Origin of the sequence: Oceanobacillus caeni (assembly GCF_042678465.1) — a bacterium.
Taxonomy (GTDB): domain Bacteria; phylum Bacillota; class Bacilli; order Bacillales; family Amphibacillaceae; genus Oceanobacillus; species Oceanobacillus caeni.
Window position 1 is genome coordinate 4,771 of record NZ_JBHTKV010000014.1, and the last position, 57,671, is coordinate 62,441.

Consider the following 57,671-nt stretch of genomic DNA (forward strand, 5'->3'; position numbering starts at 1 on the left):
CAGATATCAGTACTACTTCTCAGATATCAGTACTACTTCTCAGATATCAGTACTACTTCTCAGATATCAGTACTACTTCTCAGATATCAGTACTACTTTTCAGATATCAGTACTACTTCTCAGATATCAGATATCTGCAGGTCGTACACCTTTAGTCATACAAGGAGCAACCTCTCTATTTCCCCTTAATTTTTCGAAACATATCCTCCGTCGTTTTTTCTAGGTCAAATTTTGGTTGGAATCCCCATTCCCTTTTTGCTGCAGTACAGTCTAATTGATTTGGCCAGCTATCAGCTATTTTTTGCCGGATTGGGTCTATTTTATAATCAAGTTGAAAATGGGGAATATGTTTACGGATTGCTTGTGCAAAATCCTTTGGTGCTGCGGCAAATGAGGAGATATTGTAGGCATTTCGATTCTTTAGTTTATTAGAGTCCGTTTCCATTAGTTGTATAATGGCATCTAATGCATCTGGTATATACATCATGTCTAGCGTCGTATCCTTTTTAAGATAAGATGTATATGCACCTCTTTCTAATGCAGCATGATATATTTCTACTGCATAGTCTGTTGTCCCTCCCCCTGGTTCATTATGTGAAATGATCCCTGGGAAGCGAATTCCTCTTGTATCCATCCCATACTTTTTAAAATAATAATCACATAGTAATTCCCCTGCTGTTTTATTAATACCATACATGGTTATCGGCCGTTGAATGGTAAGTTGAGGTGTGTTTTCTTTTGGAGTGGAGTGGCCAAATGCCGCAATAGAGCTTGGAGTAAAAAATTGAAGATCCATTTCTCGAGCTATTTCTAATCCATTGAGCAAACCTGTCATATTGGTTCTCCATGCTTCTAATGGTATGAATTCTGCCTTTGCTGATAGTATAGAAGCTAAATGGATGATTGTATCCACGTTATGCCTTTTCGCTATAGCCGAAAACTCCTTACCTTCCGTTACATCCATTTTTTCAAATGGTCCTTCCTCTTGCGCCATCAAAGAATTTCGAATATCGGCTGCAATGACACTAGAAATACCATAAATCGTTCGTAGTTGTTCTACAAGTAAGGAGCCGATTTGACCGAGTGCACCAGTAACTAAGATACGCTTCATATTGGAACCTCCTTCTTTACAAGCTTTTTTAAATCAACCCCATTTCCCTTCCGACCTTTTCATATGCTGCTAGGGTTCGATCAAGCATTTCCTTCGTATGTGCGGCAGTTGGCATGTTCCGGATTCGCCCTGTTCCCTTTGGTACGGTAGGGAAGACGATTGATTTAGCATAAACACCTTCATCATACAGTCGGTTACTAAATAGTTGTGTCACCTTTTCATCACCGATTATACAAGGTGTAATCGGCGTTTCACTTTTGCCTATGTTAAAACCTAACTTTACGAGCCCATGTTTTAAATAATTACCATTTTCCCAAAGCGCTTGATTCAATTCCTTAGAGTCCATTAATAATTCAATCGCCTTTATGCTAGCCGCTATATCTGCTGGGGATAAAGCTGTTGAAAACAGAAACGGTCGGGAGCGTGCTTTCAACCAATCAATTAAGACCTTTTTTCCAGCAACGTATCCACCTACTACCCCAATCGCCTTTGATAGTGTTCCAATTTGAAAGTCTATCTTTTCCTCTAATCCAAATTGCTTCACTGTTCCATAGCCGTTGCCTGTAACACCAGACCCATGTGCATCATCTACATAGGTAATTAAATTTAATTCTTCGGCAATATCCACAATATCAGGAAGTTTCGCTATATCTCCATCCATAGAAAAGACACCATCTGTAATAATCATCATTTTCTCGTATTTTCCTAAAGAAATTGCTTGTTTCGCCTTTTTCCTTAAGTCATCCATGTCCGAATGCTCATACCGGATAATCGTTGCCTTTGATAGTCGGCATCCGTCAATGATTGATGCATGATTTAAAGCATCAGAAAAAATAACATCACGCTTATCCATTACAGCGGAAATGGCCGCCATATTACAATTAAATCCCGATTGATAAGCAATTGCCGCTTCTGTCCCTTTAAATTCAGCTAATTTATTTTCTAATTTATCATGAAGATCCAGTGTCCCATTGATTGTACGTACAGCTCCAGATCCAACCCCGTGGGAACCTATAGCTTCCTGAGCAACCTTTTTTAATCTTGGATCCGTTGCAAGCCCTAAATAATTATTAGATGATAGGTTAATGAAACTTTTATTGCCAATGGTTATCATTGGGCCGTTCGCTCCATAAACCGTATCGATTTCATTATAGAGTCCATTTTTCTTCAGATTCGCCAAATTACTTTCTAAAAATAACCTTAATAAATGATTTGCCATTGTATTGCCCCCTTATTAACATCATATTCATGACACTGCTTACGTTTTCGTCATTGGAAGAAATTTATTAGAAATCTAGGATAAAGAAGACTTCCATAAGTGGGGGGTTCCTTCATCCCTTACTGATGGTTAGGATCTTTACAGGCAGTTGATCACTCACCTACCTTCTTTATTTCCCCAGAAGCTTGAGGTGGGTCTTACTACCCGTTTAGGTGGGGTAAAAGTAGAAACTATGAGATTACTTGTTTATATTTTAGAATATGAAAGATTTCCCTGTGGTTAATTCCCTTCATTTCTATTATAATACATGTAGTACATTTGATGGAGGGCAACTAGAATGCGTAAGGTTTTATTCGGACTGTTTGTATTAGTTATATTGTCAGTCGGAACGTTTGGGGTTATGAAGTCAACAGACGAACCAACAGAGATCATCGAGGATAACGGGGTGTCTACGGAAGTTCACTTTTAATAGAAATCTATTTTAATCACAAACCCCGTGGAAAATTTAAAGAAGGAATACCACTATCCTGCCAGGTATTCCTTCTTTTTATCATCTTATAAAATTGTTATGTCAAGAGTACGTGTTCCCCACTCTTTGGCTTTATCTACATTTGGAATAAATACATCAATTCGATTACCTTTAATGGCACTTCCAATATCAGCTGCTACTGCTTCTCCATAACCCTCTACATAAACTTTTGATCCTAATGGGATAACATCTGGGTCTACGGCAATTACTTTTGCATCTGGATTGCTATTCAAATCCATACCAGTATATGTAACACCTGAACAACCTTCACAATCAGCAGTATATGCAGTTGCTTTTACCGTTATTGTTTTTCCTTCTGGCTTATCATCAGAAACATCAGCTTGTACTGGTTTTTCTTCTTGTTTTACTTCGTTATCTGCTTTTTGTTCTTCGTTTTCTTCTTTTTGTACTTCATTATCTGCTTTTACTTCTTCTTTTTGAACTTTATTCGGCTCTTCTTTTGCGATATTTTTATTAGATAATTCTTTAATATGAAGTTCTTGACCTTCAATAATAGTATCAGACTTTAGATTATTCCAATCTTTTAAATCGTCTACCGTTACACCATATTGATTGGCAATACTAGTTAAAGAATCTCCGCTTTCTACTACATATGTTTCATTTAATAATAGAATTTGTTTCGGATGAATAACTGTTGTTTTTAAATCATTTAAATCTATTAAATCATCAACTGATGTATTATTTTCATTTGCTATTTCCCAGAGACTATCCCCTGTTTGAACTTCGTATTCCTCCGCTGATACGGTTGTTACAGTTGCTGTTAACATCATAAATCCAGCAAAAAATCCTGCTACTAACTTTCTCATTTGGATTCCTCCTTTTAAGTCTAGATTAATCCTATCATAGCTTCATAGAGAAAACAGTAACAGTACAATTAAGAGTTTATGACAAACATTACGAGTGTCTTGTATTTTGTATCATTTGTAATATTTTTGATACATTTGCACTAGTTTTGTCTATTAATATTACAAATAATAAATAGTAATGTTGCTTTGAAAATTAAGGGAATTTTCATTTAATTGCACCAGCCACCCGTACATAACCTATGTTTCCATCGTATAGTTAATAAGTAAACATTTAAATATAAAAAGGAAGCACAGCTATAAAAACTGTACTTCCTTTTATTACCTGGGAAATATTTGTCGAACTTTGTTCCACAAGTTATAAACTTGCTTTAAAGATTTCAATGGAATCTTGCTTCGTTAACTTTTTAAAGTTACCAAATTGAGGACGGGAAACTACCGTTTTTTCCGCCATTAGCTCAATAGAAGTTTCGTCGATATCATAATCCGCTAGTCTAGATGGTGCACCGATACTCTTCCAAAATTCGCTTAGTCTATCAATTCCTTCTAATGCCACTTGTTTATCCGTTTTGTTTGATGGGTCAACATGAAATACATTTTCAGCCAATTGTTTAAAGCGATGTACATTTTCATCATCTAAAACATGTCTCATCCAGTGAGGGAAAAGAATGGCTAGTCCTCCGCCATGAGGTATATCGTGCACAGCTGATACGGCATGCTCTAGGTTATGTGTTGCCCAATCACCTGCATACCCCATATTTAACATATTGTTTAATGCTAATGTACCAGCTAAAAGAATCGTTTCTCGATGTTCATAACTATCTAGATTCTCTAAGAGCTTTGGCGCCGTTTCTATAACTGTTGTAAGGATACCTTCACAAAATCGATCTTGTATTGGTGTATTTGGCGTTTGATGGAAATAATGCTCTAGTACATGTGACATCATATCTACTATTCCATAGATTGTTTGGTCACGGGGAACCGACATCGTATGTTCTGGGTCCAAAATAGAAAACTTCGGAAACGTGTATGGAATGGCATTCCATCCATGTTTTTCATTTGTCTCCCAATTCGTAATGACGGAACCAGCATTCATCTCAGAACCTGTTGCAGCTATTGTTAAAATGGTACCAAAAGGTAATGCATCCTTAGCACGGGCCTTTTTCGTTACAATATCCCACATATCTACATCGGTTTTCGCACCTACTGCAATAGCTTTCGTGCAATCAATTGTACTACCTCCACCAACCGCTAAAATAAACTCAATTCCTTCATTTTTACAGATTTCTACACCTTTTCGAACGGTAGTGATTCGTGGATTTGGCTCTACTCCTGAGAGTTCAAATACTTCTGCATTGATTTCTGATAATTTCTCTAAAACATTATCGTAAATACCATTACGTTTAATGCTTCCTCCACCATAAACTAACAAAACCTTCTTCCCATATCTCTCCACTTCTTTTGGTAAAGTATCTAGTTGTCCTTTTCCGAAAATTAATTTTGTTGGATTATAGTACTTGAAATTATCCATGCTTCAAATCCCCTCTATAAGTTATTTAGTGTAGGCTATGACATCCATTTCTACCAAAACATCTTTAGGTAAACGACTGACCTCAACTGTTGCTCGTGCTGGATATGGCTTTTCTAAAAAACTGCCATAAATTTCATTCACTTTCGCAAAGTGATCCATATTTGCTACAAAAATGGTGAATTTCACTACTTGTGAAAAACCTACCCCAGCTTCTTCTAGAATAGCTTTTAAATTTTTTAATACTTGTTCTGTTTGTTTTTCAATTCCTTCCACTACTTCACCAGTTTCAGGATTTATAGGAATCTGTCCAGACACATAAACAAAATCCCCTGCTTGAATCGCTTGTGAATATGGCCCAATTGCTGCTGGTGCATTTTCTGTATGTATTTCTTTTACCATTTTTTCATCCTCCTTTTAGTAATAGCTATATATATTTATACTACCAGTTTCTCATTCCTTATTCCAAATCTAGCCCTTCCTTATATTCCATAACAGATTGAACATAATAAATATCCCCATAACAAGCATTGTATTGCTTTGCTTCTTCCCTCAAACATGAATAAATAGATTTATCAGAAGCATTTTCGTACATTTTTTGAGAAAAATCAATGGCTATCTCTTCTGAGTAACTTCCCGTTTCTTCTAAGACATAATTTATAAAACCTCTGCCAAAATTATAGGACTGAACAGCTAATTCTAGATCCCCTTTAGCATCGTCTAATACTTCGGAAAAGTAATAGACTCCTTGTTTAATAGATTGTTCAGGGTCCTTTATGCAACCTACCTTTCCGCAGTAGCTTTCAGAAGATTGCATAGGATCATTACCCCTTCCGCCAGATTCTTGCATCATGATGGCTAGTAAAACATCTATATACGGGGTTACACCATACTCTTTTGCATACTTTTCCACAAGTGGACGATAGTCTTGAACTTCTTTTGTTATTTGTGGATAACTTTCCTGTGGATTAGTAAAGTTAGCCACATCATTCTTCGATAGAATAGAAACAAAGCTCATGACGCCAAATAACACAACGCAGATGAAAAATACTTTACCGATTGATTGCTTCGTCTTTTTATTACGTTTCATACTTTCACATTTCCTTCTTCTTTTCTACTAAAACACTATTTATCCACAGCTATACTTACTTATGCACAATAATTGATAAGTTATCAACAATTTGTGTACAGGTGTGTGATTATTTACTCGTTTCAAACAATTCCTTTTTCCGCCATTTTCCGTAACGGAAGTACATAAAAGCAAATACACTACTTATTAGAAAACTCGATCCCATACCAAGCGCAATACCTATTTCTCCAAACAGTTTAGATAAAAAGGCTGTTAAGGGGAACCGCAAAATCCAAAAGGAAATTATATTTAATACTAACACTTGATACATCGCACCAGCAGCACGTACAATTCCATTTAAAACGAAATTAATTCCCAAGAACGGATAACATAATGCAATAATCTGTAAGTACATTTCCCCAAATTGTACTGCCGTATCATCACGTATAAATAATTTCATCCCAAATTCCGCAAAAAATAAAACAAGAACTCCAACAAATAACATAATGGCAAAGTTATACAAAACACTATATTTAGCTATTTTACTTACCCTATCCCAATTCTTCATTCCAATATTTTGTCCAGCCATACTCGTTACCGCTGCACTTAATGCGTGAGCCGGAAGTAACAGTAAACTATCAAGTCTTTGTGCGGCACTAAATCCAGCAACTACACCGGAACCAAATGTTGTTACGACACTCATAATAGCAGCAGACCCGGCGGATATGACGGCCATTTGTAATCCAGATGGAATACCTAAATGGAAGATCAACCGTGCCTCTTTCCAGGAAGGTAATTTTGGTAAGGTAAATGGCGCGAGCTTTCTTTTTAAGACATAAACAAGCCCAATAAGAAAGGCAAATCCTTGAGATGTGATAGTTGCAATCGCTGCACCATCCACACCCCAATTAAAAACAGAGATGAACAATGGGTCCAATACGACATTCAGTAACACCGCAATCGTCACAAAGTACATTGGGGTTTTACTATCCCCTATAGCACGAAGTACCGTGCTAATGAAGTTGTATCCAAACAGAAATAAAATTCCTAGAAAATTTATACGTAAATAACGATTAGCCTCTTCCATCATTACTTCAGGCGTACCTAATAGAGACAATAGCCCATCCGTAAAAATAAAACCCAATATACCTAATACTAACGCCATGGCAGTTATAATGACTACAAATGCATTTAAATAACTTACCAATCCTTCTTCATTATCACGACCTTTTTGCTGAGAAAGAATCGTTAATGCTGCATTGTTTAATCCAATAATAAAAGAAAGAACTGTAAATATAATCGTACCGGAAACCGCTACAGCACCTAAAGCATTAGCTCCAAGTAAATTCCCAACCCACAGACTATCAACAAATTGGTAGGACGTTTGCAATAAGTTGGCAATTAGAATGGGACCAGAGAAACCAATGAGTTGCTTTAAAATATTTCCTTGTGTAAAATCATACTGCTTTTTCATTCTAAAAGCCTCTTTCTTTTATATATAGGACACTACGAATCTATTTGTTATTACTAATATATCAAAAATACGTAATAGTCTCTCGCCAAAAAGAGAAAAACTCGGCATTTTAAAATCAATGCCGAGTTTTCTAATGCATATTAAGCACTTACCATTTTTTCCTTATCGTTATCCTTATTTTTTGTCATAAATTGAATTGCCACTAAGACAACAAATATTCCAAAGCCTATAAAATCTGAATACCCTTCTGGATAGATTAACATCAATCCTGCAATAACCGCAATGATTCTCTCAACCCAGTGTAGTTTACGGTACCAGTACCCAATTAACCCGGCACCAATTGCAATCATACCGATGATTGCGGTGATTAATGATATGATTACGGCCCAAGCGGTTGCATCAATCATCAATAGTACCGGATTTAATACGAACATAAATGGAATAATATATGCTGCAATCGCAAGTTTCGAAGCATTTAACGCCGTTCGTATTGGCTCACCACCGGAAATTCCCGTCGCTGCAAATGCAGCTAAAGCAACAGGAGGTGTTATATCTGCTACAATACCGAAAAAGAACACAAACATATGCGCAGCCAAAATAGGAATCATTACAGGTAGTTGGTCGTTTAACGCAATAATGGCCGGTAATGCAATGGTTGAAGTAATGATATAGTTAGCAGTTGTAGGTGAACCCATTCCTAAAATTATGGATGTTATCATAGTGAATACTAATGTTAACATTAATTGGATCTCAACTGAATTTGCAAGTGTACCCGCAAGATCTACTAAACCATTACCAAGTTTTAAACCTAATCCAGTTTTAGTTACTACACCAACAATAATACCTGCACAAGCTGTTGCAGCTGCAACACCTAGAGCTGTACGTGCCCCATCCGTGAGTGCAGTAATAATCTTACTAAAAGTGAATTTACCTTCATGTAAGAACATATTCGTATCTTTACTAAACATACTTACAGCAATGGTAAATAGGATCCCATAAATTGCTGTTCTTTCAATACTAAAGCCAGCAAATAAGAAATATACAATAGCGAAGATTGGTACTAATAAATAAACCTTCTTCCATACTTCTTTTCTGTCCGGCATTTCCTCTTTGGAAAGTCCCGTTAAGCCCAATCTCTTTGCTTCAAAGTGGGTCATAATCCATATTCCTGCAAAGTAAAGGATGGCGGGAATCGCTGCTGCCTTTGCAATATCCCAATAAGGAACACCAGCAAATTCAATCATTAAAAATGCAGCTGCCCCCATAATTGGCGGCATAATTTGCCCACCAGTAGAGGCTGCGGCTTCTACTGCACCAGCAAAGTTTGGTTTATATCCTAAACGTTTCATCATCGGAATCGTATAGGATCCAGTTGTTACCGTATTTGCAACGGAACTTCCAGAAATCGTTCCATTTAATGCACTTGAGAAAATAGCTACCTTTGCAGGACCACCAACACGACGCCCAGCTATTGCAATAGCTAAATCATTAAAATATAATCCTACACCACTTTGGACAAGGAATGCACCAAATAGCAAGAATAAAAAGATGTAGGTGGAAGATACTTGTAACGGTGTACCTAAGATACCCTCTGTTGTAAAGAACATCGTATTAATTAATTGACCTAGATCAAGTCCTCTATGCGCTAGCATTCCTGGCATATACGGTCCAAAATAAGCATAAAGGAGAAATATAATTGCAATAATCGTTATCGGAAGACCTACTGCACGTCTTGTAGCTTCAAGAACGAGTAATATAGCTATACCACCGATAATCATTTCGGCATTATCAATACCACCTACTTGTTGTACTAGCTTGTCGTAAAAGACAGGCCAATAACCTGTAACAATGATAGATAAAACAATTAAAATCCAATCATACCAAATAACTCTATCTTTTTTCATTCCACGCTTAGCCGGGAATAGAAAATAGATAAGTGATAAAGCAAAACCTAAGTGAATCGTTCGTTGAATATAAGCTGTGAATACTCCAAATGCACCAGTATAGAGTTGGAATAGTGAAAATGCAATTAATCCGATGAATACGATCCAACCCGCAGCTCCAGTCAGTTTCCTTGTGTTTGATTCCACATCATACTTTTCGAGCAATTTCTGTTGTTCTTCCTCTGTTAATTGCTGATTTTCCTTTTGTTCACTCATGAATCTCCACTCCCCCCATCATTTCCCATAGTGAAATACTTTTTACTTTAATCGTAAACCAAGCCCCAGGCTCAAAGTAATCATTGAACCAAACCATATGTTGGTCTTCATTATCTTTCGTACCCCAAACAAGGCGGTTTTCGGATACAGTTTTTCCATTACGTACTTTTATTTCCGGGAATACATTATCCATATTCTTTATATGATACTTTCCATCTTCGTATACAAAGGTCTCCCCTTCTTCAGCATTAGATGGCATCCCGATTCCAAATTCTTCATACACAAACTCATACTGTTTTATTTCTAAGTCTTTAGTTACTTTATATTTTTCAACGACATCTGTTAAGTGAATAGAATGTTTAAAGATTATTTGGAAAGTATCTCCTTTTTTAATAGGCAAAAAGGCTTCGATATTAGGTGTGTTTTCTTTATAAAACACTAATGCCGTTCGAAAGGGAATAAACAAAGCAATGATTAAAATTAATAGCATTACGAAGGAAAGAAGTAATCTTTTATATTTCATTAGACTGTCCACCTATTCGATTCCTGAATATGTATAGAGGAACGAAACGGATTATAGTAAAATAATGCCGGCAGCAAACACCTATATCAATAATAGGATTGACAGCCGGCCATTTAACTAATTTATATTACTCAAGTAATCCCGCTTCTTTAAAGTACTTCTCAGCACCTGGATGTAAGTCAACATCAATACCATCTAAAGCGGATTCTTTCTTAATAAACTCACCTTTAGAGTGAGAAATTTGATCTACATTCTCATAAAGAGCTTTTGTAATGTCATACACTACATCCTCAGAAAGAGAATCGGTAACCGCTAGCATAGCAAGTACAGCTACTGTATTTACATCCTCTTCAAGTCCATATGTTCCTTCAGTAATTGTATCTGCTGCATAATATGGGTATTTTTCCACCAATTCATCTATTTTTTCTTGTGCAATAGGAACGATACTAACGTCTGTAGTAGCCCCTAAACCTTCTACAGCACCAGTAGGAGTTCCAGCTGTAATAAATGCCGCATCAATATTTCCATCTTGAATTCCACCAGTAGACTCACCGAAGTCTAAGTTTTGAGCTTTAATATCATCCATTGTTAATCCATGAATTTCTAAGATTTGTTCTGCATTAATATAAGTTCCGGATCCCGGCGCACCAACAGAAACAGTTTTACCTTTTAAATCTTCTACTGATTCTATACCTGAGTTAGCATTCGTAACAATTTGAATAGTTTCCGGATACAATGATCCTAATGCTAGTACATTATCAACTGGTTTCCCATCAAATGCGTTTATCCCCTCAACCGCATTTGCAATAACGTCAGTTTGTACAAATGCAAGTTCTGCTTCCCCTTCTTGTAGAGAAATCACATTATCTGCAGAAGCATTTGAAGATACAGCGTCTGTTTGAATTCCTGTTTCATCTGTAATGATTTTCGCCATTTCTCCACCTAGTGGATAATATGTACCACTAGTACCACCAGTAAGCATACTTAAGAATTTTGGCTTTTCTGCCGCTTCATCATTTCCTGAATCAGATCCCGCGTCAGTTGTTGAAGCGCTATCATTACTGCCACCACCACATGCAGCTAAAAATAATGCCAGTACTAAAAGCATGGCAACTGACAAGAGTGTTTTCTTTTTCATAAAAACAATCCCCCTTTTATTTTTATAAAACTTACCAACCTTATTCTATTATACTCCAATTATAATTGTCAAATAATTCCCCATTTATGTACTGTTTGGAATTTACAATTTCCAAATCATTTATAGTTTATATGAAGGTACCTTCTTGACAATATTATGAAGATTCAATATGATAATAACAATGGATTATTAGTTCATTATCTGTGATAGTACCTATCACTTTTACAAGATGTTAAATAATAATTTTAATAGCTATTCTACAACTTACGAATTCTTCCATCATAGTATATCTATTATATAGTTAGAAAAGGAGTAATAAATGCTATGAACGTAAAAGCTGCTGTATTTGGAAGAGAAGAATCCATTGTAAAATTAAGCGAGATTGCCAATAGAGAGAATACAATTGAACTTGTCCCATTTACATATAGGAACGAAAGTGAAACAGCCGAATTAATTGAAAGGGCTTTCATGTGTGATGTTTACATTTTTACCGAAGCTCTCTCCTCTTTATATGTAAAAGACAGAATTAAAAGAAAGCGGTTACCTACTGTTTTTGTACAACATGATGAGCATATGACTCTTATAAATCTATTCTTGCAAAGGAATTCTGGATATTCTCTAAATCGTTTCTCCATTGATATCGATAACGAAAATGTAGTGAAAGAAGTTCTTCGCGATTTAAAGATTAACAATAATGAAATCTATATCTATGATTACGGGCTAAAAACAGATCCTTCCGTTGATTCCATCGTTGACTATCATTCCAAGCTTTGGTCGGAAGGAAAGATTGATTATGTTATTACTTCGGTTAAAAGTGTTGTCGACAAATTAAGAATAATGAATATACCAGTTCACTCCATGGTAACTCCGGAAGCTAACTTAAAAAAGGTGTTAGAACAAGCAAAATCTATCATTCGATTCGATTCAAACATCGGTGCACAAGTTGTAAGTGGGCATATTCAAATTAAAGATCCAAATACGATTTCTAAACAGAAATTAAAAGAAGTAATGGAAAAATTATCAGTGATTCTTGAGAAGTTTAGTAAAAAAACCGATGTATCCTTCTATCAGGTCAATGATCATGAAATTATTCTTTTCGGTACAAAAGCACTAATACACCATTTAACCAATCATTATCGTGATTTTCCTTTACTTAGAGAAATTAAAAACGATCTTAAAGTACCTATGAATATTGGGTATGGACTAGGGCTAACTGCCAAGCAATCTAGTATCAATGCGAAGATTGCTCTTGAAACATGCAATGGAGCAGATGACAGCAAATGCTATATCGTAAATGAAAGGCAAGAAGTGATTGGGCCGATTGGGGTTAAAAAGGAATTCGATGCATCCAAACTATATCACGCGCTTATTCATAAAGCTCGATTAAATAACGAACTATCCTATAATTTTATTGACTTTATCCGTACGCGAAATAATGAACCATTCTCCTCCAATGATATTGCTAATTATTATAAAGTGACAAAAAGGAGCGCAGAAAGAACAGTTAATAAACTATTAAGTGGTGACGTTATCCGCGTGTCAGGAGAAGAACGCCCATACCAAAAAGGAAGACCGAGAAAACTATTTACCTTAAATCAATAAGCTAAAGGCCAGATTCCTAAAGAATCTGGCCTTTGAAATTTAACTGTAGCGAGACTGTTTCCATTTCCGTTCGTCGCTACGAAGCATAGGAGGTGCGAGTACAGGACATCGTGTTCTTAGACTGTAAGGGGCTTACGCTTTTCTTATATGCTTAACAATTCCCGAACGTCATCTTCGCTTAGACTGGATAACATCGTCTCACCTGGTTGAATGACTTGGTCGATTAATTCACGTTTCTTCTGTTGTAATTCATAAATCTTTTCCTCAATCGTACCTTCCGTAACAAGCCTTATTACCTGCACGACATTTTTTTGTCCAAATCGATGAGCTCGACCAGTCGCTTGATCTTCTACAGCAGGATTCCACCACAAATCATATAGAATAACCGTATCCGCTCCCGTAAGATTTAATCCCGTACCACCAGCTTTTAAGGAGATTAGGAAAATACTCTTTTCTCCGTTATTAAAACGTTCACTCATTTCTACTCTGTCTTTCGCATGGGTTTGGCCACTTAAATAGAAATAATCAATATCTTCTTGATCCAATCTTTCCATAATGATTTCATGCATACTCGTGAATTGCGAAAAGATTAACATTCTACTCCCATTCGAAATAGTTGTTTTTACCGTCTCCATCAGTTGTTCTAATTTCCCCGATTGTCCTTCATAGTTTTCAATAAACATGGATGGATGACAACAGATTTGTCTTAACCTTGTCAGTCCCGCCAATATCTTCATGCGGTTCTGATTAAAACCACTTTTTTTTATTGTTTGAGCAGCTTCTTGCTGAACTTGCCTTAAATAACCAACATATAATTCTTTCTGATCTTTGGTTAACTCGGAGACATGAACCGATTCAATCTTATCAGGTAATTCCTTTAATACATCTTTCTTCAAGCGACGAAGAATGAACGGTCTTGTAATCATAGCGATCTTTTCATTGGATAATTGCTTAAAATTCCGTTGATTAGGCATTAATCCCGGTAGAATAACCTGAAAGATAGCCCATAATTCGTCAATTGAGTTTTCAATCGGGGTTCCACTTAGAGCAAATTTTCTAGTTGCCCGAACCTCACGTATTGCTTTTGATGTTTTCGTTGCGTAATTTTTAATATATTGCGCTTCGTCCAAAATCAGTGTTTGAAACGTCATTTCACGATAAAGTTCAATATCTTGTCTTATCGTAGCATAGGAAGTAATCCAAACATCCATTCCCTTTAACTCTTTAATCTTTTCCTTCCGCTCCCCGGGTGTCCCCGTCATAATAGCAACATTCAAATCTGGGACAAATTTTTCAAACTCATTTTTCCAATTATAGACTACGGAAGACGGGGCAACAATTAGGTGTGGACCTTCAACCACTGGTTCAGAAGCTATATAAGCAATACTTTGTAAGGTCTTTCCTAGTCCCATATCATCAGCAAGAATACCTCCAAGGTGATAATGACTTAATGATTTAAACCATTGAAACCCAGTTAGTTGATATTCCCTTAATGTAGCATGGAGGTTTTCTGGTAAGTCATAAACCTGTTCTTCAGGAGATTTTAGATGATGTAATAATTTACGATAAGAAGAATCGTATCTCTTATCGGTTTGGATTAATTCATCTAATTGCATTCCCCGATAAACAGGTACTTGGATATTCCCGTTATGGATATCTTGTTTCCCAATATCCATATCCTCTAAAAGTTGCTTAATAGAAGTAAACTTGTCACCTTCTAGAGAAAGTAGCGCTCCATCAGGTAATTTATAATAGCGTTTCTTTTCAATCACAGCGTCTAAAATCTTATTAATCTCTGAATTGTCCACTCCACCGATGTCAAAACCAATTTCTAATAAATTCGAGGATGACTCTAACCTGACATTTGTACTAGGGATTGGGTCTGTCTCCATTAGCATGTCGCGAATAGACGATGTTAAGAACAATTCCACATTTTGGTCTAAAAGTGGCATCACATAATAAAGGAAATCATACATATCCTCTTCATCCGCCGTATGGATATATAGTTCCTTCCCATTATAATGAAAATTAGCATGCTCAATAAGTTGCATAATATCTTGTTCTTTTTCCACATCACGAATGATGATAACATCGCCTTGTTTTCGTCCATTAAACGGATCAATCATGTGCTCACCATAATGATATTCCAATTTACCCGTGATCACATCGTCATTCATCTCTAAATACATTTTTGCTTTTAAAGGATATTGAATAATTTCAGAACGGACTTTTTCTGATGTTTCTACCTTTCCAACCTTTTTTAGGGATGGTAATACTTCCGATACAAATGTATCTGCTTGTTCCTTCGTAATCGGTAGTTTTAAATCTTCCATTCCAAATCCAATCATTTCTTGTACAATCGGTATTTGTTCCTTTTTAGGAAAGTAAAATGTCCCTTGAGCAAATAACACTTCATAAGAGCGGAAGTAAATTGCACCTTTCACATCTTCCATTGTTAACATTAAATCGTCATGAGTATTTTTTGTTAAGGAAAATTCAAAAGGTAATGCCTCTTCTTCAATACTTATATTCGTATATACTTCATTTCCAGATTCTACTTTAAAGTCTCGTTGATATAATTTCTCCAGAAGGGTCTTAAATAGAAATGGTGGAATGACGATATTTCGTAAATCATTCATATTTCCTTGATAATGATAGAACCGGAATCCTTCATAGATTTCCTCGTTCTTACGAATGGATTGTAGCATTTCAAAAATTTCTAGATCTTGGTCATGAAAATAATGTGTATCCGAACTATATGTGAATTTCTTCGTGAAAAAGTGCTCTCGATTCTCTAAAGCATCGGAGATAAATTCGTATGCATCCTTCACCACATAACGATGATTAATACCCGCCTTTAATTCAATTAAAATTTGATTATCATAGGACCATTTACAAATGTATTCTACATGCATTGGTATTTTTCCGGTTACTATTTCTGAATATGCATTAGAATGGGTAACCGAAGTAATTCTCTCCATAAACCGTCCAGTTAATTGATAATCATAATTTTTTGTAGGATTCGAATTACCTTTTTCTTTATTAGCAATCGTTAATAAAGTTGCAACAATATGTTTACACGATCCAAATGTATCGAATGCTGGACAATCACAATACGTATGAACGAAGCCTTTGTCCATTTCTTTCATATCTATTTCAACAAAGTAATCCTCAGACCCATGAACAACTGCCGTCCAAACTTGATAATTAATATCATATAAGAGGTCACTTACTTTATTCTCTTTATAATATTGTAGCCCCCGCCTGTAAATGACAGATGGAAATAACTTTTGGAGATTAATATCACTAAGTCTTTTCAAAACATTAGTAACCTACCTTCTAAACTGACATCATTACCTTTATTTTATACGAGTCCAATGTTTTTTGAAACTTTTCCAACCTAAAATCCTATTATTACCAGGATTGGGGAATCTAGTTAGGATTATACCTGTTAGCTAGTATAGACGAGTACGCTATCAACTTTTCAATATTTTTTTATCCAACCTAAACGTGCAGTAAGATTCCCACCTCAAGCTTACTGGGAAAAAGGAGGTAGGTGGGGGATGAAGGAACCCCCACTGATGGAAGCCTTCTTTATACTTTTTTTCTTGCCTTTCTATAAAGATAAACATATAAAACCATAGATAAAATGACAGAAAAAGCAGATGTTATATAGATCACTTCGTAACCAAATATTGCAATTACACCGAAAATAATAGCACCACAGCCAACCCCTAAATCAAAGAAGGAGAAAAATGTAGCGTTCGCCATCCCCCTCCTCCTCGCATTGGCCTTTTCAACCGCCCATGCTTGAAGGGCCGGTTGAACGCCACCAAACCCTAAGCCATATAGGGAAGCGGCAATTAAAAGTACCATGGTGTTTGGAAGCCATGCTAATAAAAGCATTGCTAAAAAAATAAGGAATGTTCCTGGTAGAAACACATAAAAATGACCTTTTTTGTCATAGAGTTTCCCAGCAAACGTCCGCGAGATCATTAGAAAAATAGCAAAGAAGAGAAAATAAAGTTCAATTCCCTTTACCCCATTTTCAAAGGAATGTAAAGGTAAAAATGTAGTAATACCACCGAATGAAAAGGTGATGAAAAACAGGAGAATAGAAGGTTGGATTGCTGTTTTCTCAAAAATATCAAATTTTATCGTAGTCGTTTTATGTTCGGATACTTCAACTTTTTTATAATGAATTTTAGATGCTAATAATAATGCAACCAACCCGAATGCTCCACATAATAAAAATAACTGTGTAAAGGATATTACTCCGACAAGGGTTAAGCCTAAGGATGGCCCAAAGGCTAAAGCAATATTTCCAGACAATCCAAAATAGCCTAGACCCTCCCCGCGCCGATTAGGAGGAATAAGGTCTGTCGCAACTGTACCACCTGCAGTTGTAGAAAACCCCCAACCAACACCTTGGATAATGCGAAGAATAATTAACACGAGCATGCTAAGAGCAAAAGCAAATCCGCCAACAGAGAAAACAAAGATAATTAACCCTAGTAAATATACAAAACCTCTACCTTTTGATTCCAGAATATGACCAGCATACGGACGGATTAATAAAGCAGAAAATGTGAAGATCCCAACAATTATTCCTACTAACTGGTCTCCCCCACCAAGTTCCTTCACAAATAACGGAATAGTGGGTAACGTCATTTGGAATCCTAAAAAAACAAAAAAATTGGCCATGCAGACTAATAAAAAGTCACGTGTCCAAATTTTACCCTCCTCTTTTAATTCCAATCCCTTCGATAAAGGTTCCATACATGCCACCCTCTCTAAAGACGGAAAGTTCATTTCTTCGGGAAACTCAAGCGGTCGCTATAAGGCCATTGTGAATACTTTAGCCACAATTATACAGATAGAAGATTTGATTGATTTGATTTTTTCTATCTGCCACTAAAGAAAATGAACTGTCTTTAAATATATTCTGTTTTTGTATATATTAGATACCCATCATCATTATACACAATTTTGTATTTACAATAAAGTCCAGGTATTCAGAATAATTTGTTATAAATTAAAATTGCACTGCTTGATAATTAACAGGTACCCTATTCGGGAGCAATACACCCTAAGATTTAAAACGGATATTTCAATTACTATTCCACATCTAAAGTGTCGGCGATTTTGTGGGTTAAAAAGTAAAAGATTCATGTCACGGACAAATTTCATTCTCTTTACGCCTCAAATGGCCGTGAGACTGACAAAATGCCCTTTCAACATCCCAATTTGTCGTTATTCATTATAAAGTATAAATAGCAGAGGCAAATTCTCTTACGAATTGCTCTGCTATTGAATGTTTCTGTGACTAACATTACTTTAGAAGTAGCGTTGTTTATTCAATTACTCCACACGCAATTCTATCTCCCGCATTTCCTGCTGGTTGGGAAACATAATCATCTGGATCCGAATGAATTACCAAAGATGTACCACCTTCTTTAAGTAAGGAGTTCTTCTTCCCTTTTTCCAAGGTGACCATATCTGCCAACGCTTCTATAGAAAGCTTACCATTTTCCCCTACATTAATATTCTTTAAATCACCTGCATGTGGACCTTCTGGGTTTTCAAATCCATGCTTTTTACCTGTTGGATTAAAGTGCGCTCCCGCAGATTCGAATGTCGGAGCAATACATGATCCATTTTCGTGAATATGAAAACCATGTCCACCAGGAGGTAAATTTTCCCCTTTAATTGAAATATTTACTCCACTGGATTCTGACTCCACAAGCGATGCGTTAGCAACCACTTCCCCATCACTATTTTTCAGGTCAACAAGGACATTTTTATTAACCGTTGAATTTACTTCTTGGTGTTCTGGCTCTTGTGAATTCCGATTTTCTTCCTTATCTTGTGTTGTCTGATTGCAAGCCATTAGTACGGTTGATGTAAGAAACATTAGTAAAATAAAACGCTTCATGGCAAAATCCTCCATCTATTTTTAATACCATTTTTGCCATGAAACATTTTTTTAAACAAAATGGGGGTAAATTCACTTTTCAATATATTCATCCCAAAAGAACTAGCCCCTTTTTACAGGGCTAGTTCTTATTATACAACTACAACTTCTTCTTTTTTGACTTTGTTTTTTCCAAATGGAGTGTGGTCTTTTATGAATGGAATAACCCATCTATCTAAACCGTAACGTCCTGCGTTGAATCCTGCTACGATTAAGAATACGGTGATTAATACCATTTGTGCATTTGTGCTTACTGTTCCACTGAATAAAAATGCGAAGTTCATCGTGATACCCATTAATGCTGCGAAGTTAGTGAAAATACCTAAGATGAGTGCTGTACCAACTAATACCTCGCCCCACATAACTAAGAAACTAAATAGTTCCGCATTTGGTAGTGCTACCGCTTCTAAGAATGTCGCCCACCAACCTTGGACTGCTGGATGCTCTCCACCCGCACTAGCTATCGCGCCTTGTAAAAAACCACTTGCATCAAATCCGCCACTTGTTAATTTACCAATTCCCGCCGTTATCCATGTATATCCAATATAAACTCTTAATACCGTTAAAATCGCTGCTACTATTTTATTATTGCGAATGAATTCCATAATCATGTTGATCCACTCCTTTATTTTATTGTTCAATGTTTCACAATATATTGTGTGTTTCTTATTACATTTTCATCATACAATCATTCATTACTTTTGGAAATGTGTTTGCTCACTATTTCACAATTAGGTCACAATGTTTTGAACAAAGTATGAACAATAATTTTGATACTTTTTGAAACCTATCCACTTTTCCTTTCGTACTACAAAGCATCAAGCCAAAAAGAAAGGATGAAATGACATGGAAGTTATGTTAACGGTTGAAGGCCTTGAGAAGTCATTTAAAGATAAAAAGGTTTTAAAAGGCATTTCATTCGAAGTACGGAAAGGGGAAATTATGGCAATCCTCGGTCCAAATGGTGCAGGCAAATCTACAACGATACGAAACATTATGGGAATTATGTATCCTGATAAGGGATCCGTTACATTTCATCAACATAACGGAAAAGGGATTCCAAGAGAAAAAATCGGATATTTACCAGAAGAACGCGGACTTTATAAAAATGTCAATGTCATGGATATTTTACTTTATTTAGCCGATCTAAAAGACTACCCACTACATAAAGCCAAAGAACGAGCACTCATGTATTTAAAAAAGTTTGATCTAGAAGGAAAGGAAAAGATATCTGTTGAGGAATTATCGAAAGGAATGGGTCAGAAAGTCCAATTCATTTCCTCCATTATCCATGAACCTGAGCTCCTCATATTGGATGAACCTTTCTCCGGACTGGATCCAGTTAGTCAAGAATTATTTAAAGAAGAGATTAGAAGTTTAGCAGATAATGGGACCGCTATCCTTTTATCCTCACATCAAATGAATTTAGTTGAAGAAATGTGTGACCGCCTCTTCATGATTCAGCGTGGTCAGAAAGTGATATACGGTACATTAAATGATGTAAAAACAGAGTATGCTAACTTCAAATGTACGATAAGGGGATTAAACAATCACCATGAATTAGAGAACATCCCGGAAGTAGTTAGAGTAGAAGATAAGGGAGAATCCTCCATTCTTTACCTTGAAAAAGATGTTGATCCTGGGAACTGGTTAAAACAACTCCCCGATAAAATAAATATTCATGAATTAAATATCAATCGGATTTCCCTTCACGAAATTTTTATTGATATTGCCACAGACAAAAACTTAATGAAGGAAGGAAGTGAAGTTCTTGCGTAATTCAATGAAAGTTGCTAAATGGGAAATCAAGCGAAATATGAAAAATAAAACCTTCCTTATTGGATTATTTCTCACCCCTATTCTCATTGTTGCCTTTATGTTTATTGGCAGTTTATTCAATGATGACTCAGAGGATTTAACTACTGAGCAAGTTACAGTATTAGTAAATGATCAACTAAATACGTTTGATAGCTTAGAAGAAACAATAAATCAAACAGCTTTAAATTTAGAATTAAAGAAAACTGATATTTCTGAAGGTGATGCCCAAGATGCTCTTATAGGCAGTGAAAATACAGCCTATATTTTTATAGATCAGCGTGCACTAGAACAAGGAATAGTACCCGTTTATACAAGTGAAGAAATAAATCCATATTTCATGGATCAAATCCAAGTTTTTGAAACTCCTTTAAAATCAATTCAATTAGAAAATTTGGGATTAACAGATGAACAGTTAGTCATGATTTCAAGCAATATTTCGTTTGAAAAGGTCGTATCAGGTGATAGGGATTCTGGTACAGAAAATAACTCGGAAGAAAGCTCTGGCCCTCCACTTGAGAAGATCATTCCAGGTATTTTTGCTGGATTTGTTATGCTATCTATTGTATTTACTGGAATGGCTATTTTCCAAAGCGCTTCACAGGAGAAAAAGGATAAAATTGCAGAAATTATCTTATCTTCATTAACTCCAGGAGAACTAATGAATGGGAAAATCATCGGTTACTTTGTTTTAGGTCTTATTCAAACGGTTGTATCGATTGCTATTTTACTTCCAGCAGCAATTTGGAAAATTGATTTCCCATTTATGGAGTACTTATTTGTACCTGAACTTGCTTTATACCTCTTTATTGCTATATTAGGATATCTACTCTTTGCTGCAATATTTGTTGGGGTTGGAGCAACAATGGCGGATATTTCAACTGCAGGGAACTTCCAAGGATTTGTCATGATGTTACCTTTTGCTACTTTTATATTTATAGGGCCTGTTCTAGGTGATCCTAGTGGTCTATGGGCACAAGTTGGTACCTATATTCCTTTTACATCGCCAGGAGTATTACTTTTAAGACTTGTATTACTTGATCATTGGCCTTGGCTAGAAATAATAATAGCTTTAGCGATTTTATTAGTAAGTATAGTCTTATTTATGAAGCTTGCAGGGAAAATCTTTAAAGTTGGTATTCTACTATATGGAAAAAATGCTTCCGTTAAAGAAATTTGGAAATGGATTCGAGCATAAGTGCCATAGGAATCTATTGCATCCCCTTTCTCCCTCCGATATAATTTAGAAATATTGATTACTATAAAGGAATCGGGAGGGAGTTTTTTTGGCTCAAGGCAAAAGTCCGAAATCGATTGGGTTGCCGTTAACCATTTCCATTATCGCTATTTCCTTTTCGGCGATCTTCGTAAAATGGTCTGAATCCCCCGCTACCATTTCAAGTATGTATCGGATGTGGATTGCTGCATTATTTTTATTACCAATCGTTTGGAAAAAGAGAAATGAATTTAAAAAAATAACAAAAAGGGACTGGAACCTTCTCCTTGTTTCCGGAGCTTTTTTAGGTCTCCACTTTGCCTTATGGTTTGGTTCGTTAAAATTAACCACAGTGGCAAGTTCTACGATTATTCTTGCACTACAACCAATTGTTGCTGTTATTGGTGGTTTTATTCTTTATAAAGAGAGAACAAATATTCAATCCTTATTAACGATGGGCATCGCAGTGATTGGTGTTGTTATGATTGGTTGGGGAGATTTTGCTTTAAGTACAGGAGCTATCATCGGGGATATTTTATCTTTCTTAAGTGTAATCGCTGTTGTCATTTATTTATTAATAGGTCAAAGCGTTGTCAAAAAGGTATCACACTGGATTTATAGTTTCTTAGTTTTTACCTTTGCTGGAATCTTCCTAACCTTATACAATATTGGAACGGGCGTAAATCTAGCAGGGTATGAATTTAAAGAATGGGGAATCTTTCTTCTTCTTGCAATTGTACCAACTATATCCCACGTCATCAATAACTGGCTGTTGAACTATGTCAATACAACTACGATATCTATGAGTATTTTAGGAGAACCAGTTGGAGCAAGTGCCTTAGCGTTCATCATATTAGGGGAACGCCTAACGGGCATGCAAATGATAGGCGGACTCATTGTTTTAGTCAGTGTCTTTTACTTTTTAACCCGTAAACATAACTTAGAATCTCAAAATCCAACCGCAGTGGATAGTTTGTAATTTATTATTTATGGTTTATGAGAGTACAATCAAAGAGTCAAGCTACCATGTTCTTTTTAGCAAGTAAAAAAGTATCAAAATCTTTTCTGTCCGGGGCTCCGATTACTCACCCTACCGTAAAGTTTGCATAAGTACAACTAAGGCATTCGCTAAAGCCTAGCGAATGCCTTAGTTTTCTAAATTCTTTACATGTTTTTCATTCCAAGTTCATATACTCTAATAACGTAATTATATATATTTGGGAATTGTTCTACAGAGAATATAAGAAACTTCGCCATTCTCTGTTACTTTTCAGGATCACAATCTACGCGGGGAGGATAATAAATGAAGGTAGTCACTATTCATGGATCAACGCGAGAGAATGGAAATACGGAATATTTGACATATAAAGCTGTTCCCAAGGATAAGGGGACTCATTTATATTTGCGAAATCATTTTATTCAACCAATAGTGGATGAACGTCATGCAAAAGATGGATTTAAACCTGTAAAGGATGAGCATAAAGATCTCATTCAAAAAATGTTAGAACATGATGTTATCGTCTTCTCAACCCCCATTTATTGGTATAGTATGTCGGGGCCAATGAAGATATTTATAGATCGTTGGTCACAAATTTTGCGTGATCCGGAATTCCCAAATTTTAGAGAGGAATTGAAGAATAAAAAAGTATACTTAATTGCTGTGGGTGGAGATAAACCTACTATAAAAGGACTTCCACTCATCGAGCAATTTAATTATATCTGTCAATTCTATGATATGTCATTTGAAGGCTACGTTATTGGAAGAGCGAGTAAGCCCGGACAGATTATTGAAGATGAAAGGGCTTTGAAGGCCGCTTCTTCTTTACTAGAACCATAAAGAAGACTTCAATAAGTGGGAGTTTTTCCTCATCCTCCCACTGATGGTTAGTCGCAATTATCGGACCTTTACGGGCGGTTAATCTCCCGCCCACCTTCTTTTCTTCCCAAAAGCTTTAGGTGGGATATAAACTTATATAAAACTAGGATGATTAAATTCATCCTTTTTTACTCTTGTCTAATCCTCCATTCCATAATATGATAGTAAATATTTCCAGTAATCATATAAAGGAGGTTATGATGAGAACTTTTCGACCAATCATCACAATCGGATTTATTTTATTAGTATTACTAATACCAATTTCAGGACATGCGGAGAGTGCAAAAACGTACGAAGTGAGTACTGGTGTACTTAACGTTAGAAGTGAACCTTCACTTAACGCGAATACTCTAGGTATACTTACAAAAGGAAATCAAGTGCAAGTATTCCAAGAACAATATGGGTGGGTTCAAACATATTATCAAGGAAAAGAAGCTTGGATTGCAAAACACCATCTTATTCCATTAGATGAAAGCCAAGTAAGTCAGGTAAAGCAAGCAACTGTTTTATCTATTGAAACGATTACTATTACGGCGGATGGAGTAAATATTCGCTCAGGTCCAGGTGAAGAATATCCCGTTATCGGTTCCGCTTCATCAGGTAAAACATATGAGCTTATACATACTGAAGGTAGTTGGCATAAGGTTTCCTTAAAAGGAGGCAAAACTGGTTGGGTTGCTTCCGAGTTAACGAATAAAAATGCAGTAAATAATAGTGGGAATAGTGAAAAACCCAAAGTGAACGCCAAAACACTATCCCCAACGAAACAAAGTGGCTCCTTATCTGACCGTCATATTGTACTTGATCCAGGGCATGGTGGTCGTGATCCTGGGGCAATTGGACTCGGTGGGATTTACGAAAAAAGCTTAACGCCGCCAATAGCAAATAGAGTTGCAGACAGGCTAAGAAATGCAGGTGCAAACGTAACGATTACTCGCGAAGGCGATTACTATGTATCTTTAGAGCAAAGAGCAGCGATTAGTAACTCGCATGATACGGATGCCTTTATAAGTTTACATTTTAATGCTTACCCAATTCTATCTGCACAAGGAATTAGTACGTTTTACTATTCCCGACCGGGACAACAATTGGCAAAAAGTGTACAAGCTTCCCTTTATTCTAATGTAACATTATATAACCGTGGTATTAAAAGAGAGGATTACCACGTATTGCGTAATACAGCAGCACCAGCCATCTTAATTGAACTTGGCTTTATAACTAATCCGCATGATTTGAATATTATTCAAACGGTAGATTATGAGCAACAAGTGGCTGAGGCGATAACGAGTGGACTTATTGATTATTTTAAATAGTGAACGATGAATGGCATGCGTAAAGACGTATGCCATTTTTATTTTACATTTCTTGTAAGGTTATACTTAGAAATCTTTTGTAAATAATAAAAGGAAGGAGGAGGACTTGTATGCAGCGAGATCAACAGGCTAATAAGAATTTGACTTCAAGTATGAAACCAGGATTTGCTGGAACCGACGCCAAAAAGGTAAAACAGGAAATTCAACAGGATATAAAAGAAGGACAAGGTGCAATGACTTCTAGAGAGGCTGGAGCAATGAGAGACTAAAAAAACAGTAAGAACAACGAACAACATAATGGTATGGATTAAACTTTTCCTAGTTCATTCTACCAAAAGAGGTGCTAATCGCTTATAAGCGATAGCACCTCTTTTGGTATTTACCTATATTACATTTTTTCTAATGAAACCACTTTTCTGGTTCCAGATCTATCGTTTTCTTATCGGATTTTTTTTCATTTAATTCCCTTACACCCTGTTGGAACTTTATGTATATATATAACTCACGCATAATTTCATCTAAAGAGGCATTCTCTGGTAAATCTTTAATAAGTTTTAGAACCTCTTCTTTCTCTGACATGTTAACCTCCCCCTTCTCTTATTTTCAGTATAGCATAGAAATTCTCTTACCTTACCATGCTATGATTTGAAAAAATAGATGATGCTAAGGGGGAGTTTGCTGCTTTACTTATAAGTCATCAAAACCGTTTAAATCGCTCGTCTTCGTATACTGTCTAGACTTTTGTTCAAAGAAATCTGTTTTAGTTCCGTCAATATTATCTGCATACGCGCGAATCCACTTCATCGGGTTCTCCGTGAATTCTGGATATATTTCACTTAACCCCATCATCCGAAGCATTTTATTGGCACGATATTTGATATATCCCTCCATCTCGGCTAAATCAAAGCCGTCGACATCCTTCAGAACATAATGGGACCACTCTGTTTCTAGTTCAACAGATTCTTTGAAATGATCATATACCCAAGTGATAAAGGTTTCGTTGTTATACTCTGGGTTTTCAGCTAATGTGGCACGGAATAATTCGGTTATGAATCGGCCATGCTCCAGTTCATCACGATTAATATAGCTAATCATCGTTGACGTACCTACCATCTTATTATCCCTTGCCAAATGATAAAAGAATGCGAAACCAGAATAGAAAAACATTCCTTCTAATAGGGTTGTATAAACTAAAGTTTTTAATATATTTTCAAGTGTTGGTTTCTCTACAAAATCATTATATTGATTCATGATCGTTTGATTCCGTTTAAGTAGTACTGGATCGTTTCTACCATGTTCAAAGGAACGCTTCTGTTCATCCAATGATACAACCGACGATAGGACATAGGAATAGCTTTCATTATGAACAGCCTCCTGTTGTGCAATGACCGCCATAATCGATTGAACAGAAGGATCTGTTGCATATAAACTTAGGAGTAAAGCTGTCCTTGTTTGAGGTCCATCCAACGTAGATAATAAACCAATAATTTTTAAGTATGCTTCTTGTTCAGCAGGTGTTAATCTCGGAAATTCCTTTACATCATTGGACATATTAATTTCATCCGCTTGCCAGTAATTCCCTACTAGACGTTTATACATTTTGTACCAATGGGGGTACGCAATATCATTCCAATTCAGAATTCCACTAGAAGTACCACCAAATATCCCGGTTGATTTATTTGGATGTATCGGCTCCAGTGTTTTAGCCTTGTTTAAGATTATATTTTGCACCATATAACACTCCTTCTACCCAATCGATCACCTTTTTCGCTTGGCTTCCTCTTGGTGACTGCTCAATTTTTAACTCCGGATAGGAACTATTGTAAAAGATAGCTAGTTTACTAGCTGCCAAACAAAATAAATCATCTCCACCAAACTGTGTATCTCCTGTACCAAAGACAAATATATTTGGCGGTTTATATCCTATTTCCAGGACAAAATCCTTAACTTCATCTGGTGTACTCCCTCTTTCCCATGTAAAAGTTCCAAGGAAAATATAATCATATTGCTCTGGGCTAATAGGCAAATCAATCCCTATCCGGTGCATCTCTACTTCAACATTTTCTTTTAGTAATGTTTCTTCAATTAATTCTGCTGTTTCCTTTGTATTACCGCTATAAGATAAATACGCGATTATTGCCTTCAACTTTGACACCATTCACATTCTTCTACGTCATTTGATGTAGATCTTACATAATATGTCGTTTTTAGTCCCTCACGCCATGCTTGTAGATGAAGGTCTAGTAACACAGATGCCCGTATTGTATTTGGTACATAAAAGTTAAAAGAAATACTTTGATCAATATGTTTCTGTCTCGCAGCATTTTGCTTAATGGACCAACGTTGATCCACGATGTAAGCAGAACGACGGTAAATATCATACGTACGATGGTCGATGTCTGGTGCAGTTACGGGAATTTTAAAATCCTTCTTTTCTTCGTAATAGAAAGGCTTGAAGATCGGATCAATACTTGCGGTGGACCCAGCGATCATAGCAGTCGTTGAATTCGGTGCTACAGCCATTAAATATGCATTACGCATTCCGTTTTCTTTTACCTCTTCCATGAGTTTTATCCAGGTATCATCTTTATATCCTTTTTCCTCAAAATAAGCTCCTGTACTCCATTTACTTCCATGGAATTCAGGATAATGTCCCTTTTCTTTACTTAGTTTCATACTGCTCTTAATGGTCAAATAGGCTATTTTTTCATAAAGGGTGTCCGCATATTGAACGGCTTCTTCCGTTTCCCACTTGATTCCCATTACTGCTAATAAATGATGCCAACCAAATGTCCCCAGCCCAATAGCGCGGTACTTTTTATTCGTTCGTTCAGCCTGTTTAATTGGTAATGTATTAATATCAATAACATTATCCAGCATCCGGACTTGAATAGGGATAAGACGTTCTAATACCCCTTCTGGAACAGCCTTACCTAGATTAATAGAACTTAAATTACAGACAACATAATCACCAGGTTTATATTTTTTAACGATGGTCTCCTCATTCTCCACATACTCCTCTAGAAACTCAGATGGAGATTGATTTTGCGTAATTTCTGTACATAAATTGGAACAATAAATAATCCCTGTATGTGCATTACTGTTCTTTCGATTCACTTCATCCCGATAAAACATAAATGGGGTTCCGGATTCAAGTTGCGATCTCATAATCCGTTTCATGATATCGATTGCCGGCACTTTTCTTTTGGATTGAAGTGGTGCTTCGATACACTGTTCGTATTTTTCTCGAAAACTCCCACTTCCCTTTTGCTCATCAAAATAGTCTTCTAATGAAAAGCCCATAACCTGACGAATTTCATGCGGATCAAATAAATACCATTCCCCTCTCTTATCTACTTGTTCCATAAAGTAATCAGGTAGACAAACTCCGGTAAAAATATCATGAGCACGCATTCGATCGTCGCCATTATTTAACTTAAGATCTAAAAATGCCTCAATATCTCGATGCCATACATCTAAATATACTGCGATTGCGCCTTTCCTCGTTCCTAACTGATCAACACTTACAGCTGTATTATTTAACTGTTTAATCCATGGAATTACTCCACTGGACATCCCCTTAAAACCTTTTATATCACTACCTCTGGAACGAATTTTACCCATGTAAACCCCGATTCCACCGCCATTTTTAGATAACCTAGCAATGTCTGTATTACTATCATAAATGGACTGAAGGCTGTCATCGACTGTATCAATGAAACAACTAGATAGCTGACCATGGGTTTTGCCGGCATTTGCTAGCGTTGGGGTTGCTACTGTCATATACAAATTACTTAGTGCCCAGTATGCCTCTTCTACTAGTTGCGTCCGTCTTGATTTATCTTCATTTTGCATTAAATGCATCGCAATAATCATCCAGCGTTCTTGTGGTAGCTCATGTGTATTCTTCTCAAAATCTGTAGCCAAATATCTAGTAGCTAAAGTATAAATCCCTAAGTATGTAAAATTCATATCCTTATCTGGGTCTATTAAATCCCCAAAATAATTAATTTCATCTTCCGTATACTTTCCCAGGAAATGACTGGAATATATACCTTTATCCGTTAAACTCTTTATTAATTTAAGAAATGATCCGTAGTTTTTATTTTTATCATCGTAATTTCGGTTTATTGCTGCCTGTTTATATAATCTTTGTAAATAAAGTCTTGCGGCAAAGAAGGACCAATCTGGGTTTGCCTCATCTATTTCTTCTAGCGCCTTTTTTATTAGAAAATCTAATCCTTTTTCATATTCTTGATAATGGTTAAGACTTGTCTCTACTTTTTCTATGAATAAGCCTATGTCTAAAGATAGGCCTTTTGCCGCCTTTTCTATCACCCTATTTAATTTTTCATTTTCTTTAACCATTTCTACAATCATCATAGCCCTCCTCTTGTAATTAAACACCAAAAAACCGTTCACCAGAGCATGAACGGTTATAAACGACAGAAAGTATGTACCAATCTATCATTTCACCATCCCTCACCCCGGGGATTTGAAACTAAAGAAAAATGGCAGGTATCCTGACTTGTGTATCAAACCTACTAGAGCCCTTCCCATATCACAGTCTTTAAAGCCTGTTAATACAGTGGGTTTCTCTTTCGTAACACTTACAGTTGCGGGGGCAGTTCTAGATTTACACTAGATTCCCTATTAAGACTACAGTCACCATTCGTCTATTCACTATATATAGTATTTGCTTTTGCTGTTATGTACAATATATTGATGAATCAAACATATCATAGAGTTTAATAGAAAGCAATACAAAAAATACATAAAGAAGACTTCCATCAGTGGGGGCTTTTTCCTTCATCCCCCACTGATGGTTAGCCACACTTATCGGACCTTTACGGCAGTTAATCTCCCATAGAGGCTTGAAGTGGAATAAAAAGGCACAAAAGCATTTCAAAATGCCCTTGTACCTTTAATTTTAATAGATTTGATACTAGTTTAACACCGCACGGTCACTGCCAAATTGTTCGCCACGAATGCGTTGGAATTCGTGCAGAAGGTTTTCGATAGTAAGATTTTGCTTTTCTTTCCCACGAACATCGAAAATAATTTGCCCTTTATCCATCATAATTAATCGATTTCCTAAATCCAATGCTTGTTGCATATTATGGGTAATCATTAATGTTGTTAATCCGGATTCTTTGACAACCTTTTCTGTCAAATTCGTAATTAATTCTGCACGTGACGGGTCTAGAGCAGCTGTATGCTCATCTAAAAGAAGAATATCTGGTTGTGTAAAAGTAGACATTAATAAGGATAATGCCTGCCTCTCCCCACCTGAAAGTAAGCCAACCTTCGCAGTTAATCGATCTTCTAGACCTAAGTTAAGAGTCTTCAAATAATCTCTAAACATCTCTTTTCGCTGTTTTGTAACACCTAATTTAAGTATTCTCTTTCTTATACGAGAATACGCCATCGCCAAATTCTCTTCTATCGTCATAGATGGTGCTGTTCCGGCCATAGGATCCTGAAAGACACGACCAATATATTTAGAACGCTTATATTCCGGCAAATCTACAACCTGTTTCCCATTAATAAACACATCCCCGACATCAGGTATTAGCACTCCAGAAACGATATTCATAAGTGTTGATTTACCAGCTCCATTACTACCAATTACTGTGACAAAGTCCCCTTTTTCAAGTTCTAGATTGATGTTTTGTAAAGCTTTCTTTTCATCCGGAGTGCCTTCATTAAATGTAATAGAAATATCTTGTAGTTTAAGCATGGCTATCTCCCCCTGCCTTAAGTTGCTGACGTTTCATGATACGTCGTCTTTTTTCTTTTCTAGATTGAATGATTCTGGGAGCAACGAGGGCAACAACAACTATTATTGCAGTAATCAACTTCATGTCCCCAGTTTCAAGGAAGTCAAAACGTAAAGCTAGTGTGACGATAATTCGATAAATGACTGCTCCAAGAATGACCGCTAAAGTAGCTCGAACAATCGTCTTTGTACCAAATAATGCCTCACCTATAATGATAGAAGCTAAACCGATAACAATAAGTCCTAGCCCCATATTAACATCTGAGAATCCACCTAATTGAGCTATTAATCCGCCACTAAGGGCAACAAGCGCATTCGAGATACCGACGCCAACGATAATAAGTGAATCCGTGTTTGCGGAAAGACTACGGATCATTTTCTTGTTATCACCAATTGCTCGTAATGCAAGACCGACTTCTGTCTTTAAAAAGTAGTCCGTTAAAAGTTTAATAGCGAGGGTGACGAATATCATAACGATAACGATGGACCAAGTCTTAGGGAATCTTTCCATTCCTATCGCAGAAAGGAGGCCATTAAATACGGAGTCAAGTCCAATAGCATCCCAAATAGATGTTAATTGTTGAAATAACGTAGTCTCATTTAATAAAGATAAAGTTGGCTGATCCATAATCCGTAGATTAATAGAATAAAGTGCCGTCATCATTAAAATACCGGCCAATAATGAATTAATTTTTCCTTTCGTATGCAAGACACCTGTTACACAACCTGCTAAAAATCCAGCAACTGCTGCAAGTAAAGTAGCGATAATTGGAGGAACCCCATTGATAATAGAAAAGGCAGCAACCGATGCGCCAGTTACAAAACTTCCTTCTACAGTTAAATCTGGAAAGTCTAAGACACGAAAGGTTAAATAAACACCTAAGGCCATGATGGCATAGATGACTCCTGATTCTACAGCTCCAAATAATGATATAAACATAATTTCCATTCCTTTCGTGCAATTAACATGTTGTATGATTCTTCAGGGGGTAAAAAGCACTATAGAGCCAGTTCCTGTACTGGCTCTAACGTACTAATATGTCGGTAATTACTTTTCTGCTTCAACTACAGATTCATCCCAATCGGAATTCCATTCAATTCCTTGTTCTTCAGCCGCATCTTTATTGATGAATAATTTAATTTCTGGCGGAAATTCTGGAGGAATTTCGCTTACCTTTTTCTCTCCACTTAAGATATCAGCGGCCATCTCGCCAGTTCGATATCCTAATGTATAATAATCAATTCCAAATGTTGCAAAGCCACCTTTTGCTAATGAATCCGGCTCACCAACAATTAATGGAATGTCTTGATCATTTGCCACACCAACAACACTATCAAGAGCAGATACAACCGTGTTATCCGTAATAATATAAATAACATCTGCTTCTCCGACTAAAGTAGTTACAGATTGTTGTACTTCAGCAGTATTCGCTACTGTACGCTCAACGATTTCAAGGCTTGTATCTTCAGCAGCCTTCTTGACTTCATCTACCTGCGTTACAGAGTTTTGTTCACCTGCATTATAAACCATTCCTACTTTTGAATCCGGGAAATATTGATCTATAAATTTAACTGTTTCACTGATTGCATCTGGATGTAAATCTACATTACCTGTAATATTCTCTCCCGCCTGATCCATAGATGGCACTAATTTAGCTTCTACTGCATCCGATACAGATGTAAAAACAATGGGAATATCACTTGTTGCTTGTAACGCCCCTAATGCACTTGGAGTAGAATTGGCAAAAATTAAATCCACTCCGTCTGCTACAAATGAATCAGAAATGGTTTTAACGTTATTTTGATCATTTTGTGCACTCTTAAAGTCATATTCAACGTTTAAACCAGCGTCTTTTATTGCTGCTTGGAATCCTTCATAAGCTTTGTCTAATGATGGATGCTCCAAGATTTGCGTTGCACCAACAGTAAACGTTTCTCCACCATCAGAACTAGTTTCTCCTTCTGTTTTACTAGAATTAGTTGCATCTTCATTTGATTCCGCTACAGTATTATCAGAATCAGAGCCGCATGCCGTAAGTATTGCGATAAAAGTAATGATAGCAAGTAATTGCAAGAACTTTTTCATCTTTCTTCCCCCATCTTATACGATAAAATTTTCTAAATATTTAATCGTGATTATACCATACTATTTTCCCAACTGCGATAGTTTTTGAAATATTTTTTCATTTTATTATAACTACTAAAATAACCACCATTAATCTATCGACTTGAGGTTTCACTTTTTATACAATTCCCTTTGCAAAAATAGCACCACTTCATTTACACAAATTTTCCAAAGATTATATAGCTATTTAATTAGCTATCACTTATAATCTTATTGTTATAAATAAAAAGATTAATCGTTACAAGGAGGGAGTAAAATGCTTGATGAAAGTGATTTGAAGAATAGATTAGTTCATCGTAAAGAAAACGTTTATTTTATTATCACTTTATTGTTTAGTATTTTAGTTTATGTTGTTCTAGTTTTTTCGATTATTGGAATTGCAATTATTTTAGGATTTATGCTTATTTCTTACTTTTTTCACGCATTATCGATGGCATCCATTCGCCGAAATGGGGTTCAACTGAGTGAACAGCAATTTCCAGATATTTACCAAAAGGCGGTAAACCTCGCCAAAGATATGGAATTAGAGAAAGTACCTGCTATTTATATAATGGAATCTATGGGGGTACTAAATGCATTTGCGAGTCGTTTCTTTGGTAAGAACATGGTTGTTGTATATTCGGAAATATTCGACCTCGTTGAAGATAATCGTGAAAAAGAATTGATGTTTGTATTAGCTCATGAGTTTGCTCATCTAAAGCGACGTCATGTGTTGGTTCATTTACTGCTTCTTCCGTCCATGTTCATTCCCTTTCTCGGTAATTCCTATTTACGAGCTTGTGAATACACCTGTGATCGTTATGCTACTTACTATGTAGGTAATATGGACGCGGCTAAAGAAGCACTATCCATGCTAGCGATAGGCAAAAGGCTTTCGGCAAAGGTGAATGAAGAAGCTTATGTAGAACAATTAAGTGAGGAATCTGGCTTTTTTGCTTGGCTAAGTGAAAAGCTTTCCACTCATCCTGACTTACCGAAACGAATGAATGCATTAGATCATTGGGCCAATCCGGAACAATATCCACTTCACCGTGAAAAGAAAACAGGAATCATCTTAGGGATCATTGTTTCCATCGTATTAGTTGTTTTCTTTACAGGAGCAGCCACACTACTCTTGGAAAATTCAACCGCCTTACCAACTCTTTCTGATTCTTACCTTTTAGAGGATGATGAGTATATGTATGAAGAAGAACCGTTTGACTATCCACCTATTATTGAAGCGTTCACCGATGGGGACATGGGACTTCTTCAACAGCTTGTTGATGAAGGGGAAGATATTAACGAAAAAGATAGTGAAGGTTTCACTGCACTTCAATATGCAGTAATTTGGGGGGATACAGAGGCTACTCAGTGGCTCATCGAAAATGGTGCCGATGTTAATACAATGGACAGCTGGGGCTCAACTCCTTTAATGAATGCCGTTTACAGTGACGTAGGTGTTGACATAACCGAACTATTAATAGAAAACGGTGCGGATAAAACATTAACAGACTCCGATGGCAAAACTGCCTATGACTATGCTGTCGAAAACAGAGATACCCAGCTTAGAGACCTGTTAAAATAAAATAATAGCCAAATAAGGCATCTAACCCTTATTTGGCTATTTATTCATACTAGAAAAGAAGTCCCCTAATGGATCAAATTCTTCCTCTTCGACTTCTTGTTCTTCTTCGTTATGAATTTCTAACATATCTATCTTAACATCATCTATCTTATTACTTTCTTCATCGATAGTTGGCAATTCATAGACCGATTCTAGTTCTTGTTCTTGCTCCTGATCTAGTCCAGATTCCACTTTCTCTTCTTCAAAAGCAAATATTTCATCCACGTTCATCGTATTACTATTTAAAGAAGACAAAAGAGAAGTAGCACGCATGGGATCACTTAATAAATGATATAGAATACTCCCTATCATTGCTTCTGAATGTTCATGCTTAAGCCAACTTCTTTGCTCTTTCGTAAGTTTTTTAGGCAAAGGAACGGAAATAACTTCCCGTTCCTTTGAGAATGATTCATTGACACCTTTTAAAACAAAACTAGCAATGGTGCTGGAAAAATTTCTCCGTTCTTTTTCTTTTAAATCCGATAACTTTTTAAGTAGATAATCAGGCGTATCTGACGGGACACGAAATGTAATAGATTGTCCGCGTTCTATACCTTTCTTCACCATTTAATCACCCTATTTTGATTCAGTGACAACTTTTTCTTCTTTTTTATCTTTATTTAATGTACCAACAAATTGATTGATTAATTTATAATAAGCATTCGCCATCATCCAAATACTTTCTTCTTCATTTTCAAAGAATTCAATGTTAAATCCATCCAATTTATTATTTAATGCTTTAATATAATCTTTAAGTACAGCAGAACCTCCACCAACAAAGTAGCAGATTTCAGATTGAGAGTTTTTCGCCCATGTATTTCTTAAAAAGCGATACTCCTTCTTAGCTAATTCTAATAAAATGTGGTCTGTTATATCATTGACATTCGTTCTGCTACCTCTTACCATAATATGGTTGCGGTCGTTTTTTCGAGTAATAATATCTACTACATCACTACGGCTATCTAGTTCCACACCATGGCGAGAGCGAATTTCCTCACGAATTTGTTCTAATGATTCAGAAACCCCTAAGTTATAACCTTGGGCCTTATCATCATCGACATTACGGTTTTTAATGACTGCAATATCTGTTGATAACCCACCAATATCTTGGATTAAAATTTGCTTATCTAATAATTCTTTGTTAATTACCTTCAAATCATTATCCATAACAAGGTTTACATAAGCAGCGAAACCTTCTGGATAAACTTTAACATCTTCAAATTTTAAATTTATCTTCTTACCTTGATGCTTCGGTGTTACTAAAAACTCAACCTGATGAACAGAGCTTAATAATTGAGAACGATAACCTACATCTTTACCTTCTTTTACCTCTCTTAACGGAAGCCCGGTTCCTAACATGTAGTTAGCTTCTATAACACCGTTTCTCTCCCTGAAATCATCCGATTCAACCGCATCTAATGCTAATGCAGCAAATAACATTACTAAGGTTTGGTCTTCTTCTGATTTACTACTTCCTGGGTCAAGTTCTTGAGAATTGGTAGTCTTAGCTGCTAGATTACCAACACGGTAGATAACATTATTTTCTTCTAATGCTGGTGAGTGAACACGAATATGTATGTTATCTAATACTTCCTTCTTATCTAGTTCTTCTATACCAATAACAGGTCGATCTTCTAAATCAGGAGCAATAATGTTAGGAATGTACAACTGATTTTCTAACTTCCCAAACAATCCTTTCAAAGCATCGTTACCTACATCAACTGCAGCGATTCTAGATTTTATCATAGTAAAACTCCCTTCAAAAAACTACTTACTATAATAGAATAATAGTTTTTTTTCCATTTGACAATCCAACTTTTGAAGTATTCTTTTTTGTGTACATGTAATCTCTTGCGCAAACACCATCAAATCAACATGTACACTCATTTATTTACATGTAATCATTTATTGTAAACAAAAGTACTATAGACGTAAACATGTATTCATTTTTGTAAACATGATATTTCAACCCCTCCCCTACCAAAAAAAGGGGGCCGCTATATCCTTCTAGCTACATAAAAAAGCCATGCTATTTTCGAACATGACTTTGTATAAAGCGAACTTCTAATCCGACGATATCTATCATCGTCTTTCTTTTCTCAATAAAGGATCTATCTTAGAGAGAGTACTCCAAAAGTGATAAAAGATAATAGAAGAAAAACAAGTTTTTTTATAGTAGGAAATATGCTTTGAAAACCAGAGCTGACCAGTAGCTTCATTGGATAAGACAATCTCGCTACCCTCCCCTACCAAATACAACAGTGAAACATCAATCGGTACTGCCAAATATGTAAAGAATCTTACTTTTGATTAAGAAAAAAGAAGAAATGCTTGATAGTTCCAAACAATAACTGATTCTCAACGAAGATAAGCTGCAAAGAGAAGAGGAATTGGATGGATGCTACACCATTATGACGAGTAAACATCAGTATCCGATAAACGAATTGTTGAACTATGCAGATGGTCAGTGGAGGAGTGAGCAATCCTTTAAAGTCACAAAAAGTGATTTAGAAAGCAGATCAGTCTATCTTTCCAGACAAGAACACATCGCAGTCCTTTTCCTCACCAAATTACTTAGTTCAAAAAGCATTGATAATATATTTGCATTTTTCGTGTCTTTTAACTATATATAATTCAAACACATATTTTGAAATTTTATTAAGGGAACAGGAGATGTCAATTATGAATAAACTAATCTCAACCATAGTTTCGGCTATCATTTTAGGGATAATATATTACCTGTTTACCCCTATACTCTCTGATGCTTTATTCGTCACTTTCGGCGCACTAATTGTATTAACACTTAGAGAAATAATAGTTTCATATTTCAACAAATGAACAAAGGCGCAAGCGCCCGTTTAGCGACGTACGGACTGGACTGAGCCGCAGGAGATAAAGGAAACACGACGAACGGAGTGAGTCGATGTTGACTTATCGTACGGAGGTGAAGGAAGTCTCGCTAGTCGCTGGGCGCTGGAGCCGGACGTGGCCCTCCCTATGACAAGATTTAATAAGCTACTTTTTTATACTATCTTATCTTTAGAAAAAATAACCAACCTTATTAGATGGTTATTTTAATTTAAATCACAAATACGTTGAGTACATACCGATCAGACCTTTACGGGCAGTTGATCTCCCACCTACCTTCTTTGTTCCCCCAGAAGATAGAGTAGGGATAAACTAATTAACAGTATACGGTAGTTTTGAAATAATCTAATTTGTCTCTTTTGTCATTGTGAGAATTTTGGAGCGACCTCTAAAAAAGGTATTCGGTTACAGCCATTCTTGATTGTCTCAGAGTAGTTTTATGCAACTAAATATAGGAAAACTATTGTCGGTTTGACTTTTATGATGAAGTGTTTTCCTATGTTAAGAAAAAATCGGGGATAGATTTGGGCCAAAAAAGAGTGATTTTCACTACAACCTTCCGACAAACAGAAGCAGCCAAGTATCCAATAACCATATGGATGCTTGGCTGCTTTTACTTCATTGCAAAAATCAAAGTACATATACTCATTCGCGCAAATGCTGAAACACCAATATGTACACGTATTTGAATACTTGTATTCATAATTTGTAAACAAAACTACTATAAGTGTAAACATGTATACATATTCGCAAACACCACATTTTACCCCTCCCCTACCAGAAGGGAATCTTCTATATCCTCTTAGCCACATAAAAAATAAGCCGCGCTATTCTCTAGCACGACTTATGCATTATACTACTTTTGATTTTTTCATTTGTTTACTTCTTAATTGTCCGCATGCTGCATCAATATCAGCACCGTTTTCCCAACGTACACCGCATTGGATACCATGTTCCTTCAATATTTCAAAGAACTGCTGGATGGAGTTAGAGTCACTACGTTGATATTGAATATGCTCATCTACCGTATTGTAAGGAATTAAGTTAACATAGGCTAAATGACGGTGGTCTTTTAGTAACTTAGCAAGCTGTATAGCTTCTTCTTTATGGTCATTGACGTCTTTAAGCATAATATATTCATACGTAATTCGGCGATTTTTCTTCTCTAGATAATACTTAATTGCTGGCATTAACTTTTCTAATGGAAATGCCTTATTAATCTTCATAATACTAGTACGTAATTCGTTATTAGGTGCATGTAGGGAAACAGCAAGATTCACTTGAATATCTGTATCAGCAAATTCATAAATCTTATGAGCTAGACCACTTGTAGATACCGTAATATGTCTAGCACCAATATTTAACCCACGATCATCATTCACTACATATAAGAAATTCATTAAGTTCTTGAAGTTATCTAAAGGCTCCCCTATTCCCATAACTACGATATGACTAACGCGCTCTTCTTTTCCTTGTTCGTCTAGGTGTTTCTGTACATTCATGATTTGTTCTACAATTTCGCCACTAGTTAAATCACGGCTCTTTCTTAATAAACCACTTGCACAAAATGAGCAACCAATGTTACATCCTACCTGTGTCGTAACACAAACAGATAAACCATAACTAAAACGCATAAGGACTGTTTCAATTAAATTTCCGTCTGTAAGTCTAAACAAGAACTTTTTCGTACCATCTTTAGATTCCTGTCTAATTTCCTCATCTAGTGTGTGCAATACAAAATTATCTTCTAACAATTCTATCGTTTGCTTGTTCACGTTTTTCATTTCATTAAAGTTATTCACACGCTTTTTATATAGCCAATCCCATACTTGATTAGCTCTAAAGCGTTTCTCACCATGCTCCATTAGCCAATCTTCTAATTCATGAAAAGTTAGCCCATATATGGATGTTTTGTTCACGATAAACCCTCATTTCGATTCATTAAAGTCCTACCATACATCATACTCCATGTGGTATAAGGAAATCAAATTGAAAATAGTGGATATTATGGGGAACTCTATTGTATATTTTACAATACATGAGTCTAATGAAATACTTGAAGGAATACAAGGTTTAATTCATAATTAAAGATAATACTAATAGATAAAGTAGGTATATGAAATATGAGTAAAATACGAAGAAACGATCCATGTCCCTGTGGGAGTGGTAAAAAATACAAAAAATGTTGTGGCGCTTCTAATGTAATTGCTTTTAGCCCAGACCTTTATAATATAGAATTAGATAAATTACATACAGAACTTATAAACTTTACTAAATTTAAACACCAGGATGCTTTTATCGAGGCTGTTAGCGACTTCCATCAACCCTTTATTAAAGAAGATGATGAACGATCAGATATTTATATTAAGAGTATTTCATTATGGACTGTCTTTAATGTACCGTTTATAGAAAATAAACAAACCCCTTTTAATGCCTTCTATGAAAAGTATAAGTCTAATATAAAATACAAAAAGGTAGTAGAAACATTTTCGAAATGGGATCAATATAAACCAGGCGTTTTCGAAATCATGTCGAAAAGCGAACAGGAAAACAAGATAACTTTACGCAATGTTGTTTCTAATGAATTATTCCATATCGCCTATAGAAACGCAGAAATGCTAAATGAAGGTAACCTTGCTGTCGGTATACTAGTTCCATATGTTCAGAAATATGAATTCTTCTCCACGATGGTTCTACTTGGAGATGCTAAGAAGAATCAAGTAATCGATATCGCATCCCGATATACGAAAAAATACGGTTCCCTCGTTCAACATTATCCCGATTTTCTAGCGGAAATTCTTACGTTGGATGAACAAGAGGAAGATGAGAAGTTGGAGTGGGATAATCCCTTGCATGAACATGTTGTACAAGAGTTTACCAATCACATGCGGATGAAAAACATCGAGGGAAAATATACAAGCATCGGAGAACAACTATGGAACGTCTATTGCAAAAATGAAAACCCTAATTTTAAAAAGGCAGCAGGGTATGCTGGAGCATTAGATTACCTCGTTCAAAATCTAATTCTAGAAAATGAAGTTACTCAAAGTGAAGTCGCAAAAGAATACGAAACATCAGCTACAACCATCTCATCTAATTTCAGAAAGCTTAAGACTGCTTTAGATGAAGAGATTCAACAAGTTATAAAGGAACTTAAATAGCCAAATCGATGGGCTACTGTAAACATATGAAGTAAATAACAGCAAATATCGCAACACCTTAAGGGCCTGATAAATATTGATTTATCAGGCCTTTAAACTTTAGTCAAGCCTTTCTTAAGCTAAAAATTGGACTCTACCAGAGGAAGTCTTTATCATTGCTTATTAAGAAAACACTTATTGAGGTGAATAGAATGAGCATACATGCAAGAGCAAGAAAGTTTAATGATATACCATTATCTATTCTAGATTTAGCACCAATTGTGGAAGGAAGCACAGCGGCAGATTCCTTTAAAGAAAGTGTAGAACTTGCACAACATGCTGAAAAATGGGGATATAATCGTTATTGGCTAGCAGAACATCATAATATGCCTGGAATTGCAAGCTCCGCTACTTCTATTCTAATTGGTCATATTGCGGAAAAGACAAATTATATGCGTATTGGTTCAGGTGGAGTGATGCTACCTAACCATGCAACCATCGTGGTGGCAGAACAATTTGGAACATTAGAATCCTTGTATCCAGGACGTATCGACCTAGGTTTAGGACGAGCACCAGGGACAGACCAGGCAACTGCTTACGCATTACGTAGAACGTTAAATATGCGGCCTGAAGAGTTTCCAATGCAGGTAAATGAATTACAAGACTACTTTAAAGAAGAACCAATATCAAGGGTACGAGCTATCCCTGGACAAGGCTTGAATATCCCTATTTGGCTACTAGGTTCTAGCGATTTTAGTGCAAGACTAGCGGCTGAAAAAGGGCTGTATTTCTCATTCGCAAGCCATTTCGCACCAGCTTATTTACTCCAAGCGCTTAAGTTATATCGCGATAACTTTAAACCGTCTGAAACGTTAGAAAAACCACATGCAATGATTGGCGTTAATGTTATTGCAGCTGAAACAGATGAAAAGGCACAGTATTTAGCTTCCTCTCATCAAATGCAATTTTTAAATATTCGTAAAGGGATCAGTTCCAAACTGCAGCCACCAGTTAAGAATATGGATGATGTTTGGTCTCCTCTTGAAAAGGCAGCTGTGGAAGAATCACTTGATCCGAATACAACGATTATTGGTAGTCCTGAGACAGTAAAAAGAAAGCTTGAAAGAATCCAAGAAGTAACACAAGCAGATGAGTTAATTATTAGCTCACAAATCTATCATCTTGAAGATCGCTTACGTTCTTATGAAATTATATCGGAACTAATGGATTAAAAATAACCGTGGCCAGTAAAAAGGCCACGGTATTTTTTAATCGACTAAGGCTTTCTAAAGCAACTTCCACCATCTTACCGTCCTATCCTTGTGCAATCCATGTTCCGTTCAAGTTCAACATTCATCATACATCTCTGGTCTCCGGCTTGAAAAAATTGGGACGTTTTGTCGTATTTCAGGTACGGATTCCAATGAAACTGATTCAACGATGGTTTCTTCTGTCTCCCCACTACCAACTTGCAGCTGATTCCCCCATGGGTCTATTACCATAGAAGTGCCGGCGAAGTCCTCGCCATCATAAGAGCCAACACTGTTACATGACACAACATAAAATTGATTTTCAATCGCCCTTGCTATCTGAAGTGCTTTCCAATGTTCTTTGCGAGCTGTTGGCCATTCCGCAACAACGTATAAAATTTGTGCACCTTGTAGTGCCAAACTTCTTGCCAATTCCGGAAATCTTAAGTCATAACAAATAATAAGTCCCATTTTTATACCATCTAATTCAAATACTTTTGCCTTCTTCTGACCACCAGTTAAATATTTAGGCTCATCTAACATAGGGACAAGGTGGATCTTATCGTAAGTATAAACTACCTCTCCTTGGCGATTAAGAGCGATACTCGTATTGTAGAACTTTCCATCCTTTTTATTTGCTAAAGAACCACCAATAATATTGATTTGATAGGTTTTTGCTAATTCTTTTAGAAAAGATGTGGTTGGTTCACCGTCTATGTCAGCTAACACATCCAATTCAGGAAGAGTATATGCCGTCGTCCACATTTCTGGTAGAACAATAGTGTCCGGTTTCTCTTTCTTCACTGTTTCTTTTACCCAATTTTTAACCTTTTGTCTGTTTTCTTCCGGTTTCCCAGCTACAACATTCATCTGATAAATGGCATGTTTCATTACCATTGCCTCCCCCAATTTTTGTGAGTAAACTTATGCAGTATTTATTTCTAAACTTTCCTGTCTGCGAAAAGATTACTTAAACCATCCTTTTTCCTTAAAGCGCGATATTGCCTCTATTCGATTGCTTACATTCAATTTATCTAGAATAACCGAGATATAATTACGTACGGTGCCCGTTGTTAAGAACAACTGATTGGCAATTTCTTTCGTGTTTTTACCATCTGCAATTAACTTGATAACTTGCTCCTCTCTTTCCGTCAAAGGATTCTCTTCTTCATAGACCATATCCACTAACTCAGGTGCATATACTTTTCTCCCACTCATGATAGTCCGTATCGAATTTGCTAGTTCTTCACTAGGACTATCTTTTAATAAATAACCATTGACTTTCGCCTTTCTAGCACGATCGAAATAACCGGAACGGGCAAACGTTGTTAGAATAATTACTTTACAAGGATCATCCACTAATTGTTCAGCTGCATCTAATCCACTCATAACAGGCATTTCTATATCCATAATACATATGTCTGGTTGATACTGCTTGACGAACTTCAAGGCTTCCTCCCCATTTTTCGCCTTTCCTACTACTTCCATATCTTCTTCTAAATCAAGAAGAGCACCAAGAGCGCCAAGCATCATTCCTTGATCTTCAGCAATGACAATACGAATCATACTACCCCTCCCGTTTGATTTGGTCCGGTTATTTTTGGTACTTGAACGGTAATTAACGTGCCTTCAAATGCTTCCGCTTTCAAATCTCCGTTCACAAATTCTAATCTTTCACTCATTCCACGTAACCCATTCCCAACTGACCACTCAGGGTTCGTGATTCCAATTCCATTATCCCATACTGTAATGGATATTTCACTTTCCGATTGTAGAATAGAAATTTTACAAACAGATGCTTTACTATGTTTTACAACATTTGTAACTGCTTCCTTTAAACACATACTTAGAACATTTTCTACTAATAAAGGTGTATCTAAAAGCCGAGTACTTCCATTAATAATACAATCAATTTGCGCAGCCTTTAATACTTGTTGAATATGTACCATCTCGTCCTCCAGTTTAACAGCTCTCATCGTAGAAACTATGTCTCTTACTTCCTTTAATGCTGTCCTAGCTGTTTGGTGGATGTCATTTAATTCATTTGTTGCTTTATCCGGATCCCGATAAATTAATTTCCCCGCAAGATCACTTTTTAAGCCGATAAGAGAGAGTTTCTGACCTAATGTATCATGTAAGTCCCGTGCAATACGTTGGCGCTCCTCCGCTACTAGTAATTCAGAAATACGCTCATTGGCATCTTGCAAATCACTTTCCAACTTTTCTCTTTTATTACGGTTATACATATTAAATGGTAGTAAGATAACACCAATAATACTTACAATAACAAAAGGAAGTTGCGTTAGGTACGTTGCACTATCCACGATGAACCCAAGGATAACAGCCCCCGAGGTAGTAACTACATGTACAATATATAACGTGATAAAACCTGCCCTTTGTTGAATATTACCGATAAAAAAGGCTAGAAATAAGGAAAAATAAACATATCCAAAATAAATGGTCATGACGAAACTAATCGCCATTTGGACACCTACAGATACGTAAACAGTCCAACCTTTTTTAATAAATGCCAAGCGATACGTAGCGAAAAATAAAACAACCATAAAAAGCCCGATTGAAATTTCCATCCACCTGAATGTCCGGAAAATAAAATAGAATGGTAGGACACAGAAAATGATCCATGCGTATAGACTTAGTCCCGTATTTTTAGGAAAAAGATGATACCAATTTTGCATATAAACCTCCGTTCAAAGACCCATTCTTTCATTTTTAAATAAGTATATCAGATTAGTGAAAGATACGCGTAGCAATCTATGAAAGGAACCCTTTACACTAATTTGTAAAGGGTTCATTTTATTACTCTTCCTGGAACTTTGCTGTGTTTACTTTTAATGATACTCTTGAATTCTTTTTCTTTTGCATTGCTTTATATTCTTTAAAACTTACGAATGTTCGACTTGCTTGATCATAAAGACGGAAGCGAATCGATTGTAGGCTTGTTTTTAATGTTATGGTTGTTGCTTTTTGTAATGGCGGAGTAGATTCATGCGCTTTTTCCAGTTGGTAATTCGGAACTCTCGGACTTAAATGATGCACATGGTGAAATCCTATATTTCCTGTTAACCATTGCAAGACTTTTGGAAGTTTATAATATGAGCTTCCATCAACAGCAGCTTTTACATAATCCCATTCTTCCTCATTCTCAAAATAGGAATCTTCAAATTGATGCTGTACATAAAACAACCAAACACCAAGTGAACCGGCAATAAATATAATCGGTAGTTGCACCATTAATAATGCTTGCCACCCGATTAGCCAAATCAATAAGGCATAAATAGCAATAAGTGAGACATTAATTAAATAGGTATTCCAACGTTCCTTGCGTTTTGCACCTTTACGATTAAAACGGTTGGAAATGAGGAAAAGATAAAAAGGACCTAATCCAAACATAATTAGGGGGTTGCGATACAATCGGTAACCTAATCTCCCCCAAAAAGATGCTTCTGTGTACTCATCCACTGTCATGACCCAAACATCACCTGTTCCACGTTTATCTAAGTTACTACTAGTAGCATGGTGAATGGAATGATCCCGTTTCCACTTTTCAAAAGCAAAATGAGTAATAATCCCCGTAATCGTTCCCAGTATACGATTCGCTTTACCACTTTTGAAAAAGGACATATGCGTACAGTCATGGAAAATGATAAAGATCCGGACAACAAATCCCGCTGCAACAATCGAAAAAGGCAGGCTTAACCAAAATGAGATAGATAGACTTTGATATGCCAAAAACCAAAGTAAGAAAAACGGTACAAACGAATTAACAATCTGGATAATACTAATTTTCGCATCAGATGTTGCAAATGGAGCAACACTTTTTCTTAATTGTGCTTGCTTTTGTTTGCTCATTTTTTCCTCCTAAGAACAGTACTAATAAAGTTACTATTAGTTTAAAAGAAACGAGCAAGTAATATAAGTCATAAACGTCAAGAAAACAATATGACAAATGTCATATTAAGAGTTAAAAAGGGATAGTCACCCATATTAAATTGATCGCAAAAATGTCGTAACCCTATTGGATTACGACAAATTATTCAAGGTAAGCTAAATCAAACCTTAGCCTAACAATAATTGTTCTAAATCTAATGGAAGAATGTACTCTCCATCTTTATAAACCCTCATATTTCCACCAGATATTTCATCTATTAAAATGATTTCATTCGCTTTATTTCTACCAAATTCTAACTTAATATCATAAAGTTCCATACCTTTTTTAGCTAATTCCTCTTTCACGACCAAAGAAATATCTTTCGTTAAGCCTTTAAGAACTTCATATTCCTCTTTCGTTAAAATACCTAGCATGTCTAATGCATCTTTACTAATCGGTGGATCTTGACGTTCGTCGTCCTTAATCGTAACTTCAACGAATGCATCAAGGGGTTGCCCTTCTTCTACATATGCCTCGTATCTTCTTAAGAAACTTCCGACAGCACGGAAACGACAAATAACTTCTAGTCCATTGCCAAATACAGTAGCTGGTGCAACCTTCATTTCTTGTTTTTCAATATCCGCATCTATATAATGAGTTGGAATATTTCTTTCTTTTAGTTTTTCAAAGAAAAATTGTGTTAATGTTAATCCTGCCTTACCAGCACCTTCCATGGATAGCCCTACTGAATTTGCACCGGGGTCAAAAACGCCACCCTCACCTGTAACATCATCTTTAAACTTTAATAAATAATGTCCATCTTCTAGTTCAAATACATCTTTCGTTTTACCAGTGTATACATGCTTCATCTGCAGCACCTCTTTGGTAGAAATTTTTATCATATGGTTATTATGGCATATTCCGAACAAACTGTCACTTCATCTTCAGCACTTTTTCGTTATTCCCTTAGGATAATATACTTTTCGCATTAAATGTACGGTTTTTCCTGTAACCATATATTCAACAAGATTATTAACAGTATTTTCTGTATAATAGGTAATACTGGGGGTGGAGAAATGGATATAAACCAAATTATACAAAAGCTTAAAAATAGAGAGCCCTCTATTTTGGGAGAGGAACACTTTTTTAAATCCTCTGTACTACTTCCTCTTATTGAAATAAATCATGAATCACATATATTATTCGAGGTAAGATCCATGAATTTACGGAGACAGCCAGGTGATATATGTTTTCCAGGCGGCAGGATTGATGAAGAGGACCAGACACCTATGCATTGTGCGGTTAGAGAGACAACAGAGGAATTGGGTATCAAGAACACGGATATAGTTGACGTTTTTCCATTGGATTATGTTGTCGCCGATATGGGGCGTATCATTTACCCATATGTTGGCCGAATTAAAAACCCCGAGGAAATTGTTCCAAATAAGGATGAGGTCGGAGAGGTATTTACGATTCCTTTAGACTATTTACTAGAGAATGAACCAGACGTATATAAAGTACATTTTGAAGTTAAGCCAGCTGATGACTTCCCATTTGATTTAATTATTGGTGGAGAGAACTACCAATGGCAGATGAGGCATATGAATGAAATGTTTTATCAATATGATGGGAGAGTCGTTTGGGGGTTAACTGCAAAGATACTTTATCATTTTATAAGTTTGGTAAAATGTTAAAACGAGCATCTTTTTATCAGATGCTCGTTTTACAGTTTCATTAAAACTTAATTTCCACAGGCAATACCGCTTTAACTTCCTGCAGGTATTTCTGTTCTTCATCTTCACTCATCCAAATGTGTACGATCCCGCTATCCTCACTCGTACGAATTAGCCTACCAATACCTTGTCTTAAGCGTAGTAACATGTATGGTAAATCTACTTCCTTTTCAGGATCTTTTGCATGTTTCCTTTTCGCTTTAAAAACAGGGTCATTTGGTGGGAACGGAAGAGAGGAAATGATCACTTGTGTAAGTGACTTTCCAGGAACATCAAGACCTTCCCATAAATGATACGAACATAGTACAGCTGTCTCATCTACTTGGAATCGCCTTACCATTTCACTTATTTCTTGATCTCCTTCGAAAAGGATCGTGAAAGGTATATCCCTGTTATGGATAAAACGGCGGAATTCATCCATTTCCTCTCTTGAAGAAAACAATAATAATGAACCGCCATTATTTTCAATGATGGACGAAATCATTTTATCCCACTTATCGTCCCTATTTACAGACCCAAAAATTTGCATTTGTCTTTCATAATCAAATGGCGATGCCACGGAAAAAGAGTCCACGTTTTCTATGCCAAGACTCTTGGCGATGTAAGAAAAATCCCCTTGATGAGAAAGGGTGGCAGATGAAAATACAAACGGAATCTTTTGTGTGAATACCTCTTTTTTAAGTACATCTTCCACAAGGCGCGGCATAATGACAAGACTTATCGTATCTTGAATTTCCTCTAACCAATAAATGCCCTCATCATCTCTTGAAATCGTACTTAACCCGTTGGAGAAGAACTCCAAAAACTCTTCAATAATCTTGATGTAGTAATCATCGATTGTAAATAATTCCGAATCGAAGACAAGCTCTTCCAATAATTGATTGACCTTAGCATCAAGCTTTTTAATATCTTCAAGGATTTCTTTCGTTAAAGTGATCTCCTGCCTATTAGAACCCTCCACAACATGGGCTGTGTCGGCTAACTTATCGAATAGGATATCATTGTCCATTAAGATATCTTCCACTAATAATAGGGATTCCTCGCGTACATCTTGCCCTATATATCCTGTCAACACTTTTGTAATCGTGTCGAGGTTATATCGGTACGTTAATCCTTTTTGAGCTGCGAATTCTAATAAATGACCTTCATCAAAAATAACAGAACTAGCCTCAGGTAAAAGTGGCAACTGCCCTTCACGTTTTCGGGATTCCTTTGTCCAAATATGCTCCATATAAAAGTCATGTGAACAAATGATAATATCGCTAGCATGTCGGTAATATTCCCTATTCAACGTCTGACCACTGCGGTGTCTCCACTCACAAGTAGGGCATTGTTGCAATGGGTCCCAGGCAATTTTCTCCCAGGTCTCATCCGAAACCCAAGGATATTCCTTCCGATCCCCATATCGTTCAAAGGTTTTTACTTTGGACTTCGAATCGAAAACAAATTCCGGAATAGCATCATATACCTTCATGATGTCCTCGTCATCAGTATTGTCTATCAATGCATCTAGTTTTCGCACACAAACATATTGTTCCCGTGACTTTGCCAACCTTACATCGACATTAATTCCTAATGCTTTTTCCAGCTTTTCTATATCTCCGCCTTTTTTCACAAGCTGTTCTATTAATGTTTCATCCGCACAAGAGATGATGGCCGGTCTTCCCATATAACGTGCATAACAAATCGCATAGATAAGATAAACAAATGTTTTCCCTGTACCAACACCTGCTTCAGCAAAGATAGCTCTCTTATTCTTAAAAGCTTGCTCTAGTTGAAATGCCATATATATTTGTTCATCTCGAAGTTCATAGCCTTGTTCTGGGAGAATGTCATAAAATACGTCCCCAACATAATCACCCAGTCTTTCAAAGAAATTCTCCGTTTTCGAAACGGTAAACGGTAGCGATTGGTTTTTACTCATTATGTACTCCTTTATTCCAACATTCTTTTTTCATTGTAAAGAATACGTTTCGAGATAGCAATTGCTAGCATTTAAATAACGATCATTAAAATAACTAGAATGAAAAAGTATATAGTGGCACCATTATTTTCTTCAAAAAGAGACTGATCCTCTCTCCCCCAAGAGAAAATCAGTCTCTAATATTCCGTATTATAATTAAACCCCTTTTAAATGATTACAAAGCCTTATATTTGAGCTTTTAATGGCATCTTCATCGTTCCGTGCTCTTTAAAGCTTAGATGCCATGAGAATGCTTTTTCCAGCACATGTGGGGTCTGCCCACCCCGTTCTAGTGCTTCATTGTAATATTCCCAGAGCTGTTCACGATACATAGGATGCGCGCAATTTTCAATAATTAGTGGTACACGTTCCCTTGGTGCAAGCCCTCTTAAATCTGCATATCCTTGTTCCGTAACAACAACATCTACATCATGTTCGGTATGGTCGACATGTGATACATAAGGTACGATACTAGATATATCGCCACCCTTTGCGATTGATTTAGTTACAAAAATTCCTAATCTCGAGTTTCTAGCAAAATCCCCTGATCCACCGATACCATTCATCATCCTCGTCCCACTAACATGCGTTGAATTAACATTTCCGTAAATATCAAATTCCAACGCCGTATTAATAGCAATCAACCCGAGTCTACGGATAATTTCTGGATGATTGGAAATCTCTTGTGGACGTAAGATTAACTTATCACGATATTTCTCGAATTCACCAAATACCTGTTTCATTTTATCCTCGGATAATGTTAAGGAACAGGCTGATGCAAAGTTTACCTTTCCTGCATCAATGAGGTCGAAAACAGCATCTTGCAGAACTTCAGAATAAACAACTAAATCATGAAACTCTGAATCAATCATTCCGTGAAGAACCGCATTAGCTACAGACCCAATACCAGATTGTAATGGCATAAGACTTTCTGATAGTCTTCCAGCTTTCACTTCTTCCCGTAAGAAGTCTAATAAGTGACCCGCAATCATTTGTGTTTCTTCATCAGGTGCAACGATAGTAGATGGTGAATCTAATTGGTGAGTAAATACAATCCCTTTCACCTTATCCATATCAAGTGGAATCCCCATTGTTCCAATTCGTTGATTAGGTTGGGTTAAAGGGATTGGTTCCCTATCCCCTTGTTGATTCGGACTGTATAAATCATGTATTCCTTCTAACTCTACTGGCTGTGCTGTATTAATTTCGATAATAATGTTATCAGCAAATTCAGCAAACGCTTGTGAATTCCCAATGGACGTACTAGGAATAAGCAATCCATCCTCTGTAACCATAATCGCTTCTAAAATAGCGTAATCAATTGAATCAATTGCGCCTGCCCTAAGTAATTCTGAAGTATGGGATAAATGCTGATCTACAAAGAAGTGCTCCCCAGTATTAATTTTATTTCTCATAACAGGTTCAGCTTGAAAGGGTAATCGTTTGTTTACGATTCCAGCTTCGGCAAACATCTTATCAATGTTAGATCCTAATGAAGCGCCTGTATACACATTTACTTTAAACCGCTCTCCTGCTTCTGCCCTATTCACGAGCGCGGTTGGTACAGCTTTCGCATCACCTGCACGTGTAAAACCACTTAACCCCAATGTCATTCCATCTTCAATCCAAGTTGCCGCCTCTTCCGCTGTAACAACTCGATTAACTAACTGCGGGGCTTTAATCCTTTGAATTTTCTCCTGCATCCTCATCCCCCCACATATTATGGTCAACACCATTATAAGCGCTTACATATCCATTTAGGGGAAAACAGGATAAAACAAGAAATATAGGTCTAAATCATTATACTAACGGAATAATCCAGCATTTTTCCGTTTAGAACAATCGGCATTTGCCAATCCTTTAGGCAAATGCCTTAGTTGCTATATGCTGTTTTATGAAAAGGAAAATTAGAACCCCAATAGCTTTCTAAAATAACTGGAGTAGGATTGACTTACAGGTATTTTGGCACCATTACCCATTTCCAGAAAAAAGGTAGAATGTGTATCCGGATAAATGTGCTTGATATGATTTACGTTCACGACAAATGAACGGTGACAGCGTATAAAGTGTTTACGAGGCAAAAGATATTCAAATTCTTGCAACGTATTGGAATGAGTCCCTTCATATTCCTTTGAGTAGATATGTGTTTTTCGATCTTTTGTTTCTATGTATTGGACCATTTCAAATGGGACGGGTTTCCATCCATCACTTGTTTTCATAGTTACGACAGATTTACCTTCCGTATAAGCCGGATAAATCGCTAATACACAGCCAACTAACTCCGTATCCTGATGAAAAGGAACAGCCATTCCATGATATGGGATCCCATAAACCTCTCGATTGATAAATTCAGAAACCTTTTGTTTGGAAGATATTGCTTTATAGGCAATCGTTCCTTCCTTGATGGGGTCACCAGGTTTAATTTTCAAATCAATACGCTTACTCCTGCGGTAATAAATATATTCCTTTGTATTTGTTACTGCTATCGATATTTCATCAGAAAAAAGCTCCCCTATGACATCTAACAAAGTAGGGAAATTTAATTTCTCCATAATAACCTCCTGAAAAATGGAAAATATTAATTAAGAGTTGTATTTATATATGCATTCATAGTATAGCATGACCTTGATTTATTAGGGATATCGTTATTTTTAAGTCCTTAATAAAGTGACACTATATCAAAATTTTGTTAATCTATTAAATGGAACATAGTGCGATAACAACATTGGGGGTAGGAAAATGAAAAGGCTAGTTATTTTAGGTGGGGGCTATGGCGGTATTAAAGTATTAAATGGTTTATTAGATCATCAATTGCCAATAGATTTACAAATCTATGTTGTGGATCGTAATCCATTTAGATCACTAAAAACTGAATTTTATGCCATCGCTGCTGGTACTTCTGCTGAAACAGACGTACGTGTAAGTTTTCCAGAAGATGATCGTGTTACCTATCTTTTCCGAGAGGTATCCAAAATAGATATAGAAAATCAGCAAATTATTTTTGATGATGAAGATGAAAATCTCCCGTTTGATTATTTAGTCATCGGCTTAGGTTGTGAAGACAACTATCATGGGGTTCCTGGGGCTGAGGAATTTACCAAAAGTGTTCAAACCTTTGCAAAAGCATGTGACGCAGGGCTACAAGTCGCCAATTTAAAACCTTATGGAAAAGTTTCTGTAATTGGTGCTGGACTTAGTGGAATCGAGGTTGCATCAGAAATAAGAGAAAGTAGACCAGATTTAAATATTAAACTGTTAGATCGTGGACCAACCGTACTAAAAGCATTTGATTCTAAAATACAAGAATACGTTGAAAAATGGTTTATTGAAAATAATGTGGACGTGGTCCATCACTCCAATGTAGAATATGTTGAAAAAGATGGGGTTTGTAATAACGGGGTATGCTATCTTAACGATGTAACCATTTGGACGGCAGGAGTACGACCAAATTATTTAGTTAGAGAACTTCCTTTTGAAAAGGATAAACATGAGAAAATAAAGACGAATGAATTTTACCAAGTACCAACACAGCCTAATGTATATGTGTTGGGGGATTGTGTAGCGTCCGAACATTCACCAAGTGCACAATTGGCAATGCAACAAGGTGAACAAATTGCGGAGATTTTACTTGCGGTGCTCCACGATAAGGAACCGAAAAAGCCAAAACGAATTAAACTAAAAGGAACATTAGGTTCACTAGGTAAATCAGATGGATTTGGAAATATGATGACCTACCCAATGATTGGCTTTTTACCTAGATTAGCGAAGTCGGGTGTACTTTGGTTGAGTAAACGACATTAATTGTAAGCATTCATACTATTCCCGTATGGTGTGTAAAACATATTACTTATACCCAAAATAACAAAAACTCGTAATAACTTAATTACAAAGGCTTGGTTCATTTTTAGAACCAAGCCTTGCTTTCTTTCTAAATACCTTTGACACCTTCAACAATCTAAAAGTTCTTTTCCAACTATCTTATCAAGTACATTTCAATTGGGTTTTTACTTCAATTTGTCCCTGATAGCTGTTGTCACGGACTTTTCCTTGGGTTTTTTGCTTCATTTTGTCCCTGATGGCCGTTGTCACGGATATTCCCCTAGGTTTTTTGCTGCGTTTTGTCCTTGATTAAACTTTTCAACTATCGCATAAAATATCATTAAGGCGTCAAAAATAGCAGGTACAAATTCTATTCGAATTGCCCTGCTATTTCTATTGTTATTTAGTCGTATTTTATGCTTGAATAATAGTTTCTTTATCCTCTATCCATTCTTTGTTTTCCTTTAGATATGCGGATGCTTTTTCGATTTGTTCTTCTACTCTATTCTTCGCTGTCCCACCTGCCACATTACGAGCATTCACAACAGTTTCGGGAGTAAGTGCATTGAAAATATCTTCTTCAATTAAATTTGAGAAAGATTGGAATTCTTCTAGAGATAAATCCAGTAAATATTGTCCTTGATTGATACAGTGAAGCACAACTTGCCCTACAACTGCATGAGATTCTCTAAATGGCATCCCCTTTCCAACTAGATAATCTGCTAAATCAGTAGCATTGGAAAAGTCTTCTTTCACTGCTTGATGCATATTTTCCTTCTTTACTTGCATGGATTCTATCATCGGAGCAAATAAAGCTAAAGCACCTTTTAATGTTTCGACTGTATCAAACATGCCTTCTTTATCCTCTTGCATGTCTTTATTGTACGCTAGTGGGAGTCCTTTTAAAGTTGTCAGCATTCCCATTAGGTGACCATATACGCGCCCTGTTTTTCCACGAACAAGCTCTGCTACATCGGGATTTTTCTTCTGTGGCATCATACTACTTCCTGTTGTAAACTCATCATCCAATTCTATAAAGTTAAACTCTGCACTAGACCATTGGACCATTTCCTCACAAAGTCTAGATAGATGGGTGGAGATAAGCGATGCATTTGCTAAAAATTCGACAACAAAGTCACGATCGCTAACTGCATCTAAGCTATTTTCACAAATACCATCAAATCCTAATCTTTCCACAACAAACTCTCTGTCTATCGGAAAAGTTGTTCCTGCCAAAGCACCTGCTCCAAGTGGGGATTTGTTTACACGTTTAAAACTATCCTGTAGGCGCTCTACATCACGTTGAAACATAAATACATAGGCGCTCATATGATGTCCAAATAAAACAGGTTGCGCACGCTGTAAATGCGTGTACCCAGGCATAACGGTATCAAGATTTGCCTTAGCTTGATTTAAAAGCGACTCTTGCACCTTTCCAAGAAGACTTATTAAATCAACAAGTGCAACGCGCAAGTACAAGCGCATATCTAAGGCCACTTGGTCATTTCGACTTCGTCCAGTATGTAGTTTACCACCTACTGGGCCTACTTCTTCGATTAAAAGCTTTTCAACGTTCATATGAATATCTTCGCTTTCAGCAGATAATTCCGCTTCTCCACTTTCAATCTTAGCAGCTACCTTCTTTAAACCTTCTGTTATCTTATCCGCGTCCTCTTTAGAGATAATCCCACATACGTTCAACATTTCTACATGAGCGAGGCTTCCTTGGATATCATACTTTGCTAATTTCTTATCAAAGTAAATCGATGCAGTATATTCATCAACTAATTCATTTGTTGGCTTTGTGAATCGTCCGCCCCATAGTTTCACGGCTTAACAGCTTCCTTTACTTCTAGTTTCACTTTTTCAGTTGAGTTAAATTTTGAACCTGCTTTGTTCACAGATGCATGAACTTTTGTTGGAAGTCCCCAAAGTTTAATGAATCCTAATGCAGCTTCATGGTCGAAAGAATCTTCTTTATTGTATGTTGCTAGGTCAAAATCATATAGAGAATTAGCTGATTCACGACCGACAACTTGTGCTTGCCCTTTATACAATTTAATTTTAACCGTACCAGATACAAATTCTTGAGTTTCTTTAATGAAAGCTTGTAATGCGGAAGTTAATGGCGAATACCATAGCCCATAATATACTGCTTGAGCTAATTTTTGTTCTACCATTGGTTTGAACTCCGCAACTTCTCTTGGTAATGTTAAAGCTTCTAGTTCTTGGTGTGCTGCAATTAGAGTCATTGCTGCAGGTGCTTCATAAATTTCACGTGATTTAATACCGACTAAACGATTTTCCACATGATCAATACGTCCTACCCCATGTTTTCCTGCCATATCATTTAATTCCAAAATTAATTGGTCTAATGGTAGAGCTTTTCCATCTAAAGAAATAGGTTTACCCTTTTCAAACGTAATTTGAACAACTTGGGCTTCATTCGGGGCATCCACTGGGTCTTGAGTTAATTCAAAAGCTTCTGCTGGTGGCTCAGCCCATGGATCTTCTAACACTCCACATTCATTACTACGTCCCCATAGATTTTGGTCAATACTAAATGGATTATCTAAATCAATTGGAATTGGAATATTATGTGCTTTTGCATATTCAATTTCCTCTTCACGAGACATAGACCAGTCACGTACAGGTGCCACAATCTTTAATTCTGGGTTTAATGCTGTAAAGGAAACATCGAAACGAACTTGGTCATTTCCTTTCCCTGTACAACCGTGTGCAACTGCTACCGCGCCTTCCTCTTCAGCAATATCAACTAAAATTTTTGCAATTAACGGACGAGACAATGCAGAAATTAATGGATATTTTCCTTCATATAATAAATTTGCTTGTAAGGAAGGTAATACATATTCCTCTGCATATAAAGCCTTTGCATCTACCACATAAGATTTTATCGCACCTACATCAATTGCTTTTTTCTTAGTAAATTCTAAATCCTTTCCTTCCCCGACGTCTAGAGCAACCGCAATGACATCATAGTTATATTTATCCTGTAACCATTTAATTGCAACAGAAGTATCAAGTCCACCTGAGTAAGCTAATACAATTTTATCCTTCATGAAAATTTCCCCTCTCGAATATGTCCTATTAATGAATTATTATGCATCATAATGCATAATAATTCAAGTGGTTTTTTGAAATTTTTTATTTATTTTTTGTTTTGGGTAAATTAGTGGATTGGCCATGTGATTGGAAGGATATCTACCGGAGTCATTTCCTTAAAGTAGATCAACTAAAAATGAACTAACATTAAAAAAGCGAACAATCCTTTCAAAAGGACTGTTCGCTTTTTAATTTTGGCTATAAACGTTTGAATGCTTCTTCAATCGTGCTTTCGCCTGACATTAAACCAATTGTCTTTTTAAATGTATTTTCCTCATCTAAAGATTGTACAACAGCTCTTGCAACATCTTCACGTGGAATAGATCCCTTATCGATGTCATTTCCGGCCTGCACTTTTCCAGTCCCGGGTTCATTTAATAAACGACCTGGGCCAAAAATAGTATAGTTTAAATTACTTTCCGTTAAAATACGATCTGCATAATGTTTGGCAACCATGTACGGTTTAATTGGGCTATCTTTCCACGATTCACGATCAAATGCGCGGAATGCACTAACCATGACATAACGATTTGCACCAACCTTTTCTGCTGCTTCCATTGATTTCACCGCTCCATCAAGGTCAACAAGCAACGTTTTGTCCGGCCCTGTTTTACCGCCTGATCCAGCTGAGAATATTACTGCGTCACTTCCTTGCATTGCCTCAGCTAATTCGTCTACACTTCCTTCTAAGTTAGCAACGATTGCATCTACACCAGATTTCCTAAGTGCATTTGCTTGTTCTTCGCTACGAACCATTGCTTTTAATGTATGTTGATTACTATCTTGAAGTAGTTTTACGATATGTTTTCCAATTTGCCCATTTGATCCAATCAGAAATACTTTCATTTTAAATTGATTTCTCCCTTCATTCTTGGATAACTACATTGTTTCAAAGTATGTGGGGGAAATCAAAAGAATTGCTTAAAATAAAATATTAGTATTTATCGAAATTCAGCCGGTATCTCAAACAAATCAATTCCCCATACAACGGGTAGATAAAAATAGACTA

The 57,671-nt window shown here is 36.4% G+C and carries 49 protein-coding genes and 1 riboswitch (1 of these 50 running past the window's edge); of the genes, 13 read left to right on the forward strand and 36 right to left on the reverse strand.

Features of this window, described 5'->3' with window-relative positions:
- Positions 1 to 175: 175 nt before the first annotated feature.
- Together ACFQ18_RS11045 and ACFQ18_RS11050 are read right to left on the reverse strand one after the other, a co-directional pair.
- Positions 176 to 1,111: an NAD-dependent epimerase/dehydratase family protein gene (locus ACFQ18_RS11045; protein ID WP_047185136.1), complete on the reverse strand. Its 936-nt coding sequence runs from the start codon at positions 1,109 to 1,111 to the stop codon at positions 176 to 178.
- Between the two features lie 28 nt (positions 1,112 to 1,139).
- Entirely contained in the window at positions 1,140 to 2,330 is a 1,191-nt protein-coding gene (locus ACFQ18_RS11050; RefSeq protein ID WP_047185137.1) for a glycine C-acetyltransferase, read from the reverse strand.
- 337 nt (positions 2,331 to 2,667) lie between these two features.
- Here ACFQ18_RS11050 and ACFQ18_RS11055 point away from each other — a divergent pair, with 337 nt between their 5' ends.
- Positions 2,668 to 2,799 carry a hypothetical protein gene (locus ACFQ18_RS11055; protein WP_255449109.1) on the forward strand — a complete coding sequence of 44 codons (132 nt, stop codon included), beginning with the start codon at positions 2,668 to 2,670 and terminating at the stop codon, positions 2,797 to 2,799.
- Positions 2,800 to 2,885: 86 nt separating this feature from the next.
- On the opposite strand, the gene ACFQ18_RS11060 is transcribed toward ACFQ18_RS11055, so the two are convergent.
- From ACFQ18_RS11060 to ACFQ18_RS11095, 8 genes are all read right to left on the reverse strand, one after another.
- The gene (locus tag ACFQ18_RS11060) at positions 2,886 to 3,686 is read right to left on the reverse strand and encodes a LysM peptidoglycan-binding and 3D domain-containing protein (RefSeq protein ID WP_047185138.1); all 801 of its coding nucleotides are present in this window, start codon (positions 3,684 to 3,686) and stop codon (positions 2,886 to 2,888) included.
- A 355-nt stretch (positions 3,687 to 4,041) separates the two neighbouring features.
- Positions 4,042 to 5,214, reverse strand: a complete 1,173-nt coding sequence (locus ACFQ18_RS11065) for an iron-containing alcohol dehydrogenase (RefSeq protein ID WP_047185139.1) — start codon at positions 5,212 to 5,214, stop codon at positions 4,042 to 4,044.
- 21 nt (positions 5,215 to 5,235) lie between these two features.
- Positions 5,236 to 5,613 (reverse strand): RidA family protein, encoded by a 378-nt coding sequence (locus tag ACFQ18_RS11070; protein WP_047185140.1) that lies wholly within the window; start codon positions 5,611 to 5,613, stop codon positions 5,236 to 5,238.
- 58 nt (positions 5,614 to 5,671) lie between these two features.
- Positions 5,672 to 6,301: a lysozyme family protein gene (locus ACFQ18_RS11075; protein ID WP_047185141.1), complete on the reverse strand. Its 630-nt coding sequence runs from the start codon at positions 6,299 to 6,301 to the stop codon at positions 5,672 to 5,674.
- Between the two features lie 109 nt (positions 6,302 to 6,410).
- A complete protein-coding gene (locus tag ACFQ18_RS11080) occupies positions 6,411 to 7,754 on the reverse strand; it encodes an MATE family efflux transporter (RefSeq protein ID WP_204798373.1) in 1,344 nt (447 codons plus the stop codon).
- A 140-nt stretch (positions 7,755 to 7,894) separates the two neighbouring features.
- The gene (locus ACFQ18_RS11085; protein WP_204798374.1) at positions 7,895 to 9,913 is read right to left on the reverse strand and encodes a TRAP transporter permease; all 2,019 of its coding nucleotides are present in this window, start codon (positions 9,911 to 9,913) and stop codon (positions 7,895 to 7,897) included.
- Positions 9,906 to 10,436: a DUF1850 domain-containing protein gene (locus ACFQ18_RS11090; RefSeq protein ID WP_060668628.1), complete on the reverse strand. Its 531-nt coding sequence runs from the start codon at positions 10,434 to 10,436 to the stop codon at positions 9,906 to 9,908. The genes ACFQ18_RS11085 and ACFQ18_RS11090 overlap by 8 nt, the downstream gene beginning before the upstream one ends.
- A 127-nt stretch (positions 10,437 to 10,563) precedes the next feature.
- Entirely contained in the window at positions 10,564 to 11,574 is a 1,011-nt protein-coding gene (locus ACFQ18_RS11095) for a TAXI family TRAP transporter solute-binding subunit (protein ID WP_047185145.1), read from the reverse strand.
- A 324-nt stretch (positions 11,575 to 11,898) separates the two neighbouring features.
- On the opposite strand from ACFQ18_RS11095, the gene ACFQ18_RS11100 reads away from it, so the two are divergent.
- Positions 11,899 to 13,176 carry a hypothetical protein gene (locus ACFQ18_RS11100; RefSeq protein WP_047185146.1) on the forward strand — a complete coding sequence of 426 codons (1,278 nt, stop codon included), beginning with the start codon at positions 11,899 to 11,901 and terminating at the stop codon, positions 13,174 to 13,176.
- A gap of 143 nt (positions 13,177 to 13,319) precedes the next feature.
- Here ACFQ18_RS11100 and ACFQ18_RS11105 read toward each other — a convergent pair whose 3' ends face one another.
- The 4 genes from ACFQ18_RS11105 to ACFQ18_RS11120 all read right to left on the reverse strand — a co-directional run bounded on the left by ACFQ18_RS11105 (position 13,320) and on the right by ACFQ18_RS11120 (position 19,761).
- Positions 13,320 to 16,496, reverse strand: coding sequence for a DEAD/DEAH box helicase (locus ACFQ18_RS11105; protein ID WP_047185147.1), 3,177 nt, complete (start codon positions 16,494 to 16,496; stop codon positions 13,320 to 13,322).
- 274 nt (positions 16,497 to 16,770) lie between these two features.
- The gene (locus tag ACFQ18_RS11110; RefSeq protein ID WP_083452567.1) at positions 16,771 to 17,955 is read right to left on the reverse strand and encodes an MFS transporter; all 1,185 of its coding nucleotides are present in this window, start codon (positions 17,953 to 17,955) and stop codon (positions 16,771 to 16,773) included.
- Positions 17,956 to 18,529: 574 nt separating this feature from the next.
- Complete coding sequence (locus ACFQ18_RS11115; RefSeq protein ID WP_060668115.1) at positions 18,530 to 19,111, reverse strand: superoxide dismutase family protein; 582 nt, start codon at positions 19,109 to 19,111, stop codon at positions 18,530 to 18,532.
- Between the two features lie 131 nt (positions 19,112 to 19,242).
- Positions 19,243 to 19,761, reverse strand: coding sequence for a DoxX family protein (locus tag ACFQ18_RS11120; RefSeq protein ID WP_047185150.1), 519 nt, complete (start codon positions 19,759 to 19,761; stop codon positions 19,243 to 19,245).
- Between the two features lie 235 nt (positions 19,762 to 19,996).
- Here ACFQ18_RS11120 and ACFQ18_RS11125 point away from each other — a divergent pair, with 235 nt between their 5' ends.
- The 6 genes from ACFQ18_RS11125 to ACFQ18_RS11150 all read left to right on the forward strand — a co-directional run bounded on the left by ACFQ18_RS11125 (position 19,997) and on the right by ACFQ18_RS11150 (position 25,639).
- Complete coding sequence (locus ACFQ18_RS11125; RefSeq protein WP_204798375.1) at positions 19,997 to 20,929, forward strand: ABC transporter ATP-binding protein; 933 nt, start codon at positions 19,997 to 19,999, stop codon at positions 20,927 to 20,929.
- Complete coding sequence (locus ACFQ18_RS11130) at positions 20,913 to 22,163, forward strand: ABC transporter permease (RefSeq protein ID WP_341165548.1); 1,251 nt, start codon at positions 20,913 to 20,915, stop codon at positions 22,161 to 22,163. Before ACFQ18_RS11125 ends, ACFQ18_RS11130 begins: the two co-directional genes overlap by 17 nt.
- Before the next feature lie 88 nt (positions 22,164 to 22,251).
- Entirely contained in the window at positions 22,252 to 23,160 is a 909-nt protein-coding gene (locus ACFQ18_RS11135) for a DMT family transporter (protein WP_047185153.1), read from the forward strand.
- Between the two features lie 324 nt (positions 23,161 to 23,484).
- Complete coding sequence (locus tag ACFQ18_RS11140; protein ID WP_204798377.1) at positions 23,485 to 24,018, forward strand: flavodoxin family protein; 534 nt, start codon at positions 23,485 to 23,487, stop codon at positions 24,016 to 24,018.
- 239 nt (positions 24,019 to 24,257) lie between these two features.
- Positions 24,258 to 25,370, forward strand: a complete 1,113-nt coding sequence (locus tag ACFQ18_RS11145; protein WP_379566361.1) for an N-acetylmuramoyl-L-alanine amidase — start codon at positions 24,258 to 24,260, stop codon at positions 25,368 to 25,370.
- A 110-nt stretch (positions 25,371 to 25,480) separates the two neighbouring features.
- Complete coding sequence (locus ACFQ18_RS11150) at positions 25,481 to 25,639, forward strand: hypothetical protein (protein ID WP_165589182.1); 159 nt, start codon at positions 25,481 to 25,483, stop codon at positions 25,637 to 25,639.
- A 130-nt stretch (positions 25,640 to 25,769) separates the two neighbouring features.
- On the opposite strand, the gene ACFQ18_RS11155 is transcribed toward ACFQ18_RS11150, so the two are convergent.
- From ACFQ18_RS11155 to ACFQ18_RS11185, 7 genes are all read right to left on the reverse strand, one after another.
- Complete coding sequence (locus tag ACFQ18_RS11155) at positions 25,770 to 25,949, reverse strand: hypothetical protein (protein WP_047185156.1); 180 nt, start codon at positions 25,947 to 25,949, stop codon at positions 25,770 to 25,772.
- A 108-nt stretch (positions 25,950 to 26,057) separates the two neighbouring features.
- Positions 26,058 to 27,101 (reverse strand): ribonucleotide-diphosphate reductase subunit beta, encoded by a 1,044-nt coding sequence (locus tag ACFQ18_RS11160; protein WP_047185205.1) that lies wholly within the window; start codon positions 27,099 to 27,101, stop codon positions 26,058 to 26,060.
- Positions 27,073 to 27,528 carry a flavodoxin gene (locus tag ACFQ18_RS11165; RefSeq protein WP_047185157.1) on the reverse strand — a complete coding sequence of 152 codons (456 nt, stop codon included), beginning with the start codon at positions 27,526 to 27,528 and terminating at the stop codon, positions 27,073 to 27,075. Before ACFQ18_RS11165 ends, ACFQ18_RS11160 begins: the two co-directional genes overlap by 29 nt.
- Positions 27,513 to 29,834: a ribonucleoside-diphosphate reductase subunit alpha gene (locus ACFQ18_RS11170; protein WP_379566380.1), complete on the reverse strand. Its 2,322-nt coding sequence runs from the start codon at positions 29,832 to 29,834 to the stop codon at positions 27,513 to 27,515. The genes ACFQ18_RS11165 and ACFQ18_RS11170 overlap by 16 nt, the downstream gene beginning before the upstream one ends.
- Before the next feature lie 32 nt (positions 29,835 to 29,866).
- Positions 29,867 to 30,058: riboswitch (cobalamin riboswitch) on the reverse strand.
- A gap of 257 nt (positions 30,059 to 30,315) precedes the next feature.
- Positions 30,316 to 31,110 (reverse strand): ABC transporter ATP-binding protein, encoded by a 795-nt coding sequence (locus ACFQ18_RS11175; protein ID WP_204798380.1) that lies wholly within the window; start codon positions 31,108 to 31,110, stop codon positions 30,316 to 30,318.
- Positions 31,103 to 32,089 carry an ABC transporter permease gene (locus tag ACFQ18_RS11180; protein WP_204798381.1) on the reverse strand — a complete coding sequence of 329 codons (987 nt, stop codon included), beginning with the start codon at positions 32,087 to 32,089 and terminating at the stop codon, positions 31,103 to 31,105. The genes ACFQ18_RS11175 and ACFQ18_RS11180 overlap by 8 nt, the downstream gene beginning before the upstream one ends.
- Before the next feature lie 108 nt (positions 32,090 to 32,197).
- On the reverse strand, positions 32,198 to 33,235 hold the full coding sequence (locus ACFQ18_RS11185; protein WP_047185161.1) for an ABC transporter substrate-binding protein: 1,038 nt from the start codon (positions 33,233 to 33,235) through the stop codon (positions 32,198 to 32,200).
- Positions 33,236 to 33,530: 295 nt separating this feature from the next.
- Between ACFQ18_RS11185 and ACFQ18_RS11190 the strand changes: the two genes are divergently transcribed.
- The gene (locus ACFQ18_RS11190) at positions 33,531 to 34,838 is read left to right on the forward strand and encodes a M48 family metallopeptidase (RefSeq protein WP_379566365.1); all 1,308 of its coding nucleotides are present in this window, start codon (positions 33,531 to 33,533) and stop codon (positions 34,836 to 34,838) included.
- A gap of 36 nt (positions 34,839 to 34,874) precedes the next feature.
- Here ACFQ18_RS11190 and ACFQ18_RS11195 read toward each other — a convergent pair whose 3' ends face one another.
- From ACFQ18_RS11195 to rlmN, 3 genes are all read right to left on the reverse strand, one after another.
- Entirely contained in the window at positions 34,875 to 35,444 is a 570-nt protein-coding gene (locus ACFQ18_RS11195) for a hypothetical protein (protein ID WP_204798382.1), read from the reverse strand.
- A 9-nt stretch (positions 35,445 to 35,453) separates the two neighbouring features.
- Positions 35,454 to 36,623: a ParM/StbA family protein gene (locus ACFQ18_RS11200; protein ID WP_060668109.1), complete on the reverse strand. Its 1,170-nt coding sequence runs from the start codon at positions 36,621 to 36,623 to the stop codon at positions 35,454 to 35,456.
- Between the two features lie 1,973 nt (positions 36,624 to 38,596).
- Entirely contained in the window at positions 38,597 to 39,664 is a 1,068-nt protein-coding gene (gene rlmN, locus ACFQ18_RS11205) for a 23S rRNA (adenine(2503)-C(2))-methyltransferase RlmN (RefSeq protein WP_060668107.1), read from the reverse strand.
- 204 nt (positions 39,665 to 39,868) lie between these two features.
- On the opposite strand from rlmN, the gene ACFQ18_RS11210 reads away from it, so the two are divergent.
- Positions 39,869 to 40,906, forward strand: a complete 1,038-nt coding sequence (locus ACFQ18_RS11210) for an SEC-C metal-binding domain-containing protein (RefSeq protein WP_047185166.1) — start codon at positions 39,869 to 39,871, stop codon at positions 40,904 to 40,906.
- A 191-nt stretch (positions 40,907 to 41,097) separates the two neighbouring features.
- A complete protein-coding gene (locus tag ACFQ18_RS11215) occupies positions 41,098 to 42,117 on the forward strand; it encodes an LLM class flavin-dependent oxidoreductase (protein ID WP_204798398.1) in 1,020 nt (339 codons plus the stop codon).
- Between the two features lie 114 nt (positions 42,118 to 42,231).
- On the opposite strand, the gene ACFQ18_RS11220 is transcribed toward ACFQ18_RS11215, so the two are convergent.
- From ACFQ18_RS11220 to ACFQ18_RS11240, 5 genes are all read right to left on the reverse strand, one after another.
- Entirely contained in the window at positions 42,232 to 43,026 is a 795-nt protein-coding gene (locus ACFQ18_RS11220) for a carbon-nitrogen family hydrolase (RefSeq protein ID WP_204798383.1), read from the reverse strand.
- A 75-nt stretch (positions 43,027 to 43,101) separates the two neighbouring features.
- Positions 43,102 to 43,701, reverse strand: a complete 600-nt coding sequence (locus ACFQ18_RS11225) for a response regulator transcription factor (RefSeq protein WP_047185168.1) — start codon at positions 43,699 to 43,701, stop codon at positions 43,102 to 43,104.
- Entirely contained in the window at positions 43,698 to 44,831 is a 1,134-nt protein-coding gene (locus ACFQ18_RS11230) for a sensor histidine kinase (protein ID WP_204798384.1), read from the reverse strand. The genes ACFQ18_RS11225 and ACFQ18_RS11230 overlap by 4 nt, the downstream gene beginning before the upstream one ends.
- A 121-nt stretch (positions 44,832 to 44,952) precedes the next feature.
- On the reverse strand, positions 44,953 to 46,005 hold the full coding sequence (locus ACFQ18_RS11235) for a fatty acid desaturase (protein WP_204798385.1): 1,053 nt from the start codon (positions 46,003 to 46,005) through the stop codon (positions 44,953 to 44,955).
- A 207-nt stretch (positions 46,006 to 46,212) separates the two neighbouring features.
- A complete protein-coding gene (locus ACFQ18_RS11240; RefSeq protein ID WP_204798386.1) occupies positions 46,213 to 46,893 on the reverse strand; it encodes a phosphoribosylaminoimidazolesuccinocarboxamide synthase in 681 nt (226 codons plus the stop codon).
- A gap of 207 nt (positions 46,894 to 47,100) precedes the next feature.
- On the opposite strand from ACFQ18_RS11240, the gene ACFQ18_RS11245 reads away from it, so the two are divergent.
- Positions 47,101 to 47,718, forward strand: coding sequence for an NUDIX hydrolase (locus ACFQ18_RS11245; protein WP_204798387.1), 618 nt, complete (start codon positions 47,101 to 47,103; stop codon positions 47,716 to 47,718).
- A 40-nt stretch (positions 47,719 to 47,758) separates the two neighbouring features.
- Here the strand turns inward: ACFQ18_RS11245 and ACFQ18_RS11250 are convergent, their stop codons facing one another.
- The 3 genes from ACFQ18_RS11250 to ACFQ18_RS11260 form a co-directional block, all read right to left on the reverse strand.
- On the reverse strand, positions 47,759 to 49,681 hold the full coding sequence (locus ACFQ18_RS11250; RefSeq protein WP_204798388.1) for an ATP-dependent DNA helicase: 1,923 nt from the start codon (positions 49,679 to 49,681) through the stop codon (positions 47,759 to 47,761).
- Positions 49,682 to 49,905: 224 nt separating this feature from the next.
- Entirely contained in the window at positions 49,906 to 51,423 is a 1,518-nt protein-coding gene (locus ACFQ18_RS11255) for an acetyl-CoA hydrolase/transferase family protein (RefSeq protein WP_204798389.1), read from the reverse strand.
- 204 nt (positions 51,424 to 51,627) lie between these two features.
- Positions 51,628 to 52,272, reverse strand: a complete 645-nt coding sequence (locus tag ACFQ18_RS11260; protein WP_047185178.1) for a LytTR family DNA-binding domain-containing protein — start codon at positions 52,270 to 52,272, stop codon at positions 51,628 to 51,630.
- 187 nt (positions 52,273 to 52,459) lie between these two features.
- Between ACFQ18_RS11260 and ACFQ18_RS11265 the strand changes: the two genes are divergently transcribed.
- Entirely contained in the window at positions 52,460 to 53,521 is a 1,062-nt protein-coding gene (locus ACFQ18_RS11265) for an NAD(P)/FAD-dependent oxidoreductase (RefSeq protein WP_204798390.1), read from the forward strand.
- A gap of 432 nt (positions 53,522 to 53,953) precedes the next feature.
- Here the strand turns inward: ACFQ18_RS11265 and argH are convergent, their stop codons facing one another.
- From argH to ACFQ18_RS11285, 4 genes are all read right to left on the reverse strand, one after another.
- Positions 53,954 to 55,369, reverse strand: coding sequence for an argininosuccinate lyase (gene argH, locus ACFQ18_RS11270; RefSeq protein ID WP_204798391.1), 1,416 nt, complete (start codon positions 55,367 to 55,369; stop codon positions 53,954 to 53,956).
- The gene (locus ACFQ18_RS11275; protein ID WP_047185181.1) at positions 55,366 to 56,619 is read right to left on the reverse strand and encodes an argininosuccinate synthase; all 1,254 of its coding nucleotides are present in this window, start codon (positions 56,617 to 56,619) and stop codon (positions 55,366 to 55,368) included. Before ACFQ18_RS11275 ends, argH begins: the two co-directional genes overlap by 4 nt.
- 241 nt (positions 56,620 to 56,860) lie before the next feature.
- Complete coding sequence (locus tag ACFQ18_RS11280) at positions 56,861 to 57,508, reverse strand: SDR family oxidoreductase (RefSeq protein ID WP_204798392.1); 648 nt, start codon at positions 57,506 to 57,508, stop codon at positions 56,861 to 56,863.
- 95 nt (positions 57,509 to 57,603) lie between these two features.
- Positions 57,604 to 57,671: the end of an SLC13 family permease gene (locus ACFQ18_RS11285; RefSeq protein WP_204798393.1), read on the reverse strand. Its footprint extends 1,600 nt past the window's final position; 68 of the gene's 1,668 nt are visible here — the last part of the coding sequence; the start codon falls outside the window, past its right edge — the gene reads right to left on this strand; it ends in the stop codon at positions 57,604 to 57,606.

Coding starts and splice junctions, on each gene's coding strand:
- ACFQ18_RS11245 (WP_204798387.1), top strand. CDS start 47,101: ATGGATATAAACCAAATTATACAAAAGCTTAAAAATAGAGAGCCCTCT.
- ACFQ18_RS11250 (WP_204798388.1), bottom strand. CDS start 49,681: ATGAGTAAAAACCAATCGCTACCGTTTACCGTTTCGAAAACGGAGAAT.
- ACFQ18_RS11280 (WP_204798392.1), bottom strand. CDS start 57,508: ATGAAAGTATTTCTGATTGGATCAAATGGGCAAATTGGAAAACATATC.
- ACFQ18_RS11060 (WP_047185138.1), bottom strand. CDS start 3,686: ATGAGAAAGTTAGTAGCAGGATTTTTTGCTGGATTTATGATGTTAACA.
- ACFQ18_RS11050 (WP_047185137.1), bottom strand. CDS start 2,330: ATGGCAAATCATTTATTAAGGTTATTTTTAGAAAGTAATTTGGCGAAT.
- ACFQ18_RS11145 (WP_379566361.1), top strand. CDS start 24,258: ATGAGAACTTTTCGACCAATCATCACAATCGGATTTATTTTATTAGTA.
- ACFQ18_RS11080 (WP_204798373.1), bottom strand. CDS start 7,754: ATGAAAAAGCAGTATGATTTTACACAAGGAAATATTTTAAAGCAACTC.
- ACFQ18_RS11110 (WP_083452567.1), bottom strand. CDS start 17,955: ATGGAACCTTTATCGAAGGGATTGGAATTAAAAGAGGAGGGTAAAATT.
- ACFQ18_RS11045 (WP_047185136.1), bottom strand. CDS start 1,111: ATGAAGCGTATCTTAGTTACTGGTGCACTCGGTCAAATCGGCTCCTTA.
- ACFQ18_RS11215 (WP_204798398.1), top strand. CDS start 41,098: ATGAGCATACATGCAAGAGCAAGAAAGTTTAATGATATACCATTATCT.
- ACFQ18_RS11265 (WP_204798390.1), top strand. CDS start 52,460: ATGAAAAGGCTAGTTATTTTAGGTGGGGGCTATGGCGGTATTAAAGTA.
- ACFQ18_RS11100 (WP_047185146.1), top strand. CDS start 11,899: ATGAACGTAAAAGCTGCTGTATTTGGAAGAGAAGAATCCATTGTAAAA.
- ACFQ18_RS11070 (WP_047185140.1), bottom strand. CDS start 5,613: ATGGTAAAAGAAATACATACAGAAAATGCACCAGCAGCAATTGGGCCA.
- ACFQ18_RS11155 (WP_047185156.1), bottom strand. CDS start 25,949: ATGTCAGAGAAAGAAGAGGTTCTAAAACTTATTAAAGATTTACCAGAG.
- ACFQ18_RS11225 (WP_047185168.1), bottom strand. CDS start 43,701: ATGATTCGTATTGTCATTGCTGAAGATCAAGGAATGATGCTTGGCGCT.
- ACFQ18_RS11095 (WP_047185145.1), bottom strand. CDS start 11,574: ATGAAAAAGAAAACACTCTTGTCAGTTGCCATGCTTTTAGTACTGGCA.
- ACFQ18_RS11090 (WP_060668628.1), bottom strand. CDS start 10,436: ATGAAATATAAAAGATTACTTCTTTCCTTCGTAATGCTATTAATTTTA.
- ACFQ18_RS11210 (WP_047185166.1), top strand. CDS start 39,869: ATGAGTAAAATACGAAGAAACGATCCATGTCCCTGTGGGAGTGGTAAA.
- ACFQ18_RS11085 (WP_204798374.1), bottom strand. CDS start 9,913: ATGAGTGAACAAAAGGAAAATCAGCAATTAACAGAGGAAGAACAACAG.
- ACFQ18_RS11235 (WP_204798385.1), bottom strand. CDS start 46,005: ATGAGCAAACAAAAGCAAGCACAATTAAGAAAAAGTGTTGCTCCATTT.
- ACFQ18_RS11075 (WP_047185141.1), bottom strand. CDS start 6,301: ATGAAACGTAATAAAAAGACGAAGCAATCAATCGGTAAAGTATTTTTC.
- ACFQ18_RS11115 (WP_060668115.1), bottom strand. CDS start 19,111: ATGAAGCGTTTTATTTTACTAATGTTTCTTACATCAACCGTACTAATG.
- ACFQ18_RS11055 (WP_255449109.1), top strand. CDS start 2,668: ATGCGTAAGGTTTTATTCGGACTGTTTGTATTAGTTATATTGTCAGTC.
- ACFQ18_RS11175 (WP_204798380.1), bottom strand. CDS start 31,110: ATGCTTAAACTACAAGATATTTCTATTACATTTAATGAAGGCACTCCG.
- ACFQ18_RS11240 (WP_204798386.1), bottom strand. CDS start 46,893: ATGAAGCATGTATACACTGGTAAAACGAAAGATGTATTTGAACTAGAA.
- ACFQ18_RS11140 (WP_204798377.1), top strand. CDS start 23,485: ATGAAGGTAGTCACTATTCATGGATCAACGCGAGAGAATGGAAATACG.
- ACFQ18_RS11185 (WP_047185161.1), bottom strand. CDS start 33,235: ATGAAAAAGTTCTTGCAATTACTTGCTATCATTACTTTTATCGCAATA.
- ACFQ18_RS11120 (WP_047185150.1), bottom strand. CDS start 19,761: ATGATTATGGAATTCATTCGCAATAATAAAATAGTAGCAGCGATTTTA.
- ACFQ18_RS11260 (WP_047185178.1), bottom strand. CDS start 52,272: ATGGAGAAATTAAATTTCCCTACTTTGTTAGATGTCATAGGGGAGCTT.
- ACFQ18_RS11200 (WP_060668109.1), bottom strand. CDS start 36,623: ATGATAAAATCTAGAATCGCTGCAGTTGATGTAGGTAACGATGCTTTG.
- ACFQ18_RS11190 (WP_379566365.1), top strand. CDS start 33,531: ATGCTTGATGAAAGTGATTTGAAGAATAGATTAGTTCATCGTAAAGAA.
- ACFQ18_RS11165 (WP_047185157.1), bottom strand. CDS start 27,528: ATGGTGTCAAAGTTGAAGGCAATAATCGCGTATTTATCTTATAGCGGT.
- ACFQ18_RS11195 (WP_204798382.1), bottom strand. CDS start 35,444: ATGGTGAAGAAAGGTATAGAACGCGGACAATCTATTACATTTCGTGTC.
- ACFQ18_RS11150 (WP_165589182.1), top strand. CDS start 25,481: ATGCAGCGAGATCAACAGGCTAATAAGAATTTGACTTCAAGTATGAAA.
- ACFQ18_RS11220 (WP_204798383.1), bottom strand. CDS start 43,026: ATGAAACATGCCATTTATCAGATGAATGTTGTAGCTGGGAAACCGGAA.
- ACFQ18_RS11230 (WP_204798384.1), bottom strand. CDS start 44,831: ATGCAAAATTGGTATCATCTTTTTCCTAAAAATACGGGACTAAGTCTA.
- ACFQ18_RS11275 (WP_047185181.1), bottom strand. CDS start 56,619: ATGAAGGATAAAATTGTATTAGCTTACTCAGGTGGACTTGATACTTCT.
- ACFQ18_RS11255 (WP_204798389.1), bottom strand. CDS start 51,423: ATGCAGGAGAAAATTCAAAGGATTAAAGCCCCGCAGTTAGTTAATCGA.
- ACFQ18_RS11180 (WP_204798381.1), bottom strand. CDS start 32,089: ATGTTTATATCATTATTTGGAGCTGTAGAATCAGGAGTCATCTATGCC.
- ACFQ18_RS11125 (WP_204798375.1), top strand. CDS start 19,997: ATGGAAGTTATGTTAACGGTTGAAGGCCTTGAGAAGTCATTTAAAGAT.
- ACFQ18_RS11065 (WP_047185139.1), bottom strand. CDS start 5,214: ATGGATAATTTCAAGTACTATAATCCAACAAAATTAATTTTCGGAAAA.